This window comes from Microcoleus sp. OTE_8_concoct_300, assembly GCF_031383065.1.
GTDB lineage: Bacteria > Cyanobacteriota > Cyanobacteriia > Cyanobacteriales > Microcoleaceae > Microcoleus.
In genome coordinates, this window is sequence record NZ_JANMZH010000007.1 from 1 (window position 1) to 57671 (window position 57671).

At 43.8% G+C, this 57671-nt stretch carries 54 protein-coding genes, 1 other RNA gene and 3 pseudogenes (1 of these 58 running past the window's edge); 24 read left to right on the forward strand and 34 right to left on the reverse strand.

Features of this window, described 5'->3' with window-relative positions:
- Positions 1-349: 349 nt before the first annotated feature.
- Complete coding sequence (locus ACUVJL_RS00100) at positions 350-1003, forward strand: Uma2 family endonuclease (RefSeq protein ID WP_445244035.1); 654 nt, start codon at positions 350-352, stop codon at positions 1001-1003.
- Positions 1004-1171: 168 nt separating this feature from the next.
- Here ACUVJL_RS00100 and ACUVJL_RS00105 read toward each other — a convergent pair whose 3' ends face one another.
- Positions 1172-2113 carry a glutathione S-transferase family protein gene (locus tag ACUVJL_RS00105; protein WP_445244036.1) on the reverse strand — a complete coding sequence of 314 codons (942 nt, stop codon included), beginning with the start codon at positions 2111-2113 and terminating at the stop codon, positions 1172-1174.
- Between the two features lie 234 nt (positions 2114-2347).
- Here ACUVJL_RS00105 and ACUVJL_RS00110 point away from each other — a divergent pair, with 234 nt between their 5' ends.
- Together ACUVJL_RS00110 and ACUVJL_RS00115 are read left to right on the forward strand one after the other, a co-directional pair.
- Positions 2348-2572, forward strand: coding sequence for an addiction module protein (locus tag ACUVJL_RS00110; protein WP_445243974.1), 225 nt, complete (start codon positions 2348-2350; stop codon positions 2570-2572).
- 3 nt (positions 2573-2575) lie between these two features.
- Positions 2576-2872 carry a type II toxin-antitoxin system RelE/ParE family toxin gene (locus ACUVJL_RS00115; RefSeq protein WP_445243975.1) on the forward strand — a complete coding sequence of 99 codons (297 nt, stop codon included), beginning with the start codon at positions 2576-2578 and terminating at the stop codon, positions 2870-2872.
- 59 nt (positions 2873-2931) lie between these two features.
- Here ACUVJL_RS00115 and ACUVJL_RS00120 read toward each other — a convergent pair whose 3' ends face one another.
- A complete protein-coding gene (locus ACUVJL_RS00120) occupies positions 2932-3834 on the reverse strand; it encodes a hypothetical protein (RefSeq protein WP_445243976.1) in 903 nt (300 codons plus the stop codon).
- 332 nt (positions 3835-4166) lie between these two features.
- On the opposite strand from ACUVJL_RS00120, the gene ACUVJL_RS00125 reads away from it, so the two are divergent.
- Both ACUVJL_RS00125 and ACUVJL_RS00130 read left to right on the forward strand, forming a co-directional pair.
- On the forward strand, positions 4167-5114 hold the full coding sequence (locus ACUVJL_RS00125) for a class I SAM-dependent methyltransferase (protein ID WP_445243977.1): 948 nt from the start codon (positions 4167-4169) through the stop codon (positions 5112-5114).
- A gap of 215 nt (positions 5115-5329) precedes the next feature.
- Positions 5330-6160, forward strand: coding sequence for an abortive infection family protein (locus tag ACUVJL_RS00130; RefSeq protein WP_445243978.1), 831 nt, complete (start codon positions 5330-5332; stop codon positions 6158-6160).
- Between the two features lie 188 nt (positions 6161-6348).
- Here ACUVJL_RS00130 and ACUVJL_RS00135 read toward each other — a convergent pair whose 3' ends face one another.
- Positions 6349-6660, reverse strand: a complete 312-nt coding sequence (locus ACUVJL_RS00135; protein WP_445243979.1) for a HigA family addiction module antitoxin — start codon at positions 6658-6660, stop codon at positions 6349-6351.
- A 49-nt stretch (positions 6661-6709) separates the two neighbouring features.
- Positions 6710-7009, reverse strand: a complete 300-nt coding sequence (locus tag ACUVJL_RS00140; RefSeq protein ID WP_445243980.1) for a type II toxin-antitoxin system RelE/ParE family toxin — start codon at positions 7007-7009, stop codon at positions 6710-6712.
- A 316-nt stretch (positions 7010-7325) separates the two neighbouring features.
- Here ACUVJL_RS00140 and ACUVJL_RS00145 point away from each other — a divergent pair, with 316 nt between their 5' ends.
- Positions 7326-7649 carry a hypothetical protein gene (locus tag ACUVJL_RS00145; RefSeq protein WP_445243981.1) on the forward strand — a complete coding sequence of 108 codons (324 nt, stop codon included), beginning with the start codon at positions 7326-7328 and terminating at the stop codon, positions 7647-7649.
- Between the two features lie 37 nt (positions 7650-7686).
- Here ACUVJL_RS00145 and ACUVJL_RS00150 read toward each other — a convergent pair whose 3' ends face one another.
- Positions 7687-9039 carry a cytochrome P450 gene (locus tag ACUVJL_RS00150; protein WP_445243982.1) on the reverse strand — a complete coding sequence of 451 codons (1353 nt, stop codon included), beginning with the start codon at positions 9037-9039 and terminating at the stop codon, positions 7687-7689.
- On the opposite strand from ACUVJL_RS00150, the gene ACUVJL_RS00155 reads away from it, so the two are divergent.
- The 3 genes from ACUVJL_RS00155 to ACUVJL_RS00165 all read left to right on the forward strand — a co-directional run bounded on the left by ACUVJL_RS00155 (position 9039) and on the right by ACUVJL_RS00165 (position 9850).
- Positions 9039-9188 (forward strand): hypothetical protein, encoded by a 150-nt coding sequence (locus ACUVJL_RS00155; protein ID WP_332956994.1) that lies wholly within the window; start codon positions 9039-9041, stop codon positions 9186-9188. The genes ACUVJL_RS00150 and ACUVJL_RS00155 overlap by 1 nt on opposite strands.
- Before the next feature lie 127 nt (positions 9189-9315).
- Positions 9316-9540: a DUF433 domain-containing protein gene (locus ACUVJL_RS00160; protein WP_445243983.1), complete on the forward strand. Its 225-nt coding sequence runs from the start codon at positions 9316-9318 to the stop codon at positions 9538-9540.
- Complete coding sequence (locus tag ACUVJL_RS00165; RefSeq protein WP_445243984.1) at positions 9524-9850, forward strand: DUF5615 family PIN-like protein; 327 nt, start codon at positions 9524-9526, stop codon at positions 9848-9850. Before ACUVJL_RS00160 ends, ACUVJL_RS00165 begins: the two co-directional genes overlap by 17 nt.
- Before the next feature lie 54 nt (positions 9851-9904).
- Here the strand turns inward: ACUVJL_RS00165 and ACUVJL_RS00170 are convergent, their stop codons facing one another.
- The 7 genes from ACUVJL_RS00170 to ACUVJL_RS00200 form a co-directional block, all read right to left on the reverse strand.
- Complete coding sequence (locus ACUVJL_RS00170) at positions 9905-10837, reverse strand: methylated-DNA--[protein]-cysteine S-methyltransferase (protein ID WP_445243985.1); 933 nt, start codon at positions 10835-10837, stop codon at positions 9905-9907.
- Between the two features lie 490 nt (positions 10838-11327).
- Entirely contained in the window at positions 11328-11834 is a 507-nt protein-coding gene (locus tag ACUVJL_RS00175; protein ID WP_445243986.1) for a MogA/MoaB family molybdenum cofactor biosynthesis protein, read from the reverse strand.
- A gap of 83 nt (positions 11835-11917) precedes the next feature.
- Positions 11918-12253, reverse strand: a complete 336-nt coding sequence (gene psb28 / locus ACUVJL_RS00180) for a photosystem II reaction center protein Psb28 (RefSeq protein WP_445243987.1) — start codon at positions 12251-12253, stop codon at positions 11918-11920.
- A 585-nt stretch (positions 12254-12838) separates the two neighbouring features.
- Positions 12839-13195, reverse strand: a complete 357-nt coding sequence (locus ACUVJL_RS00185) for an S-layer homology domain-containing protein (protein WP_445243988.1) — start codon at positions 13193-13195, stop codon at positions 12839-12841.
- An 81-nt stretch (positions 13196-13276) separates the two neighbouring features.
- Complete coding sequence (locus tag ACUVJL_RS00190; RefSeq protein WP_445243989.1) at positions 13277-13507, reverse strand: hypothetical protein; 231 nt, start codon at positions 13505-13507, stop codon at positions 13277-13279.
- A gap of 424 nt (positions 13508-13931) precedes the next feature.
- The gene (locus ACUVJL_RS00195) at positions 13932-14327 is read right to left on the reverse strand and encodes a hypothetical protein (RefSeq protein WP_445243990.1); all 396 of its coding nucleotides are present in this window, start codon (positions 14325-14327) and stop codon (positions 13932-13934) included.
- A gap of 295 nt (positions 14328-14622) precedes the next feature.
- Positions 14623-15666, reverse strand: a complete 1044-nt coding sequence (locus ACUVJL_RS00200) for a hypothetical protein (protein ID WP_445243991.1) — start codon at positions 15664-15666, stop codon at positions 14623-14625.
- A gap of 39 nt (positions 15667-15705) precedes the next feature.
- Here ACUVJL_RS00200 and ACUVJL_RS00205 point away from each other — a divergent pair, with 39 nt between their 5' ends.
- Both ACUVJL_RS00205 and ACUVJL_RS00210 read left to right on the forward strand, forming a co-directional pair.
- Positions 15706-15975 carry a zinc-ribbon domain-containing protein gene (locus ACUVJL_RS00205; RefSeq protein WP_445243992.1) on the forward strand — a complete coding sequence of 90 codons (270 nt, stop codon included), beginning with the start codon at positions 15706-15708 and terminating at the stop codon, positions 15973-15975.
- Positions 15902-16192, forward strand: a complete 291-nt coding sequence (locus tag ACUVJL_RS00210) for a hypothetical protein (protein WP_445243993.1) — start codon at positions 15902-15904, stop codon at positions 16190-16192. Before ACUVJL_RS00205 ends, ACUVJL_RS00210 begins: the two co-directional genes overlap by 74 nt.
- On the opposite strand, the gene ACUVJL_RS00215 is transcribed toward ACUVJL_RS00210, so the two are convergent.
- Positions 16100-17839 carry a hypothetical protein gene (locus ACUVJL_RS00215; RefSeq protein ID WP_445243994.1) on the reverse strand — a complete coding sequence of 580 codons (1740 nt, stop codon included), beginning with the start codon at positions 17837-17839 and terminating at the stop codon, positions 16100-16102. The genes ACUVJL_RS00210 and ACUVJL_RS00215 overlap by 93 nt on opposite strands.
- Positions 17840-17998: 159 nt before the next feature.
- Positions 17999-18979, reverse strand: coding sequence for an SMP-30/gluconolactonase/LRE family protein (locus ACUVJL_RS00220; protein ID WP_445243995.1), 981 nt, complete (start codon positions 18977-18979; stop codon positions 17999-18001).
- A gap of 230 nt (positions 18980-19209) precedes the next feature.
- On the opposite strand from ACUVJL_RS00220, the pseudogene ACUVJL_RS00225 reads away from it, so the two are divergent.
- A pseudogene (locus ACUVJL_RS00225) lies at positions 19210-19407 on the forward strand (nickel-binding protein); the annotation flags it as partial.
- A gap of 11 nt (positions 19408-19418) precedes the next feature.
- On the opposite strand, the pseudogene ACUVJL_RS00230 reads toward ACUVJL_RS00225, so the two are convergent.
- A pseudogene (locus ACUVJL_RS00230) lies at positions 19419-20767 on the reverse strand (NB-ARC domain-containing protein).
- Positions 20768-21280: 513 nt separating this feature from the next.
- Here ACUVJL_RS00230 and ACUVJL_RS00235 point away from each other — a divergent pair.
- The 3 genes and pseudogenes from ACUVJL_RS00235 to ACUVJL_RS00245 all read left to right on the forward strand — a co-directional run bounded on the left by ACUVJL_RS00235 (position 21281) and on the right by ACUVJL_RS00245 (position 23855).
- Positions 21281-23023: pseudogene (locus ACUVJL_RS00235) on the forward strand (AIPR family protein).
- Between the two features lie 360 nt (positions 23024-23383).
- Positions 23384-23659, forward strand: coding sequence for a BrnT family toxin (locus tag ACUVJL_RS00240; RefSeq protein WP_445243996.1), 276 nt, complete (start codon positions 23384-23386; stop codon positions 23657-23659).
- Entirely contained in the window at positions 23643-23855 is a 213-nt protein-coding gene (locus ACUVJL_RS00245) for a hypothetical protein (RefSeq protein ID WP_445243997.1), read from the forward strand. Before ACUVJL_RS00240 ends, ACUVJL_RS00245 begins: the two co-directional genes overlap by 17 nt.
- Before the next feature lie 434 nt (positions 23856-24289).
- Here the strand turns inward: ACUVJL_RS00245 and ACUVJL_RS00250 are convergent, their stop codons facing one another.
- Positions 24290-26014 carry a zinc metalloprotease HtpX gene (locus tag ACUVJL_RS00250; RefSeq protein WP_445243998.1) on the reverse strand — a complete coding sequence of 575 codons (1725 nt, stop codon included), beginning with the start codon at positions 26012-26014 and terminating at the stop codon, positions 24290-24292.
- A 219-nt stretch (positions 26015-26233) separates the two neighbouring features.
- Here ACUVJL_RS00250 and ACUVJL_RS00255 point away from each other — a divergent pair, with 219 nt between their 5' ends.
- The 3 genes from ACUVJL_RS00255 (at position 26234) to folB (ending at position 30069) form a co-directional block, all read left to right on the forward strand.
- On the forward strand, positions 26234-27517 hold the full coding sequence (locus ACUVJL_RS00255; RefSeq protein ID WP_445243999.1) for a glutamate-5-semialdehyde dehydrogenase: 1284 nt from the start codon (positions 26234-26236) through the stop codon (positions 27515-27517).
- Between the two features lie 672 nt (positions 27518-28189).
- The gene (locus ACUVJL_RS00260; RefSeq protein WP_445244000.1) at positions 28190-29557 is read left to right on the forward strand and encodes a protein kinase domain-containing protein; all 1368 of its coding nucleotides are present in this window, start codon (positions 28190-28192) and stop codon (positions 29555-29557) included.
- Between the two features lie 155 nt (positions 29558-29712).
- Entirely contained in the window at positions 29713-30069 is a 357-nt protein-coding gene (folB, locus tag ACUVJL_RS00265; protein ID WP_172190257.1) for a dihydroneopterin aldolase, read from the forward strand.
- A gap of 103 nt (positions 30070-30172) precedes the next feature.
- Here the strand turns inward: folB and nuoK are convergent, their stop codons facing one another.
- The 5 genes from nuoK to ssrA form a co-directional block, all read right to left on the reverse strand.
- Positions 30173-30478, reverse strand: a complete 306-nt coding sequence (nuoK, locus tag ACUVJL_RS00270) for an NADH-quinone oxidoreductase subunit NuoK (RefSeq protein ID WP_190743676.1) — start codon at positions 30476-30478, stop codon at positions 30173-30175.
- A gap of 78 nt (positions 30479-30556) precedes the next feature.
- Positions 30557-31183, reverse strand: a complete 627-nt coding sequence (locus ACUVJL_RS00275) for an NADH-quinone oxidoreductase subunit J (RefSeq protein WP_445244001.1) — start codon at positions 31181-31183, stop codon at positions 30557-30559.
- A 204-nt stretch (positions 31184-31387) separates the two neighbouring features.
- Complete coding sequence (gene ndhI / locus ACUVJL_RS00280; RefSeq protein WP_445244002.1) at positions 31388-31963, reverse strand: NAD(P)H-quinone oxidoreductase subunit I; 576 nt, start codon at positions 31961-31963, stop codon at positions 31388-31390.
- A 103-nt stretch (positions 31964-32066) separates the two neighbouring features.
- On the reverse strand, positions 32067-33185 hold the full coding sequence (nuoH, locus tag ACUVJL_RS00285) for an NADH-quinone oxidoreductase subunit NuoH (protein ID WP_445244003.1): 1119 nt from the start codon (positions 33183-33185) through the stop codon (positions 32067-32069).
- 442 nt (positions 33186-33627) lie between these two features.
- Positions 33628-34018: a transfer-messenger RNA gene (gene ssrA / locus ACUVJL_RS00290) on the reverse strand.
- 215 nt (positions 34019-34233) lie between these two features.
- Between ssrA and ACUVJL_RS00295 the strand changes: the two genes are divergently transcribed.
- Positions 34234-34443 (forward strand): hypothetical protein, encoded by a 210-nt coding sequence (locus ACUVJL_RS00295; protein WP_445244004.1) that lies wholly within the window; start codon positions 34234-34236, stop codon positions 34441-34443.
- A 7-nt stretch (positions 34444-34450) separates the two neighbouring features.
- Here the strand turns inward: ACUVJL_RS00295 and ACUVJL_RS00300 are convergent, their stop codons facing one another.
- From ACUVJL_RS00300 to ACUVJL_RS00350, 11 genes are all read right to left on the reverse strand, one after another.
- The gene (locus tag ACUVJL_RS00300) at positions 34451-36181 is read right to left on the reverse strand and encodes a serine/threonine protein kinase (RefSeq protein WP_445244005.1); all 1731 of its coding nucleotides are present in this window, start codon (positions 36179-36181) and stop codon (positions 34451-34453) included.
- A complete protein-coding gene (locus tag ACUVJL_RS00305; protein ID WP_445244006.1) occupies positions 36169-36402 on the reverse strand; it encodes a hypothetical protein in 234 nt (77 codons plus the stop codon). Before ACUVJL_RS00305 ends, ACUVJL_RS00300 begins: the two co-directional genes overlap by 13 nt.
- 17 nt (positions 36403-36419) lie before the next feature.
- Positions 36420-38741, reverse strand: a complete 2322-nt coding sequence (locus ACUVJL_RS00310) for a hypothetical protein (RefSeq protein ID WP_445244007.1) — start codon at positions 38739-38741, stop codon at positions 36420-36422.
- A 1-nt stretch (position 38742) separates the two neighbouring features.
- The gene (locus tag ACUVJL_RS00315; protein WP_445244008.1) at positions 38743-42696 is read right to left on the reverse strand and encodes a hypothetical protein; all 3954 of its coding nucleotides are present in this window, start codon (positions 42694-42696) and stop codon (positions 38743-38745) included.
- Positions 42697-42860: 164 nt separating this feature from the next.
- The gene (locus ACUVJL_RS00320; RefSeq protein ID WP_445244009.1) at positions 42861-43097 is read right to left on the reverse strand and encodes a type II toxin-antitoxin system Phd/YefM family antitoxin; all 237 of its coding nucleotides are present in this window, start codon (positions 43095-43097) and stop codon (positions 42861-42863) included.
- Positions 43098-43111: 14 nt separating this feature from the next.
- On the reverse strand, positions 43112-44782 hold the full coding sequence (locus tag ACUVJL_RS00325) for an ATP-dependent nuclease (protein ID WP_445244010.1): 1671 nt from the start codon (positions 44780-44782) through the stop codon (positions 43112-43114).
- Between the two features lie 42 nt (positions 44783-44824).
- Positions 44825-45277 carry an HNH endonuclease gene (locus tag ACUVJL_RS00330; RefSeq protein WP_445244011.1) on the reverse strand — a complete coding sequence of 151 codons (453 nt, stop codon included), beginning with the start codon at positions 45275-45277 and terminating at the stop codon, positions 44825-44827.
- Entirely contained in the window at positions 45264-45506 is a 243-nt protein-coding gene (locus ACUVJL_RS00335; protein ID WP_445244012.1) for a hypothetical protein, read from the reverse strand. Before ACUVJL_RS00335 ends, ACUVJL_RS00330 begins: the two co-directional genes overlap by 14 nt.
- Before the next feature lie 137 nt (positions 45507-45643).
- Entirely contained in the window at positions 45644-46171 is a 528-nt protein-coding gene (locus ACUVJL_RS00340) for a GNAT family N-acetyltransferase (RefSeq protein WP_445244013.1), read from the reverse strand.
- Positions 46172-46339: 168 nt separating this feature from the next.
- Positions 46340-48448, reverse strand: coding sequence for an ArnT family glycosyltransferase (locus ACUVJL_RS00345; protein ID WP_445244014.1), 2109 nt, complete (start codon positions 48446-48448; stop codon positions 46340-46342).
- A 319-nt stretch (positions 48449-48767) separates the two neighbouring features.
- A complete protein-coding gene (locus ACUVJL_RS00350; RefSeq protein WP_445244015.1) occupies positions 48768-49346 on the reverse strand; it encodes a hypothetical protein in 579 nt (192 codons plus the stop codon).
- Positions 49347-49840: 494 nt separating this feature from the next.
- Between ACUVJL_RS00350 and ACUVJL_RS00355 the strand changes: the two genes are divergently transcribed.
- Together ACUVJL_RS00355 and ACUVJL_RS00360 are read left to right on the forward strand one after the other, a co-directional pair.
- A complete protein-coding gene (locus tag ACUVJL_RS00355) occupies positions 49841-50173 on the forward strand; it encodes a DUF565 domain-containing protein (protein WP_445244016.1) in 333 nt (110 codons plus the stop codon).
- 96 nt (positions 50174-50269) lie between these two features.
- Positions 50270-51469, forward strand: a complete 1200-nt coding sequence (locus ACUVJL_RS00360; RefSeq protein WP_445244037.1) for a glycerate kinase — start codon at positions 50270-50272, stop codon at positions 51467-51469.
- Positions 51470-51701: 232 nt separating this feature from the next.
- Here the strand turns inward: ACUVJL_RS00360 and ACUVJL_RS00365 are convergent, their stop codons facing one another.
- The gene (locus ACUVJL_RS00365; protein WP_445244017.1) at positions 51702-52097 is read right to left on the reverse strand and encodes a hypothetical protein; all 396 of its coding nucleotides are present in this window, start codon (positions 52095-52097) and stop codon (positions 51702-51704) included.
- 297 nt (positions 52098-52394) lie between these two features.
- Here ACUVJL_RS00365 and ACUVJL_RS00370 point away from each other — a divergent pair, with 297 nt between their 5' ends.
- On the forward strand, positions 52395-52922 hold the full coding sequence (locus tag ACUVJL_RS00370) for an orange carotenoid protein N-terminal domain-containing protein (protein ID WP_445244018.1): 528 nt from the start codon (positions 52395-52397) through the stop codon (positions 52920-52922).
- A 696-nt stretch (positions 52923-53618) separates the two neighbouring features.
- Here ACUVJL_RS00370 and ACUVJL_RS00375 read toward each other — a convergent pair.
- Entirely contained in the window at positions 53619-55484 is a 1866-nt protein-coding gene (locus ACUVJL_RS00375; protein WP_445244019.1) for an ATP-binding protein, read from the reverse strand.
- 398 nt (positions 55485-55882) lie between these two features.
- Between ACUVJL_RS00375 and ACUVJL_RS00380 the strand changes: the two genes are divergently transcribed.
- Together ACUVJL_RS00380 and ACUVJL_RS00385 are read left to right on the forward strand one after the other, a co-directional pair.
- Positions 55883-56605, forward strand: coding sequence for a response regulator transcription factor (locus ACUVJL_RS00380; protein ID WP_333130550.1), 723 nt, complete (start codon positions 55883-55885; stop codon positions 56603-56605).
- Positions 56606-57089: 484 nt separating this feature from the next.
- Positions 57090-57671 carry the beginning of an alpha-amylase family glycosyl hydrolase gene (locus tag ACUVJL_RS00385; RefSeq protein WP_445244020.1) on the forward strand. It continues 1071 nt past the right edge of the window, so only the first 582 of its 1653 coding nucleotides appear in the window; the start codon lies at positions 57090-57092; its stop codon lies beyond the right edge, outside the window.

The following is a 57671-nucleotide window of genomic DNA, read 5'->3' on the forward strand; positions in this document are numbered from 1 at the left end:
TTGATTAAGCTCACTTCAAAATAACACGAATATTTTGTCGATCGTGAGGTTTGAGTAAAGGAGAGAATGGAGGGTTTGTTAGAGGGTTAAGGCGAGGCAGAGCCTCTGGATATGCGTTACCAGGCAGAGCCTGGGAACGAGATCGACCCGGTTTTTGAGTTTCTGCGCGATCGCCCAAGCATCCTAGAAAAATCCGCCCTGCACACGTTAGGAAGAAACCGGGTTTTTAGATGATTTTTGCATCCTCATCGATATTTTGCTAAGAAACCCGGTTTCTGACTCCCCCGGTTTTTGTTACCCAAATATTTCATGTTATCATAAAATCACTTGAGAGCAGAAGGGAATGACAATGCAAACCCAAGAAAAACCAGCAATCGAAAAGCAACCACCAACTGAGAAACGCTACTACACGCCAGAGGAATATCTGGCCTTAGAAGAAAGTGCGATCGACAAAAGTGAATACCATGATGGGGAGATAGTACCAATGACAGGCGGAACAACCAACCACAACAAACTCGCACTGAATTTTTGTCGCAAATTCCCCTTGACTGTGAATGGTCAAGATTACGAGACATTTATCAATGATGTGCGCCTGTGGATACCCCAAACTCGCCGCTACGTCTATCCCGATATCATGGTCATTCAAGGAGAACCAGTCTATCAAGGAAGTAACAAAACAATTGTTACAAATCCTCTGGTAATCGTCGAGGTTTTATCCAATTCAACTAAAGACTACGATCGAGGTGGTAAATTTCTCGCCTATCGCTCAATCCCTGAATTTCGAGAATACATTTTAATAGACCAATATAGCTATCACATCGAACAATTTGCTAAAAACTCTAATGGCAAATGGGTATTAACAGAATATGATTCAGAGGAATCTGTGTTTACCCTGGAATCAGTAGAGTTTGAAATGCCGCTGAGAGAGATTTACGCACGAATTAATTTTGATGTCAAAGACGAAGAAGTAGAAGTAAACGAACAAACAAGTGAAATCGCATAATCCAAGAAACCGGGTTTCTGCGAGAATTCTGGCATCCTCACCTAGATTAAGGGAAGAAACCCGGTTTCTGAACCCTGCCAACCATCCAAGAAACCGGGTTTCTGCGACAATTTTGGCATCCTAACGAAATTTTGTGAAGAAACCCGGTTTCTGAACCCTGCCAACCATCTAAGAAACCCGGTTTCTGAGCCCTGCGCGATCGTGAGCTTTGAGCAAACTCGCCGGATCGGGTCCAGCGGGGATAATGCAGCCGGGATTCAGCGGGAACAAATTGCCGTAATAATCGCGCTTCACAGCCTCCAAATCGCAAGTGCCAGCAACTCCCGGCAACTGGTACAAGTCGCGCAGATAGGCTCCCAAATGCTCGTAATCTTGAATGCGGCGCACATTGCATTTGAACAAGCTGTAGTAAACGGCATCAAAACGGAATAGAGTAGTAAAAAGCCGCACGTCTGCTAAAGTCACGCGATCGCCACAAAGATAACGACTCCTCAAGAGCGAGCGATCGATCTCGTCTAAAACAGCAAACAATTCACTACAAGCCGAGTCATAAGCAGCTTGAGATTGGGCGAAACCGCAGCGATAAACGCCGTTATTCACCGATTGGTAAATCTTCTCATTCCACTCGTCAATTTGCGATCGCAAATCCAGAGGATAAAGATCCATTTGAGGATTGCCAGCAAACTCGTTAAACTCCGAGTTTAGCATCACAATAATTTCCGAACTCTCGTTATTGACGATCGTCTTTGTCGAGTCATCCCACAGCACCGGCACCGTACACCGCCCCTGATAGCCCGGTAAAGCCAACTGGTAAAGTTCCGGCATCGTGTTGCAGCCAAAAGTCTCCGACTCCATCACCCACATTCCCCCTTCCGAGGGATAGACAATAGATAGGGATATCGCATCTTCAAGCCCTTTGAGCGCCCTCGTCACCAGAGTGCGGTGCGCCCAAGGGCATCCCGTACCCACAAAGAGGCGATACCGTCCCGCAGCGGGCCCGTGAGGGTTGTCTGGTGCAGTGCTGACAAAGTTGCGGAAACTGCTGCTGGGGCGAATGTATGCTCCCGTGCGATCGGGCGGCGCTAGTTTTGACATCATTAATTGCCACATTGATGTCCAGACAAATTTGCCTAGCTTGACTGTTACGGATGAAGGAAGCGATTTGTTTTTCACAATGCGATTAAAAGAGGTTTGCTAAACATAATCTGCTTATTTTAACTCACATTGCGAAGTTTATTCCTTCGTCCCCAGGCTCTGCCTGGGAACGCAGATCCCGAGGCTCTGCCTCGATCTGGGTTTTGAGTTATAATAATCTACTAAGTCCTTGGCGCTTAACTTAAATTTATGGATTTCACAGGCACTTTAAATCAGATCGTCGCCCTCAGCGTTCAAGATCGGATTCGTCTTGTACAAGCAATCTTAGACAGTATAGTGGCAGAACAGGTTCACCCAGACCTGACAGACTTTCAAAAGCAGGAACTCGATCGCCGAATTGATGACTCTGAAGCAAATCCTGATAATGTGCTGACTTGGGAAGAAGTTAAAGCTTCAGTCAAAGCACGAAAATAAACTATGAATTATGCGTTAGTATTCCGTCCAGAAGTTCGTGAAGAAGTGGATGAAGCATACACTTGGTATGAAAGTCAGCAACTAGGACTTGGTGACGAGTTTTTAGAATGTATTGAGGAAATGCTCGATCGAATTTGCCAGATGCCGGAGTCATATCCAGTTGTCTATCGCGATGTTCGGCGATCCGTGGTGCGTCGCTTTCCCTATGCTGTGCATTATCGCATTGTATCAAGCCGAGTGATAGTGACCGCCATTTTTCACGGTCGCAGAGACTCAACAGCATGGCAAACGCGAACTTAACAAGTTCCCTCGTTACCATGCTCTGCCTTTTTCTGTTCCCTCGCCTGGGAAGGACTTTTCTAGTATCTGCCAGAGGCTATTTCAGCATAAGCTCGATCGATCAATCGGCGAGCAACCGTCTGAATTCCCGTATGTTCGTAATAATTGGTAGTCATGTCTAAAAACGCCGCCACATAATCCAATTTGTCATCGGTAACATCAACGTATTGCTTGAGATGGCCTAAAACTATAGCGGGAGTTAAGCCGCGAGACTGTACTAAATTGTTCATCCAACCTTGGGCTGAGGCGAAAGTTGCTGTCACAAATCCGAACTTTTGTGAATTATTTGCGCCCGGAATTAGGTTGCTGATATTTTGGAATGTTGAGTTTTGCTGCAAGGTTGAAGGATTCAATCCGCCTATGGTATTTTGTGCTACTCTAATGAAGTCCGGGCCAAGGGGAATTAAACCGTCAGCACAAACTAAAGCAGCCATCCGCATCAGAGATTCGCCTTTGTAATGGGATAAATAATTACCAAAGCTTCCCACATTGTCAAGGGAAATATTGTTAAGTTTGCAGAAGGCAATTAGCTCGATCGCCACTTTCACGCACAAGTCGATCGTTTGAGTTGTGTCAGCTTTGGGAGTGAGGCGGTTGAGAAAGGAAAGAAAGCCGATATTTTCGCCGATTTTATTCGCCATAGCCGTTGCACCTAACGCACTGTCGGCGCTGTCTGCTAACTGATAAAGCCTGACTACGCCTTGATATGGCTCATTTGGGTTAGCGTAAAGCTCGATCGCGCGATCGCGAATTTTCCCAACTAACTTGCGCTTTGTTTCCCCTGTCAGCGCTTGAATAGTATTATCAAAACCCGTTAGATTATTCCACTCCCCCGGAACCACAAAATCGAGAGATTTGAGCATCATCACAGTGACCCCACCAGACGGCAAATTGTCAACCAATTCCACAATAGATTTGCTCATCACAAACTCCTGAATAGCCAGATTTAAAGTGTTCTTCCAAATACTCCAGCTTCGGAAAATCCGATTCCCGATTCCTTTGTAAATTCCCCAGCACCAAATAGGCAAGCACAAATAAATATTACACCACCCAAGCAACTTTTGCCCTACACCGATCTTTTCTCTCTTTTCTAACTCTGCGTTCTCTGCGCCCTCTGCGGTTCATTAAAAAAAGTTTTTTTCACAAAACACTTGCATTTCCCTCGCCAGCACCAAGTTAAATTTCATTATATTGACCAACTCAAAATCGCCCAAACGTGTTAAAATAGAGAGCGCCAAATAGAAAAACCTAAAAGATGACTGTTGCAGTTAACAAAACTCCCGGAGTAGCCTCGCGTTTAGTAAATGGCGTCCTTTCCATCAAACCTTTAGCTAATCTAGCCAAGCACCAAGCGCGGGAAATGATGATGAAAAGAGCCGAAAAAATCGGAGTACATTGGCGACAAGAAGTCCAAGCACTTTTGTCCCGGAATTGGGATGCAGAATTGCTCAGCGTCCAAAATCCCGATCTGGTTTACCCGAAATATTATCTAACTTCATTTCACGCTTACGAACAAGGTAATATGAGCTGGGAAGCTGCTACAGAAGTAGAAGTTGCCGCCCGTACAGTTCACGCGGGAATTTGGCCGGAAGCGGGTGCAGAAGGCGATGCTAAACTCCGCGCCAGCTATCACGAAATCATCAAATCTCAAATTGCTTCTTCACCGCAGGATATTGTTGATTTGGGATGCAGTGTGGGAATGAGTACCTTTGCTCTTGGGGAGGTTTACCCGGAAGCGAAGATGACTGGGGTGGATTTGTCGCCTTATTTTTTAGCAGTTGCTCAATACCGTTCCCAGCAGAAACAAGCTGAATTGTCAAACCAAAAATCTCCGACTTGGGTTCACGCAGGTGCTGAATCTACTGGTTTACCTGCGGCGGCTTTTGATTTAGTTTCTATGTGTTTGGTTTGTCACGAATTGCCGCAGAAAGCTACTAGAGAAGTGTTCCGGGAAGCGAGGCGTTTGCTGCGTGTTGGCGGACACTTGACAATTATGGATATGAATCCTCAGTCGGAAGTTTATGCCAAAATGCCTCCTTATATTTTGACTTTGCTCAAGAGTACGGAGCCTTATTTGGATCAGTATTTTGGGTTGGATATCGAGCAAGCTTTGGTAGATTCGGGTTTTGCACAGCCGACAATCACTTGTAATACAGTCCGACACCGCACTATTGTTGCTGAGGCAATAAAAAGTCCGGTTTGATGTTTTAAAAATGTTTGCGGTATAATAAAAATTTTAAGTCTATTATACCGCAACAGCGGTACAATTAATAGTTAGCCTGCTTCATCCTATGGCTGAGGAACTTCCAGTAAAGCTATGTATCAGTTTCCGAGGCTCATCAGGAAGCAGTAAAGCGATCACATATCTAATTTGTCTTGAGTGGTTACAATCGATTATAAATTAACAGGTTACTGCAAATGTCTGACTTGTCGAGCATTGAAAAAGTAAAACTTGAGAAAATGTTTGAGATGGAAGGTGGTTATGTTCTTGATTTTTCAAACATAACTTTCAAGCAATTCATAATTGAAAATACAAACATTGACATATCTGACGGCAAGTACGATTACGCTAGCGGATCTAAAGCTAATCGATTAAAAGCCTTTTGGGCTAAAGAAGCTAACTATATTGTTGGAAAATTAATTTCAGCTTTGTTGGAATATTGGAAAACAAAAAAACTGATAAATCACATAGAAATAAGCCAAGCCGAGCAAGCCTTGTTTGAGGATTGCTATACAATAGTCGAACGACTTAAGCAAGATAGCATTGTTGAAAATATTGATGCAATTCAACCATATCCTAATGACAAAGAGTTTTCTGTATTAGCAAAATCCATAAGGGAAAGTATTCAAAATAATGAGCCAGAAGTAGCATTAGATAGACTGCATACTTATGTGGTGAAGTATACAAGGAAGCTATGCGATAAACATGGAATCAGTTATGACAGAGAAAAAGCATTGCATAGCCTTTTTGGAGAATATGTAAAGTATCTAAGAAAGAACTGCTTTATTGAGTCAGAAATGACCGAAAGGATTCTAAAATCTTCGATTTCAATTCTGGAGTCTTTTAATGATGTTAGAAACTACAAAAGTCTGGCTCATGACAATCCTATTTTGAATTATCATGAGAGTGTTCTGATATTTAACAATGTTTCAAGCGCGATTAAGTTTATAGAAGCCATTGAAGCAGAACAATCAGAAGTTGATGAACAAGACGAAGTTCAAGCAGAGTGGGATGAGATTTCCTTCTGAAGAGGTTTGCTGTTTTTGTCAATCCGCACCCTAACAATGGTGTTGCAAAAGTTATCGTTCCTGTTTACAGGATACCCCATCCTGGTTAAATACTTCCTCGATCTCGCTTGTCCGCGCAGGCGGACTTCGTTTGTCTAGTTGCGGTTTCAACCGCCCGATGCTCTTTTTACTGAGATTAACATATCGCGCTATGCTACCGTAGATACTTTTTCGTACTCTTCACTATGTTTTTGCACTGCATCCCAGATATCAACTTTTTGCTGAAGATTAAGCCAAAGTTGAGGGCCATTCCCCAACGCTTTCCCAATCCGAATTGCCATATCTACTGTAATTGGTCTTTGACCTAAAATAATTTGGTTGACACTACGGCGGGATACACCAAGTATCTCAGCAAACCTGGTTTGAGTCATTTCAATATCTTCAAGCACATCTGAAATGACCTCGCCCGGATGTACTGGTCTTACTTTCCTCCCTTGAATCATGTTTTGTATGTCTTTCATGCAACTTTCCTTACGGTTTAAGTTAAATTTTTAGATTTTGTTTTATGGGCTAGTGATAATCTTCGAGATCTATATCGTATGCGTTGTTATCCTGAAATGTAAAAGTTATACGCCAGTTACCGGATACCTTTATTGACCAAGTTCCCTGTCTATCACCTTTAAGCTCGTGTAAATCATAGCCTGGTATTCTAATATCATCTATAATTATTGCTGCATCTATTACTTCAAGTCTTGCTCTTGTCCTTTTTTCAAATTCTTTAGGAATTCCTTTTGCATTACCTTCCTTGAATAATTTTTCTAATGCTTTATTTTTAAAATTTTGTATCATTTCAAATAATCCTTCAATCAAGGCTGAATATCCAGTTCATAGCACTTATATATAAATAAAAAGTTTTTGTAAGCTTTGAGATTACTTTACTAATGTAACCTATCAGGTTACAGATGTCAAGCCTTAAAGGATTGCAAAATCAAAAATCGCTCCAATCTACTAACAGGGCTGGATCTGGGAGAACGAAAAAGCGATCGTAGCGGCTGAGCTAAGCGGATGCTTTTGGCGGTCAATGACTCTCCAAAACAGGATTCGATCGCAACTGCGGTACAATTAAGCGTTAGACAGCAGTCTGAGCTAGAACATTTTAAGAAAACCCTAAAAGAACGACATCATCATGAACCCGACAGCCCCCTCTCAAAACATCATCGATTGTTTACAGGTTATCTTGGATGCGACTGCATCGAAGAATTACGAGCTTTTTACTACAGTCGGCGATGCAGGCTACAAAGCGAGCATTACACAACAAATGTTTGACGATGTTAGCGAGCAGCTCGCTTCACGCCTGCAAAAGGGATATTCAATTACTTATTTTGGTGAGATAAAACAAGGTAATTGTCCGATTTATTTGTGGAAGCTGAGTTTTGAAGATGGTGGAGATGAATTTGTGGCACACATGACTATGAATGGAGACAAAGTTGCGGGGATTTTCATCGAATAACATATCTTGCTTGACACGGCGTTTTACTGCAATGAATCTAACGCCGATCGCCCACAACCGTTAATCGAAACCGATCGGGCGGCACAAAGGTGATTCCCCGGCGCACCGGACGAATTGGCCGATCGAGATTCGATACAAACTCACGGGAAGACAAAACCGTTGCTAAAACAAGCTTCATTTCAAACATCGATAACGCCATCCCGATGCAGCTTCGACTCCCGCCTCCAAACGGTAAAAATTCAGAGGCGGAAAACTTGCGGTCTAAAAAGCGATCGGGATTGAATTGAGCGGGATTTTCGTAGGTTTCAGGGCGACGGTGCGCCAAATAGACACAGGGGATTAAAATCGTTCCTGGTTGATATGTATAGCCTTCGAGTTCGATCGTCCGTTTCACCTTGCGCGGCTGCGAAATTAAGGCAATTGGATAAACCCGCAGCGCTTCCTTGCAGACTGCTGTTAAGTAGGGCGACTGCGAAAGCGCGATCGGATCGGGATTCTCGCCCAATTCATCCAATTCCTTCCGCAACCGACCAAGGCATTCGGGAAACTGATGCAGCCAGTAAAACGCCCAAGTCAAGGCCGATCCAGTCGTTTCATGTCCCAATAACAACAGCGTCATCAACTGATCGCGCAATTCTCGATCGCCGATCGATTCGCCGGTGTCGTCGCGGGCCATCATCAACACCGACAGAATATCCGTGCGAGACGAATCCAGAGAATGCGATCGTCTCTCGGCAATTTCCGCATAAATCAGCGAGTCAATCTCCGCCATCTGCTGCAAAAACTGCCCCCACGGACTCCAAGATCCCAAATTTTGCTGCAACGGTTCAAAGAAAAATTGTATCGAGTACAGTTCAGAGGTAATCGCCTCTAAAAGCTTGCTGAGCAATTGTTTCAGGCGTTCGTAGCGCTCTCCCGGCACTAATCCAAAGACGACTTGCAAGATTACTTGCAGCGAAATTTCTGACATTTCTTCGCGGACTGCGATCGCATCTGCGGCTTTCCAGTCGATCGTCTGCTTTTTCGTCAAATCCACAATCAAATGCCCTTGACTGTGCAACTGTTCCCGATGCAGCGCGGGCATTAATAGCTGTCGCTGTCGCAGATGTCGCGACCCTTCATTCATAATTATGGATTCATTTCCCACCAGCGGGCGAAATACGTTGGTCACTTTGCCAAACTCAAAGGCATCGGCTAAGGTCGTAAACACCGCTTGAATCGCTTCTGGACGGCCCAGAAACACCACGGGGGGCGAAGCGGGCCCCAACACGCGGGCGGTAAATGTATCGCCGTATTTGGCCGAGTAGCGATCGAAAAATGCGATCGGGTCCGCTACCAGCGAAAGCGTTTGGAACAAAGCAGGAGAACGAGATCCGGTAGGCAGCGTCATTGAAAAACTGGCGATACACAATATTTCTAGTTTATATCGATCGACCTTGCACCCTGAAATTTATCTGCGAGCGATCGCTTCGGCAAGTAGGAAAAATAGTAATGCTATCCCGATCGATCGCAGATTGTATGGCTAGCTTCCCAGCCTAAACTGCTAGCAGTTGTAGGTTTAGATGAAATGGATGCTAGCGATCGTTTGGGCATTCTGCTCGCGAAAATCAAATGACTTTGGGATACAATTGTTGTAAAAGCTGGTAGCCTGTTGGCTGAATTTGTTATGACATTAACATCCCGTATTGTTCATAGCGACCCCGATATTCTGGGGGGAACCCCTGTTTTTGTTGGGACTCGTGTACCAATGAGAACCCTACTTGATTATCTTGAAGCTGGTGATTCATTAGAGGTATTTCTAGACCATTTCCCTAGTGTCAGTCGAGAACAGACAATAGCAGCTCTTGAATTAGCCAAGGAAATGCTGACAGCCTATGCGAATCCTGCTTGATGAATGTGCCCCACGACCTTTAAAGCGTGAACTTGCTGATTACGAGATACGCACAGTTGTTGAGATGGGATGGTCAGGAAAAAAGAACGGTGAATTGCTGCGACTTATGAGTCAAGAGGGCTTCACGATTCTGCTCACCACAGATCAAAATTTGCGATATCAGCAAAACTTGCAGCAAGCTGGAGTAGCAGTCGTTGTTCTTGTAGCATCCAGCAACAGACTTCCTGATTTACTTCCTCTGATACCAGATGCTCGTAACGTTTTGAATACTATTACTCCGGGGGAAGTGATTGAAGTCGGAGGTTCTTAAAAGTTCTCTAGCTGACGCAGCAAAACCACGCCCCTGCACCCGATCGCACAGAGGTTATTTGTTAGGAACGGAGGTAGTCTGCGGCGGGTGATTGACACCGTTAGATCGCTCTATTCCTGGGAGGGTGGATCTGCAGATTGTACGGCTAGCTTCCCAACCTAACATGACTGTTTTACGCTCTACTCCCCAGCCATAGCCACCGAGTTCTCCAGATTCTCGAATGACTCGGTGACATGGAATTAGATAGCCGATAGGATTGTTACCGATCGCATTTCCTACGGCTCTAGCAGCAGTTGGGCGAGCTACCAGTTGAGCTATAGTCTGATAGGTGGCGATCGCACCAAATGGCAATTTCAAAAGTGCTCGCCAAACTTGAATCTGAAAGTTAGTGCCTTTTACCAACAGCGTTAGTGGTTTTTGCTCGCTGAGAGTTTCTGAATTGAAAATCAGGTCACGCAATGATTGAGTGGCTTGCTCATCACGAATGATTTCAGCGTTTTTCCAGGCCAATCGCAGTCTTTGTGCAGCGGCTTGTTCGTCTGTTGTCTCCAAGAAATAAAGATTACAAATACCGCGGGCAGTTGTCGCGATTAGAGATGTACCAAACGGGGTATCATGAATGCCATAGCGAATTTGTAAACCTGCTCCGCCTGCTTTGAACTCCCCTGGTGACATTGCTTCCAAGGTGACAAATAAATCGTGTAATCGTCCGGGACTCGATAGTCTCACGTCCAATGTTAGGTCTAGAAGGCTTTTAGTCTCAGTGATTTTTGACTTGGCATATTCAACTGTCAGATATTGCAAAAACCGCTTGGGGCTAATGCCTGCCCATTGAGTAAATAGTCGCTGAAAATGATATTCACTAAGTCCTATGTGCTGGGCCACAGTTGCCAGATTGGGCTGGTTTAGGTGGTGTTGTCGCATAAAGGCGATCGCCCGAGCAATCCGGTGATAATCTTCGCTAGCATAGACACTCGCATTCTGCATCGAAATCATCTAGTCTAAGTCAAGGGAATTTTGATGTTTCCTCACTTTAGCCATAGACTAGGCTCAAAGCCACCCGTTTCTTGCGGTGAATGCAGCCCGTCGATTTTAGATTTTAGATTAGACCTCTTGCAAAAATAACTCGGACGGGCAAGATGCCCATCCCACAAGAATTATTTTTTCTTGTGGGATGGGCATCTTGCCCGTCCAATAAATTTATGAAAAGGACTTTTGCAAGAGGTCTATTTTAGATTTTAGATTGAAGAGATTGAAGAAACCGACCTCATATCGTTTCCGGTTGGATGGGAATGATATAGCGGTTGTCAAGAAAGTGAGGTATGCCCTATGCCCACGGAGGCCTATGCCCACGGAGGCCTATGCCTTATGCCAGATAGTACCTCATGTTACTGAGAAAGGCTATAAAGTCAAGGTCAATAATTCCACATTCCCCCACGGACCACTCCCCATCATTCCGGTGTTACCGGAATTGATATCACCCACCGCGCAACTGCATCACCAAGTGAACTAATTCCGGTAAAATCAGCTTTTCCACAGCTAGTTTGACGGCATTGCTAGAGCCAGGAAGAGAAAAGACTAACTTGCCTTTATACACGCCTGCAACGGCGCGAGAGGCGATCGCCCTCGAACCAATTTCTTGATAGCTCAAAAACCGAAATATCTCCCCAAATCCCGGTAAAATCCTGTCCAGCAAACTCTCCATGACCTCGTAAGTCGTATCTCGGGGAGCGATGCCCGTCCCGCCGTTAACAATGATTGCATCCACATCTTCACGCTGGGAAAACGCCTGCATTTGCAATACAATTTTTGCCGCATCATCTTTAACAACAGTGTAAGCTACCACATAGTGACCGGCATCTTTTAGCAGGTTATTAGTTAACAAGCCGCTATTGTCTGTTTCAGCCGAGCGCGTGTCGCTAACAGTAATGATAGCGCAATTTACGGTTATTTTAGATAAGTCGGGGTGAGGAATTTGCGTCATAGTGTCTTCTTCTAAGTAATCGGCAACCGGCAACGGGCGATCGGCTAATTACCAATTGCCAATTACCAATTACCAACTACCCATTATGCCTTGCTAAATCCTAAGCCGTTTGCTTCCGAGTAGCGTTCCATGAAACGCATAAATCGATCCCATTCTGCGGGACTTTTCATTATATAAAGAGCTTCCAAACCCGCAGGCTGACCGTTGATGAACTTAGCATTAACCTCGCGAGTGAGGAGTTCGCCTTCGTCGTCGATCATGTACATTCCAGTAATGTCTTCGGTACTGGTGCTGCTGAGAGCTTTGGGATTTTCAAAGGTAAACCTGGCAGTGCCTTGCTCTCCGCTTTTAGAACGGGTTAGGCGCACTTCGGGCACAGCATCTTCGTCTATACCCCGAGAGAATTGAATTTTAGCCATAATCTGACAGTGGAACCTTAAGGATTGCTTAATTTCTTAATGTTCAATCATAAAACGATTCGGGTACTCGCAAATCAAGACTTGGGAGAGTGGAAGTGGGCGAGTGTGGGTGAGTGTGAGCCAGAGTGAGGGAATCGCAGACAAGGGCGAGGGGAGATGGGTTGATTCTTTGTACCCCAAGTTATCCTCTCCCTTGTCTCCCAATTCCCTTAGACGATGTAGGGAGAGTTAATTGGCTAGGCCCGGTTTGTGGCTACCAGAGTTTGGTAGTTGACATACTCACCGACCTGAAGGTACGGTGATTCTTAAGCCTCGCGACTTAAGTTTCTGCTTCTTCGCAACTGCCTCCACCCTCAAAGAGTTTTGGTCTTATGTTCGCTCTCGCGCACTAACCCCGCAAGAGAAAGCGGTTTTTACGTGTCGAATACCAAACGGAATTCTTCGTAGTTTTGATTCTAGGGTTAGACTTCCATTGCCCTATCCTATGCATCCCGGTCTACCGATTTTGCGAAAGCCGCCAGCACAAGGCTGAACTTCGCTCGTATAGGCTGTTTGATCCATCGTCTCGGGTGGGTCGTTGACCAATTACATTCTAATATAAAGCCGTCCTAAAAGGACGGGGTTTCTACCCAAATTTGTGATGAAGGCGGATATCTCGCCGTGGGTGATGTCGCGGGCGAGGGAAAGCTTTTCGCGCACGGGATAGTTGACCACGATTTTGCCCTCTGTGGCGGTTGCTATCTCGTCGGTGGCAAAACTGGGAATCTGAGCTCGATCGACATAAACGCTCAAAGAATTGGGATTGTCGCCGACAAACTGCAAGCCGTTTACCAAAGATTCGATCGTCTCAGCTATAGTCAAATTCTGCTGCGGGCGAAACGTGCTGTCTGGATATCCAGCCAAAAACCCAGCTAGATTAGCCCGGGCGATCCGTGCGCCCAAAAATCCGCCGCCTCACGGCGCGGCAACAATTCAAACGCCTTCGCCAGCAAAGCCGCATACTGAACCCTAGTTAAACTCTCGTCATGTACGATCGATCGAGATTCCCTGCCCAAAAACCTTAACCGCTTTAGCCAAATCAGTTTCACCCATTAAAATGCAGCGTCTTAGCAAATCGATATCCAGCGTTTCCAATCCTGACAGTTGACTCTGAATTACTTGCTCGTAGCCATCTTCGCCCAGATGATACAGCCGCAGCGTGCCATCTTCCCAAAACCAGATTTCAGGCACGCCCAAAGCTCGATATTTTGGCAACTTGCTCAGTCCACCGCTAGTTTGACACTCCCCAGCCTAAAGGCGTGGGGATTCTTAATTCATCGACTGACCTTTAAGCACCATGTCAAGAGCGGCAGTCCTTAAACCTTTCAACCGTACAATAGTACAAATTGACGAGTCTAATTCACAGTAACCCCAGTGGGTCTATCTCCAAAAGCGTACTAGGATACAAGCCTAGAGTTTGGGTATGCCCTACCCTACTTAACAAATCAAGAAATTGTTTGTTTTTACTGGTTTAAGGATGCGTTGATCCTTTAGCTGTTTTAAGAGTTTTCGCCGCTCTGCGTCCCCCGGTTTATACCTAAAAGTGTGTCTTAACTGTTTCACGAGGGTATTGCGAGTTTAACCTTGACTATTTTAATATACTACAAATACCAGCAATTCCTAATTTTTAGGAATGGATTTAAGAAATTAAACCCGCCCTAGAAGGACGGGTTTTAAACCCAATTTCCTGATAAACCACCTCGATCGACAAATCGGGAATCAACTTAGGTTCTCCCAAACAAAACGATTTGTCTGCTTGAGTTGAAGCTTCTCCCGTTTTCTCCTGCGTCATTGAACCAGAAGGGTAAAACTTAATAGCTTGTTGCAGCAGAAAAGTGGTCACCAAGTAACCAATGATTTCAGAAAAATTTTCGTGTTGGAATCCCGGCATCAGAATCTCGATCGCACCTGCAAAAAAAGACAACTTTATGCCAGGGGAATCTTCCGAAACCTTCTGGATTAACTTGAATTGCTCCCAAGTGCCGTTGAGCACCACTCGCCCATCGAGAGTTTCCCGATCGAGAACTTGTGTCATTGACCCGCACCATTATCTCTTATCGGGATTATAACGCATTGGGCGATCGATCCTACAGAATATCCATGCAGCAATTGTAGCTGAGGAATCCGAACAGTTCTTTCTCGTTTTATCAGAGCCAGTACGAATCACAATTGTATTATGTCCGGTCGCTCGATCGCAATATTTGAGCAAGCTTGCGTGGGTTTACGAGACAGGACTTACCCAGGCACACTATATACAGTAATATCGCCTTTTTAACATCAAATAACCAAATGAAGATTGGAAAGCAGCAGGGATGGAAGCTTACGCTTGCTTATAACTCTATAGAGGATAACTCTATTAACTTTTGTTTCTCTAGCTCTATTCTTTGTTTTAAATTCATCGCCGGCCAGTTTGTATATGAATACTCAAAATTAAACCAAGGCAGAAAAGTTAATTTTTTCCATAAAGATGGTTTAATTGCTTTTTTACTGAAAGGGTTTTCTAAAATTACCGTATTTCGGGAAAAAGATATTATGACACCATCTAATTTCGTCGTAGATTTTCTAAATCGTCCCTTATGACCCATTTTTACTACACGGTTAAGAACCGTATCCAATCTAAAGTCTTGAAAGATAGGAGCATCTTTCCATCCATAAAAGGCATACCAAAATTCTCCCGAGTCAAAAGCCCCATTCCAAGTTCTTACAGGTAATACTCTCTCGACTTTATCTAATAATTCCCATCCCTCATCTTGAAAATCTAACCATAGGATAGACGTAGACTCTGTACTCATTTGATGTTCTCTTTCTTTTATAGCGCATAGTTTCCTTATAGCATTTGCAGTTACATTTTCATCTTTTTTTGGTTTTCCAAAAGGAACAGTTTTATGCTCACCAATAACCAATCCTGTCTTTCTGTCACTCTCAGTCCTTTCATTCCTTAAATCATTGTAGAAGTTTTCTAACGATTCAGATTCTTCATCATAAAATTGCTTTGAGTGTACTTCTATCCAAACTTTTTCTTGGTTATCTTCAACCCAAAAATCCGCTCCGTCTCTGCTTCTTGATTCTACTGAAATACCAGCCTGTAGTATGTATCCCAAAGCTCTGATTTCTCCTAAAGCTCCAGAAGAAGTTGAATAATCATCAATATTAAGAAGCCTTGGCTTTAAATTCATAAGCCATTGAGTATGATGTTGCTTGAGATGCCTCAATGCTGTTTCAGTATTTTTTATAACTTGAAAGTCTCTTTCGACTCCCTCTCTGGGATATAATAGTCTCTTGACAGGGTGACACCTATCTTTGATGGTAGTATTTCTTATATTTTCTATTTCCGATTCCGAAAGCTCTAAAAATTGTTTTAGTTGATCTGTCATTTATTTACAATAATTAACAATTTACAACAGGTATTTTCGATGAAAAACCCTTTATCAATTATAGACCCTCAACTAGCCGCGCAGTGGCATCCCACAAAAAATCGTGGGCTCACTCCAGAACAAGTGGCAGCAGGCTCAGCAAAAAAAGCTTGGTGGAAATGCTCTAATGGGCCTGACCACGAATGGCCAGCTTCTATTACAGGAAAACCCTCAAGATTAGGCGCATCACCATACTTTGTATCAAGAATCAAGAAAAGATTGGGCAGTTATTCCCTACGAGGAGATGATTCGCTGGTGTCAACAACGTAGCGACTACACTATTGGTGATTTTGGTTCCGGTGAAGCAAAATTAGCTGAGGCAGTTTCAGATAGACATACAGTTTACAGCTTTGACCATATTGCTATCAATGATAATGCGATCGCCTGCGATGCCTTAATTCCCGGTCAATTTCACAATACAAGACGCATCCAAAACCACTACAATTTGATTCTGAAAAACCGCACAACTTGTCATTGCGGAAGCTAAGGCGGGAATTTTCCCTTGTTCGAGAGAAAGCCTCGCCTCCGGTATAGAATCAAATAGATTTAGCCAGCCATCATCCTTTATATACTGAAGAGTCAAAGCATTGCGATCGAGCATCCAAAAATCAACTCCATAGCTATTAATGAAACTTTGCAATACAGCTCGATCGGGAGTGTATTGAGCGCGAATTAAATCGTTAAGTCGCTGCCGATATCTGCTGTAATAGCCTTTCTGATAAGGCACTGCATATTCCTTAGCCACCAGAACCGAACGCTGACTAAATGTTGGCAAATGATCCGTATCGGTCGCGATCGAAGCAATCAGGATATCTTTAGGTTGTTGCTCAAAAAATTTGTACAAACCCGGCATTTTACCTTCTACATACCCGACTGTGGGAAATTTTTTGGCAAAGCAGGGATAAAGCACCACTACGACAGCGATTATCGCTATCGTAATTAGTGCAACTAGACTTTTAAAATTAAATCTTGTTGCGGTTTTCGATGCCCAATGACCGACTCCATCGATAATTAAAGTTAGGGCGATCGCAGTTATTAAAACAACAATAAATCGCAAGCTGTAGGCTGTATAGCGACCTGGTTGATACAGCTTAAAAATGGTAGCATGAGCAGCAAAAAACATCGCCGAGGATGCTAAAAATAGCTGCAGCAAAAGCCAGATTTGGCGTTGAATCTGATTTGCTAAGGGAAAAGCCGATCGCAAAAACAGCAGTACCGGAAATAACAATCCGACACAGTGAGTTACAGGCGTAAACAGCGACTTGGGAAACATCCCGCTGCCCCGCCCTGTCAACCAATAATCTTTGGGGTTTGGATGAAAAAAAGCATATCTGCCGCCTGGTGCAAATTCGCCCATTTTCTTCGCTTCTGCTGCGGTATAAGTTGGGCCAAATTCAGAGTTATCTAAGGCATAGGGCAGCATTACTAAAAAGATTACTCCCAAACCTGTAGTGCAAAATAGGTAATTAGTTCGATCGCCCGACAAGCGCAAACCGCCATTTTCCCAGCATAGCAGCCGCAAAACTAAAATTCCAGCAGCAACCAAGGCGTAAGGAGGATAGAATAGTCCGATCAGGGCGATCGCTCCCAAACAAGGCAGCAAGGAACTGCGCGACAAATAATATAAAAAAGCAAGAAATATCGGATAGATAAAAGCTCTTGGCGTTGTGGAAGCCAAATCGTCGGTCATCCACATATGCTGATTTAGCAGCAAAGATGCAATAAATCCAGTCATCGGCACTGGCAGCATTTCTAGGCAAAGGCCAAAACAGTAATAAGTGGAGATTAAGCCGAGAAATAGTGGCAATATTTTGTGAAAAAATAGCGGGTGAATGCCAATTGTTGCGGCTAATTTGTAGAGCGTGCTGTATCCGGCGGGGGCGACTGATTGAAAATAATTAGCAATGAAATCGTTGGGGAATAATTCCGGATCGACAAACCGCATCATCCAGAAAACGTGCTGCCTCGCATCGTCTTGCACCATATACTCGGCGCTAAAGACTTGCTTGAGTCCTAAAATACCATAAACTGTGGCAAATGTCAAGCTCAGAGTCAACCAAAATATTGTGTGCGATCGGGATTTGCGATCGACTGTAGCAGTCAGAAATTTGTGCAACCGAGCTATTAATACCATTTGAGATTTGAGATTTGAGATTTGAGATTTGAGAATGACTGATTTGCAAAAGTACGATTATATCATGCCCGCTCAATTACCCCTAATAAAAAGTGTTTGTCGTGAGGACTTTAGTCCTCACGACAAACCGCTTTACCTTCAACTTCGCCCTATTTTAGATTATTTTCCCGGCCGCACACCCGCAATTTTAAGGCGAATCCGATACAGACTGGTATTTGCCGTAATGTAAAGCGTTTTGCGATCGCTTTCTCCCCAAGCCAAATTAGTCGCCGTCTCAGGCACAGAAATCTTCCCCAAAACCTTGCCATCCGGCGATAAAATCCACACTCCCCCCGGCCCGGTGCTGTAAACGTTCCCCTGTAAATCAACTTTTAGACCGTCAGGAACTCCGCCTTGACTGGCGTCTTTTAAATCCGCAAAAAGCCGCTCATTTGTAACAGTTCCGTCCGGTTTTACATCGTAAACAGCAATGTATCTCGCTTCCGAATTGTTGACATAAAGTTTTTGCTCGTCTGGTGAAAAGGCGATGCCATTCGGCAGCACCAAATCCTTAACCAGCAGAGTTAATTTTCCGTCGGGTGCCAGCCTGTAAACACCGTAAAAACCCAATTCTTCCTGGTCTTTACTAACACCGTAGGACGGATCTGTAAAATAAATGCTGCCGTCGGATTTAACAACCAAATCGTTCGGACTGTTGAGCCGCTTGCCCTCGTATCTATCCGCCAATGTGATAACTTTGCCGTCCTTTTCAGTGCGGGATACGCGGCGATTTTCGTGTTCGGCAGTAAGTAAGCGGTTTTCTTTGTCTAAAGTATTCCCGTTGGCTTTTCCCGAAGGGCGGCGAAATACCTCAACTTGTTGATTTGATGTGAGTTTATAGATAATACTAGCGGGAATATCGCTAAACAGCAAAAAGCCGTCTGGATGCCAAATCGGGCCTTCTATAAATTGGAAATCGCCAGCTACTTTTTCTAATTTCGCACTGTCATCAATAATATTTTGCACGGTGTTTTTTTTCTCCCTATTTTCCGTTTGGGCGGTCAAGTTTGTTAAGTTACCCCTGAGTTTTTTGCTGGGGTTGCTGACTGCTAAACTTAATACTATCAACAACAAACTAATTGTAGCAATTTTGATTGTCATGTTGGCGATATTAATTGCATTGATTGAGAACGGTATTGAAATCGATCGTACCGCATTTATATTACAAAAGTTATTGCTAGTTCAAGCAAACTGCTGCGGGCTAGCATAGTATAGTAATGTCATTTCAATTAGCGATCGCCACCTGCTGACATTCCTGAAGTTGACACGCCTTAGGATAGATTCAAATCAGAAATAATATCTAGCTATATGCTTTCTACCTTACCGATGAAGATTGGAACAAAGCCAATCGATTAATTTTACCGTGCGATCGCGAACTGGGTATTGAATGGGTGCGTTCCTATGTGTCGCTGGATAAAACCCGTGTGGTGTGCGAACTGAATGCACCCGATGCGGAAGTGATTCTAGAAGTCCACCGTAAAGCAGGAATTTTGTTCGGGGTTGGGTCTGCAGAAGTTCTGAGACTTTGAACAGGAGCATCTCATTTTGTGACATATTGCCTGAGTATAGGTGAAATCGTGTAAAAATTTGCTTGTTGTTCAATCAAGCAGCGCCGCGATAAAGATTGCAGCGCATTTACCAAATCTGGTGCGGGAATTCGGCTATTTTCTAGCAATTGGGTGAGGTTAATTGTATCGCTTGCTTGCGCCAATAAGGAGAGGACTTGTTTTTCAAGTTCGCATAGGCGATCGCACTGCTGCTGTAAAACATCTTTCAAATCTTCGGGCAACAATATAGTATCATCTGGGAATAACTCTGTCACGCATCCGCCCAAGTCTTGAATCAGATTGGCGACGCTTTTTAACCAGAGGGGATTGCCTTGGTAGCGGTGAATCAGTGCTGAGTAGTTGTCGGTGTCGGCTAATCCATAATCTCTGAGTATTTCCCGTGCGGCTGCGATGTCTAAACCTTTGAGTTGTAAGGTGTTAATGGGAGTATTGGGGCTTTGAACTTGAGTAACTTCTCTGGGTTCCAACCGATTAGCAGGAAGCAGCTTTGATGAGATAATTTTTCTATTTGTTTGAAGAAAGAGCGATAGTCTTGGTATTCTGGTTTATATTTTCCTGCCAATTCACCGCTGCTGAACTGATTATGAATGTCATCTAAGACTACTAAGCAGCGATGTTTTTGTAAATATTTAATTAGGGGTAATGCTTTCTGGGTGGTTGTGGGTGATTCTTGCTTTTGGGAGTGGGAGAAAAACTGGATTAAGTGGGCTTCAAATTCACCGAGGGTGGGGGATGTGTCGAGATTGCACCAAATGACGTATTCAAACTCGTCTTTGATTTGTTGGACGAGTTGCACTGCTAGTGTGGTTTTGCCGATACCGCTGGTGCCGGTGAGGGCTATGAGGCTGCTGTTGTGTTGTAAAATCCAGTTTTTGAGGGTTTGGAGTTGGGGGGTGCGATCGAAGAAAGCACCTAATTCTGGCATCTGGCTTAAATCTTGATGCGAGGTTGATTGATTTGGTGGGTCTGAGTTTGGTATGTTTGCTGGGTGTGTGGCTTCTCCACAGATGTTAAAATTACCGATGGCTACAACGTCGCCTTGTGCAAAATTTGAAACCTGAGAGATTTGGAATCTCTTAATTGCCGATCGTAAATTTGTTTTACTGACATCTTCTCCTAATTCTTCTGAAAGTATTTGCCATAACTTTGAGCCAACATCCCTGACATAACTCTCGTTACAGTGAATCTCCTCTGCAATTTTGGTGTATTTCTCACCTTGCATGGTTCCCCGCAGAATCGCCTCTTGTAAGTCATCAAGATGCTTGCCTGTCTTGGCAAATACAATCTCGTCAGCCATTTTTAACACTTCCTTAAGATTCATGCGGCATCGCAGATGTTGTTGTGATTTTCCGTATTATACCTAACTTTTTACAACATTTTCTGGCATTTACAAACATTTTTCACACAATGCGAGTTCTAGTAGCCAACAAAATTGCTAACAAATTGTGTATTTTTAGAGTAGACAAAGCTTTATTGTTTTGATAACTTATAAATGTAGTATTTAAGCATCAATCATAACGCTACAATCATGGATATTATTCTTAAATCCTTGTTCAATGACTTTAAAAATAATTTTGAATTAGATACTGCCACAGATGGTGCTGCATTTGAAAAGTTTGTCAATTACATTCTGTTTAGTCTTGATTATCCTGATATTTTTACGGCAGATGCTGAATTACTAGATTTTGTCTGTGTTGGTGCAGGTAATGATACTGGTATAGATGGAATAGGAATTAAAGTTAACGATAGATTAGTTAAAAGCATTGATGAGATTAGCGAAATTGTACAGGAAAGTAGAAGAGTCAATATTGATTTTTTATTCATTCAATCGAAAATGCGGCCAGAATTTGATATTGCAGTTTTGAATAAATTTGGAACAGGAGTTAAAGTATTTTTTTCGGATTCACCCTATCTACCTCAGAACCCTCGAATTAAAGAATTTCGGGAAATTAAGGATTTTATCTACTCCAATGAGGAAGTAATTAGAAAACTTGAGAAAACCCCAAGCCTTGTTCTTTATTATGTCAGTACAGCAAGAGCAGAACCAAGAGATGACCACTTTTCAGGCTGTAAACAATTCCTGATAAGGGAACTTGAAAAAGTAGAACAATTTGAACGTGTTGAAGTAAAAATTGTTGGAGGAGAGCAGCTCAAGAACTTCTGTCGAGAGTTAAAAAATCAGTTTGATGTTCAAATGAATGTCATTGATATTTTTCCAATGATCGTAGATAGTAAAACCGATGTCAAAAAAGCATATGCTTTTACTTGTGAAGCATTAGAGTTCTTAAAAATTCTCACAAAAGAAGATGGTTCACTGCGTCGCTCTCTATTTAATGACAACGTTCGTGACTATTTAGGAGATAATAAGACTGTCAATAGTGAAATCGAAACTACAATCAATGAAAATCCCGAAATGTTTTTGCTGTGCAACAATGGAATTACGATTGTATGCAGCGAATTTGAACAGGTTCGGGATAAGCTAGTAAAAATTGAGAATCCTCAAATTGTTAACGGTTGTCAAACAAGTAACTCTTTATTTAACCAAAGAGAGAACCCAAGTATTGAGAAAGTAAAACTTCTTATCCGACTGATATCTACAGAAAATCCTGGAATTTCCAATAAAATTGTCAGAGGAACTAACAAACAAAATCAGGTTTTGGAAGAAGCTTTTGAGACGACGCGAGCTTTTCATTAAGATATATTAGAGCCTTTTTTTCTGGCCTTTGAAAATGAGGTAAAACTTTATTATGAAAGACGGTCTAAACAATATAACAACGACCCTCACATCAAAAAAGATCAAATTGTAAACTTAAAAACCTTGACTCAAGTATTTGTTAGTGTTTTTCTCGATTCTCCTCATGACGGACATAGACATGAAGCAACGCTTTTGAAAAACTATGTAGGACAAAAAGAACCAAGAAAAATTTTTGTAGAAGAGCATAGTCCATATCCTTACTATATCTCCGCTCTTATTTGGTATAGGTTTGAAAAATACTTTAGAAATAGTGAAAGAGATCAAAAATCTCAAGAAATATATAAAACATATAAAGCTCATCTTTATTTAATCTTTAGGATGAGTGTAGGAGAATTTCCTCCAAAAATGACAAAACACAAACCTATGGAGGATTACTGTAAAAAACTTCTGGATATTTTACAAGAAGACCAATTTACAGAAAGATTAGTAACGGTCTTGGAAATATTTTATAAAACCCAAAGTTTATGGGTTGGAGAGGGAAAAAGTCCTTACGGAATAAAAGATCGTAAGGAATTTACGGACTTGCTACTCAAAGTGGCTCGTGAGAAGTTTATTCAAGGTCAATTAGTAGAACAAAAAGAAGATGAAGATAACATACTTTACGAAGGAATTGTTCTAAAAATTATTCAAAAAGATGATGGCTCTTGGTTTGGTTTCATAAAACACGTAAGTCGAGATGAGGATGAAGATAATGTATATTTTGACAATCGTAGCTATAAAGGAAATATAAAAGATATATCTCTTAATACTCATGTCCGGTTTGAAAGAGGCAGGAATAGTAAAGGGTATTTTTGTATCGATGTTCAACGAACTAATGAATGAGATAATACAAATTTTGTCCGCGTAGCTATTTCTTATTAGACCTCTTGCAAAAGTCCTTTTCATAAATTTATTGGACGGGCAAGATGTCTATTTTGTCCCATCGGAGCGATGTCATACTAACAAGGGCACTGATTGCATGGAGGGTGTGAAGCGTAGCTATCCCGTAAGGAATCGCCCCACCGAAAAAAAGGGCGATCGCACACCCTATTAACTTTCTGTTCAACTCACTAATACATACAGATCGGGTTTGAGTTTTCCGATTCATATTTTCCTTTCGCCATTTCACCCTAGATAGTAGAATAGAGCAGTAAGCTGGGCAACTGCCCACCTCCTAAAGCCGCTTGAGAGTAGAATATATCTATGAAGTTTCATTGGGACTCAAACAAAGCGAGTAGCAATGCCAAAAAGCATGGTGTGTCTTTTGAAGAGGCTGTCACTGTCTTCGGAGATCCACTGGCTATTACAATTTCTGACCCTGATCACTCCCTAGGTGAGATCCGTCTTTTGACGATAGGTCAGTCGATCTTGCAACGTCTTTTGGTTGTTTCCCACACGGAACGAGAAGGTGAGGTGCGTTTAATCAGCGCCCGTTTAGCCACCCGACAGGAGAGAAGAAATTATGAGTCAGAAATCTGAAGAAACAGTCAATGACGAGATGAAACCTGAATATGATTTTTCAGGCGGTGTTCGTGGCAAATACTATGAAGCTTATACGCAATCCAGTAATGTTGTGATTCTCGATCCAGATGTAGCAGAGATATTTCGAGACTCAGCTTCTGTAAATGAAGCGTTGCGATTGCTTGCAAAAATTGCCAAGTCTGTCACAGTCTAATTAACTGTTTCAAAATTTTGCTGATGAATCTGGGTGAGTTGCATTCATTGCGATCGCCCCAGCCAGCATATTCGGTTGACCCTCTTAAAACTTAACCTCTTTTTTCACTTCCACTTTTATCGATTTCCACCATCTCAAAGATTGAACCCTTGTAGAACAGGCCAGAAAGCCTGTTCCTGATTCCGAACGGTTTGGGAACAGTTGAGGAACGCTTTCGGAACGCTTCAATAATTAACTTAGATTCAGATGCAAAGAAAGGCTTCTGAATCTGGCATCAATCCCATGAGTTAGCCAGAGACGAAAGTGCGATCGCAGAGGTTGGTATGTCAACTGCTTAAGTTGACCTAATTTTCTAGTCTTTAACCCTGACTTCAGAGGACTGAAGTCCTTACTACAAACCAGGTTCGTAGTAAGGACTTTAGTCCTCTCAACTGTTAACCAGGAAATGACACGAATAGAAAGGCAATACCGATCGCGATCGCACCGATACCCATGACAAAAGACCAGAAGCGGTGATAACTACTAACCACCGTACCGCTATCGGTTTCAAGCTGAATCAAATCCATCCAAGGTGCGACACCTCGGCGGAACCAACCCAAAGCGCTAACATCCATTCCCATCAAACTTTTAACCCGTTTCATGCCAAACAGAAAATTACCAATAGGTCCAAAACGAGAAGCATAGCGCAGATAAATCATTCCCGTTGTGTCTTGCAATTTCAAATCAGAACCGAAGGTATAACCCGCATCACCGCGACCAATTAATTCGCCTTGCAGTTTCGCAGGTTGACCCCGCAAAGGACTGGCATAAGGGTCAGACATTAAGGTTAAAACATCCAAAGGTTGGGCTTGTTTGTAATTGGGGAACATCACCAAAGTCTTGAGCAAAATGCCCAGGCCCAAAGCGATTAAAGGACAAGCAACCATCATCATCGGATTTACAGCATACAGGGCAATGCCGATCGCCAAACCCACAGCTAAGCCCAGAGTTTCTGCACTGTACAGCAGCAAATCGAACACAAAATTTCCGTACAATCTCCCCTTACTCAAAAGGTTGCCTTCGCCGACAATCCGGCCCATGTCAAACTCAACATCCAAGCCTAATTGTTCGGCATAAGTGCTCAAAGCCCGAACTCGTTTTCCAGTCAGCGGGTGAGTAGAGTTCAACTCCATCCACCAACCCCAGGGATTAAACATATCCCACAAAAACACTCGCCCAATCTTTTCTGGTTCCGAAGAAATCCTGTAAGCAGTGCCAGTAGATGTGGCAGCTTTGGCATCGTAAATGCCTAAAGCGCGAGTTCCTTCTAATAAGCGGCTGGGTTCTGTTGCTCTTTGTCCTTCTTCCAAAATACCGTAAGCAATTTTTACCAAAGCGCGGGATAAAGCATTGGGATTGCCAGTAGTTTCGGCAGCAAAATGGTCGGCAAAATATTCTCGCGTCCGCGACAAATACAGCAATAAATAAGTGCCAGCGATGTAAAACAAATAAGCAACAGCAGCTACAGTACCCGCCGCATCTTTAACTTTGCTGCCACCACTTCGACCCATCCTTTGAGCAGTAGTGTAAATTAAATAAGTAATCTGCACTAAAGTCGAAGCTAAAGTCATTACTGCAAAGTCCCAGTGGACGATGTGACCGAGTTCGTGGGCGTAAACAGTGGCAATTTCCTCATCGTCTAAATAGGTGAAAAGACCTTGACTGACGACTAAGCGAGCGCTGTTGGGAAATGAACCGTAAGTAAAAGCAGTAGGGTTTTGGTCGTCGATAATTCCTAAACGCGGCTGCTGGAGTTTTTTCTGCTTGCAAACTTTCTTAATAACTTTCGCTGTTTCGGGACTTAGGCTTTTAATTTCTGCTAGGGAAACCCAGCGAGTATGGTAGAGCCAATTTTGGGTTAAGTCCATCAAGTAAGGCGATAGGAAAAAAGCAGCGATGTTAAAAATCAGAGTTATGGGAAGTGCGATCGACAATCCGACGACTGGATCGGGACTGTTGAGAATCAAAACTGAGGCTAAGGATAGCGCTAACACCATACCAAATAGCATGGTGATGGTGACGCCGGAAGCTAAAACGAGATTTGAGCCAGTTTTCTGTATCAGTTTAACGCCGGCTTTGCGCGATCGCCCTGCCTTGCGTAAAGGGGCCTGAGATGACATAATACTCTCCGAAGGTTATTGACAAATGGCAATGCTCGTGGGATTTTGTCTATACTTCACTGTTTTAACCTGTAAATGCGAATCGCTATAAGGGATCTCAACAAAAATATAGAATTTCCTTGAGAATTGTTAAAACTGAAAACCGCCCCTAAATTTATTTCTGGGGATTCAATTCAAAACTCAAAACCCAAAACCCAAAACTATTTAAAATTTACCGCCATGTCTATTATTGAAATTGCCCAAAAAACGCGCGTATCTGCTAGAAAGTTGGCAGTTTTGTCCGCTGATGCCAAAAATCAAGCTATTGAGGCTATGGCTAAAGCTTTAGAAGCTGCTGCGCCGGATATTGTGGCGGCGAATGCGGCTGATTGCAAGGCGGCCCAGGCGGATGGAATTGCGAAACCGCTGTACGATCGCCTAAAGTTGGATGAGAGCAAGTTGAAAAGTGCGATCGCAGGCCTGCGCGACGTTGCGAAACTCCCTGAGCCGATCGGTGTCGTGCAAATTCACCGTGAATTGGATACAGGATTAATTCTGAAGCGCATCACCTGTCCTTTGGGCGTTTTAGGCATTATTTTTGAAGCGCGCCCCGAAGCTTTAATTCAGATAGTATCCTTGGCAATCAAATCAGGAAACGGCGTCATTCTCAAAGGCGGCAAAGAAGCAGTCCGTTCCTGCGAAATATTGACAAAAGTGATACATCAAGCATTAGCCGAAACTGCGGTTAATCCAGAAGTCGTGCAGTTGCTCACCACGCGGGAAGAAACAATCGAACTGCTCAAAATGGATGAATATGTAGATTTGATTATTCCCAGAGGTTCTAATTCCTTCGTGCGGTTCGTGCAGGAAAACACGCGGATTCCCGTGTTAGGACACGCCGACGGAATTTGTCATTTGTACGCAGACAAAGCGGCGGCTATTCAGAAAGCAGTAGAGATTTCTGTTGATGCAAAAACTCAGTATCCAGCCGCCTGCAATGCCATTGAAACTTTGTTAGTTCACAGGGCGATCGCCCCCAAATTCCTGCCCGCAGTTGCCGAAGCTTTGCAGCAGAAAAAAGTCGAATTGCGGGGAGACGAAAAAACTCGCGCCATCCTCGAAAATATTGCCGAAGCGACAGAAACCGATTGGTCTACCGAATACAGCGATTTAATTTTGTCAATAAAAATAGTAGATTCTGTGGAAGAGGCAATTAACCATATCAATACATATGGTTCCAGACATACAGATGTCATTGTTACCGAAGACAGCGAAGCCGCCGAAACATTTTTAAATGGAGTCGATGCGGCCGGAGTTTATCACAATTGTTCGACTCGATTTGCCGACGGTTTCCGTTACGGCTTCGGTGCTGAAGTGGGGATTAGCACGCAGCAAATGCCACCTCGCGGGCCTGTCGGTTTAGAGGGGTTGATTACCTATAAGTATCGAGTTGTTGGAGATGGCCATGTTGCCGCGAGTTATGTAGGGAAAGATGCTAAGGAATTTACACATCGAGATTTGTAAATCCTCGATAGCCGAGCAAACCAGACAATAAAAAAGCCTGTAGGGGCGGGTTTTACTAACAATATTTGATGTTCACGAACAATTTATATAAACCCGCCCCTAGACAGCCGATAATCTAGATTAACCTGATGTTCGATCGAATGCCAAAAATGTAGATTTGGATTTGTCGTTGGGGGGGGGCGGGTTTATTATATTGTTGGTTTCTAACATAGATGGTTGGTAAAACCCGCCCCTACGATATCCTGTAGATACTGAATCTTAACCAAAGTGTCTCTTCTCCTTCATCCATCCCAAAAAAAAGCGATCGCCCTCCCTGGTAAACAAACTTAGCTACATTGACACTCCCCGGCCTTAAGGCACGGGGATTCTTAAGACATTTCAGTCTTAATATCCCTATCCCTAGGGTTCCCAGGCTGACTACTCTGGGCACATAGGTGCGTAGTCATATCTCCTCAAAAATGTTTTGGGCGTAGACTTTCCCCCAGTCCGGGGGTAGGTTTTTACATCTTGTCTGATTTGGTTATTCTACCATATTCATTTTTTAAGATGGATTTGTTATTTTACTTAACAATGGAAAAAAGCCGTCCTATAAGGACAGGGTTTTCAACCCAATTTTCTGATAAGCTATACTGTGCTAGGCGACTCCCCAACTCGAACAATTTTCCGTTGTCTATGTCTAACTCCTCCCTCCTCGCCCCCGGTTCAACTCTCGAAAAACGCTACCGCATCCTCCGCGAATTAGGCCGCGGTGGCTTCGGCCGCACTTACCTCGCCGAAGACATCAACCGCTACAACGAACATTGCGTGCTCAAAGAGTTTTCTCCGGTTGTTCACAGCCCGAAAGCAGCCGAATTGTTCGATCGCGAATCGAGTATGCTTTACAACCTCCAACACCCGCAAATCCCCCGCTTTCGAGAACTCCTGCGAACCGATATCGGCGGCCATCAATCTTTATTTTTAGTGCAAGATTATATCCCCGGTCAAACCTACGAACAAATACTGATATCGCGTCAGCAACAAGGTAAAAATTTTACAGAAGCCGAAGTTACTCAACTGCTATTTCAGCTTTTACCAGTTTTAGAATACATCCACTCAAAAAATTTAATTCACCGCGATATTTCCCCGGATAATATTATTCAGCATGATGCTGACAAACTACCATTTTTAATTGATTTCGGTTCAGTCAAACAAATCGCAGCCAATGCCGTACCTCAGTTTAACCGACAATCGGATACGGCGATCGGCAAACAGGGTTATTCGCCCCCGGAACAAATGCGGCAGGGTAAAGTATCTCCGGCTAGCGATTTGTACGCTTTAGCAGTCACGGCTTTAGTCTTGCTAACTGGCAAAAAGCCTCAAAAATTGTACGATATTAACGGCAAAACTTGGAATTGGCGATCGCACGTCAGTGTCAGCCCAAATTTAGCCACGGTATTGGATAAGATGCTAGCAGAACAACCGGGCGATCGCTACCAATCTGCAAAAGCAGTCCGCGAAGCACTCAAAGATCCAAAACTCTCTCAACTTAGCAGTATAATTTCCCAAATGGTGACAATGAACTTTGTCGGCCGCCCTTTCAAAAACACCACTCAAACTGCTACCAGCAATCATACTCCTGTTAACCACAACCCTCAAATTGTTAAAAACAACAACATTTTTAAGTTAATACCTTGGAAAACCCTTGGTAGTTTAAGCGTGGTTTTGTTGCCTGGAATGTTAGCTTTTAGTGTAGTCAAATCAGGTTTCACGTTGCCCAAGTTGCCGGATTTACCTAAATTTTCTTCGCGCCAGCAACCTCCCGATACATCCTTAGAGGAAGCTGAAATAATTCGTCAAGAAAAGATTGGTAAACGGCGCAAAAATCTCAATATTAATCAAGATATCTTCTATCAAAAAGTGGATGAATTATATTACAATAAATATCCAGAATTCCAAGGTCGTACCTTGACAGAAAAGCCAGAAGATGCTGAAATTAGGCGGAAATGGTATGAAGTTGCTGAGAATTTACTGGACAAGTTGGAGAAAGGAGGACAGTTGTGAAATTTAATATAGAATAAGACTGATTTAACCGCAGAGGGCGCAGAGGGCGCAGAGGGAAGTGGAAAAGGTAGCACAAAAAGAGAGGGAAGAGAAAGATAACTTTATCTGGTTTAATACAAATTGGTATAGGCAACGCACTTTTAGTTTATTACAAAATGGATTCTATTCAACTTACAGGAATTCGCTGCTACGGATATACGGGCTATCTGCCGGAAGAGCAAGTTTTGGGGCAGTGGTTTGAAGTGGATGTTACTCTCTGGCTGGATTTATCGCAAGCTGGAAAAAGTGATGATATTCAACATACTCTTGATTACCGCAGCGCAATTACTCTGATTCAAAAGCTAGTCAAAGACTCGAAGTTTTTATTAATCGAACGCCTAGCAGATACTATTGCCCAAGCGCTTTTACAACTACCCTTAGTCGAGAAAGTTAAACTACAACTCTCGAAACCTGCTGCCCCCATCCCTGATTTCGGTGGCAGAATTACTCTAGAAATTACTAGAAGTCATTAGTCAGTTGTCAGTTGTCAGTTGCGGTGTCCGCTTGCGTAGTTGTCAGTTGTCAACAATCAAAAATCAACTGCCAACAATCAACTGCCAACTGCCAACTGACTAATTACCACTTCAGCAAATTAAACTCTTCCATGTCTACTGTATTGCGGTTGCGATAAATCGCCAAAACAATTGCCAAACCTACGGCAGCCTCAGCAGCGGCTACGGTAACGACAAACACCGTAAATACTTGACCTTTAATCTGTACGGGGTCAAGATAATTGGAGAAAGCCATCAAATTGAGATTGACAGCATTCAGCATCAACTCGATCGACATTAACACGCGTACTGCATTTCGGCTAGTAATCAAACCATAAACACCAATGCAGAAAAGTGCGGCGGCTAATAACAGAAAATACTGGAGTTGCAGTTGCATAAATTTTGCGATTTTCTCTCAATCAATATTACTACCAAACAGACAGATAGGTGCGCTGCGCGCACCCTAATTTTACTTAGATTCCGGCGAAGAAACATCTCCGGCAGAAACTAATTGGCGAGGTCTTTCTTGCAAACTAAAAGCTGGTGTTTCAGATAGCTTGTTCGACGACAATTCATCGGGAAAGAAATCGCGGCGTGCTAGCACAATTGCTCCTACCATTGCCATCAACAAAAACACTGATGCTAACTCGAAAGGTAGCAAATAGTCAGTGAAGAAATGTTTGGCGATCGTCACGATCGAACTTTCTGCAGGTGCTCCTGTCGTCGCCACAATAGCCCAAGGAGTAGACACCACCATCGTACCCAAAAGCGCAAATAAACCAGCACAAACCACTGCTGTGGCTACTTGACGCACCCAAGCGTTGGGAATAGTGCGGAAATCTTCGCGCTTGTTAACCAACATAATCGCAAACAAAATCAAGACGTTAACAGCGCCAACATAAATCAATACCTGCGCTGCTGCTACAAAGTCGGCATTCAGCAACAGGTACAAGCCCGCAATGCTGGTAAATACGCCGCACAGCAAAAAAGCTGAGTAAACGATGTTGGAGAACAGCACTACTCCTAATGCTCCTGCAATCATCATTACGGACAGTATGCCAAACGAAACAATTTGAACCCCTTCGGCTAGATTCACAATTTTTAATCCTCTGTTAATTGGGCATTGGGGATTGGGGATTGGGCATTGGGGATTGGGGATTGGGCATTGGGCATTGGGCATTGGGCATTGGAAATTTGTTATTTGTTATTAGAAAAACTACTAACAAGTAATCATTAACCATTAACCACTAACTACTAACTATGCCCCATGCCCCATGCCCCATGCCCCATGCCCCATTACCTACTTTTCGATAATTTCCTCTGAAGGGAGACCTGCGCGCCGATCGCTGCTGGAAACATCATGAGGGTCGATCGCACCTTTCGGCAAATAAGCAAATTCCCGCAGCGGTGTCACCATCGAATCGTCTGTAACCTTGTAGGGCAAACGTCCGAGGGCCACGTTGTCAAAATTCAATTCGTGGCGCTCGTAGGTGGCTAACTCGTACTCTTCTGTCATGGACAAACAATTAGTCGGACAATATTCTACGCAGTTGCCGCAGAAGATACAAACACCGAAATCGATACTGTAGTGCTTGAGCTGTTTCTTCTTACTTTCTTTGTTAAATTCCCAATCTACCACTGGCAAATTGATCGGACACACCCGAACGCAAACTTCGCAGGAGATGCACTTGTCAAATTCAAAGTGAATTCTGCCCCGAAAACGTTCGGAAGGAATTAATTTTTCGTAAGGATACTGCACCGTAATCGGGCGGCGTCTCATGTGGTCAAAAGTAACAGCTAGACCTTGACCGATATACTTAGCAGCTTGAAAACTTTCTTTGGCGTATTCGCCTACTTGATTGAGGAATTTTAGCATGGTGTTCTCTCTCTGTACTTGAGTTTTTGGTAATTGCTAACTGATAATAGGTAATTGGTTAACAGCTATTTTTTTTTACCTGTTGCCATTTACCTATTATCAATTAACCGCCAAAAGCAAAAGGAAAGGCAAGCTTCAAAGCTGCGGTCAATAGCAAATTAACTAAAGCAACGGGCAGCAAAAACTTCCATCCCAAATCTAGCAATTGGTCGATCCGAACTCGCGGCAGAGTCCAGCGGAGCAGAACTGCCAGAAACAGGAAAAAGTAGGCTTTCAGCATGGTCATCGTAATGCCCAGCGTGCCCGTAATTACCTGCAACCAAGGAGTCGTCTCGCTCAATCCCAGGGCATTTGTGATGACTCCGACCGGAATCGGACTTTCCCAGCCGCCGAGGTACAAAACTGCTACTAGCAGGCAAGAAAGGACCAGGTTAACGTAGGAAGCGATGTAGTACAAAGCAAATTTCATGCCTGAGTACTCAGTCTGATATCCTGCTACCAATTCTTCTTCTGCTTCCGGGAGGTCAAAGGGCAACCGTTCGCATTCTGCGAGTGCTGATATCCAGAAAATCAGGAAACCTGCGGGTTGCCGCCAGACATTCCAGCCGACGATGCCGTAGCCTGCTTGTTGATGTACGATGTCGATCGTACTGAGGCTGTTGGACATCATCACAACTGCCAATACTGCCAAAGCTAGGGGAATTTCGTAGCTGAGGGATTGAGCGGCTGCTCTGAGTCCGCCGAGGAGGGCGTATTTGTTGTTGGAAGCATAGCCGGACATCAGCAAGCCGATCGGCTGAATGCTAGAAAGAGCAATCCACAGAAATATCGCTGTCCCGATATCGGCGATCAGCATATGCTCTCCGAAGGGCACGATTAAGTAAGACAGAAAAACTGGAATCACCACAATTACCGGGCCTAGCGTGAACAGCAGGGCGTCAGCTTTTGCCGGTACAATGTCTTCTTTAAATACCAACTTCAGACCGTCGGCAACGGGTGCTAGTGTTCCCAAAGGGCCGATAAATTCCGGGCCTACCCGCTGTTGAGCGGCGGCGGAAATTTTCCGCTCTAGCCAGACGCTAGTAAGTACCCCGAATACAGCACCGACAATCATCAGCACCATTGGCAGCGGTAACCAAAGCACTTTGGCGATGTCCGCCGGCAAGCCCCAATTGATTAGGGCTTCTACGAAACTTCCTTGTAAGTCAATTCCTGGGTTCATTTTTCCAGCTTTTGAGTGCTCAGCATATAATTTTTCACCCGTCCTTGGTAGGAGTAGGCTTAGAAATCGGGGTCTTTGTAAAGATTTTTAAGGCTTTACCGCATATCAGTATATCGCCGGACAGGCCCCCAAGAACGAACGGACGGGTGAAATTATATTTATCTGATCCCACAGCTAGGCTAATGGGTTGGTAACTTATGGTTGAGTGTTGAGTGTTGACTGTTGACTGTTTAGTCCAGGAGGCATAAATACTAAAGAAACCGGGTTTTTATGCGTTTCTGCGTACTGTAACGAAGTTTTCTCGCAAAAACCCGGTTTCTGACTACCCGTGCGTCCAGGGACATATAGCCCAAACAAAAGAGTCCAGAGTTAACTCTGGACTCTTTTAATGCTTTAAAGTAACTTTCAAATGGTTTAGACCATTGATTTTACGCTACTTTTTTTATGGAACTGGGCAGAATCGAACTGCCGTCCAAAGCGGGTATTTACCTTCCGATCGTTCACAGGTTTATCCCTTCTAATCCTCAGGGCGGGAACCATCTTTATCCCAAATGGGGGGATTTTCTAGTGATTGCTTTCCTAGCTAGCCGACTAGAAACGTTTAGCTAGGGCATCCGTTGGGGGTTGTTATGCTACCGTTAACGGAGTTAGGTGGCATACACTCTAAACCGGGCTTAAGAAGTTTTTAGGCTACAGCGACGGCTTTGCGAGCGAAAGGAACGATGTTGTTCGCATTTACTTTTTTGTTTGAGCCGGTATTAGCGAGAGGAGACTCACTCTCGACCTGCATCACGGAGCAGCTTTCGCCACCCTGTCGAAACCATTACAGCCCCTCGTGTGTTCTTTAATCATAGACAATATTTCGTGTTGCGTCAACTAGATTTTAGATTTTAGATTTTGGATTTTAGATTTTGGCACAAAGCTGAGTCAAGAATATTTACATCTTGCACCATTTTCTTGAACAGGCAAGATGCCTGTTCCACAAGAGTTGAGTTTTCCTGTGGGGTGGGCCGAAGAGCCCGCCCAGGTTTATTGACAAGGGTGCAGGATGTCACCGCTGCCAAGTTTAATGCAAGTTGTCGTCCCAGACGCCGATGTAAATCCGATCGCGCTCATTGCGTTCGATCGTCAAGCGATTTTAGATTTTAGATTTTGGATTTTGGATTGGGGATTAAAGAAACCGGGTTTTTTGCGGTTAATGCGGGCTGTAACGAAAGTCTCTGGCAAAAAAATCCGGTTTCTGACCACCCGTGCATAATTCCTAATTAATGCAAATTTTCGTCCCAAACGCCGATGTAAATCCGATCGCGCTCATTGCGTTCGATCGTCCCTTCGAGCGAACCCTTCTTAAACGTAAACTGATTAGTTCGGCGCTGCTGCACGTCTCGGAACCCTTGCAAAATCTCCCGGCTGGCGCCGCCCACCATCCCGTTTAACGCGGTTCGCACCACCAAATCGTCCACCGACGGGGCAAAAGAACCCTCTGTTTGTACTAGCTGGTCCGAATCGCGATCGTAAATGTAGCCGAGAGTAATCCGATTTGGCAATATTTCGTAAAGTGCGGTGCGAGTATTTGGCCAATAGCCCCGGGCTTGAGAGTCCGTCGGTTCTCCCAATTGGGATAAAATCTGACTTTCCGGCGTACCAACGGCAAACCCAGGGATAGGGGGAGTGTTGCGATCGTTGGTTCCCGGTTGTTCGCTGGGTGCGGGCGATCGATCGGGCGGCAACTCTTTGTCAACAAGTTTTTCCCTCGGCTGTTCTAGGGGCGGTGCCCCCGTGTCCGCCCCCGTTGGGGCTGGTGTTGGGGTTGGTGTTGGGGTTGGGGCCGGTGTTGGGGTCGGAGTTTCAGCAGCAGGCGGCGGAGTTTCTCTGCGAGTCGGCGCTGGCGTTGGTGCGGGCGCGGGAATTGGTGCGGGGCTCGATCGCGCGTCTGGATCTGCAGGGGCCGAAGTGCGATCGTCCTGGGCCACCGGTGCGGGTTCCGAAGACGGCCGGTTGAGGAAAACCCTAGCAATCCCGACCAAACCTGCAACAATAAGTGCGATCGCCACGAGCCCCAAAATCGACCAAATCTTGCGGTTGCCGGACCCAGAAGACACCACAGCAGGCGCTGTTCTGGAACCTGCAGCCGACTGAGGCCCGTGTCCCGGAATCACCGCCACCGTCGGCCCGGTGTCTGGCGACTGCCCGTGCAGCAGCGACACCCACTCATCCACGCTAGCAGGGCGATTTTGAGCTTCTACCGTCATCCCCCGCATCACCGCAGAACTGACAGCCGCACTTAGCTGAGGCTGCAAGTCGCGGGGTGAAGGCATCGGCTGGCTGGTGCGCAAAATTGCAGCCACCGGCACCTGTGCTGTCAGTAAAGTGTAAAGCGTCGCCGCCAGACCGTAAACATCTGCTGCGGGCGTATATTTTCCTTGGGCAAAATACTGTTCTGGGGGCGCGTAGCCGTCGGACACCATATTAGTGTGACTTTGGGTTGCACCAGGAGTAAACTCGCGGGCAATGCCAAAATCAATCAGCACGACTTCCTGAGTACCTTGGCGCAAAATAATGTTTTGTGGCTTGACATCTCGATGCAGCAAACCCTTTTGATGAACAACTTTTAAAGCAGCCCCTATTTGAGTGATGTAGAGAATTGCGAGATTTTCTGGCAGCGGATTATTTGAACCGACTACATCGCCCAAATTCTGACCGGCTATGTAGTCCATCACCATGTAAGGCTGCCCGTCTTCGACAAAGAAATCGCTGACGCGGACAATATTCGGATGGACGCAGGAAGCCAACCGCCTCGCTTCGTCTTGAAATTTGCGATCGAACTCAGCAAAATTGGGTTGCTGCCGCAGAGATTCGTTGAGGGTTTTAATGACTACAGGCTGTCCTAAATAGCGGTGATTTGCCCTGAAAGTTATTCCAAAGCCGCCTCTTCCCAATTCTTGTTCGAGGGTGTACTTTCCACCCTGTAAAGTTTTGCCGATTAGCGCATCCATATATTTAGGCGATCGCGTACCAGATAATATGGCTGATTATGGCACGTATGGTCGGCCCTCCTCACCAGTCCTAAGGGCGATCGCACTCCTCGATCGGCTCTAAGTAGCAGGTTGGCTTCTAGCTGACGTTGATACTTGTCTCCGGCCTCAGACCAGATGTGAGTGTATCCGACGATCTTCTCCGAGCGCTGAAATATCTGGATGTTTTCTGAAAGCAGCATTCAAATTCATCCTTTTTTTAATTTTCAATTAATACTTTTGCCACTTTTTCTAACAGAGATGACTGACTGTTTTCACCGACTTTTAAAACATTTTGAGTGAGCGTACTAAAATGTAAAGCTGTGATGGGATGGTCGATGAGTTCAGATGTGGGAATTGACTCTCCGCCATATCTCTTCCCAATCAAATGATAGGCTCTAAACCCTTTCTTAATCGAGCCTGCAATATTTTGCCTTGGAGGTACATAATACTGAATAAATGTTTTGTTCTTCAAATCAAAACATATCATATTTTGGATTCTGTTAATAGGTTTAATCTCGCTGTTGTAATGGGATACCAAAGGTAAAAATCTACTACTATTTTCACTTTTGTTTTTTCGATCTATTGTTAGTTCTCCGCTTTCCAAGTCTTCAATAATACCAGTCCGTCCAATTAACGTTGGCGTATACAAGTCGTCTGTATAACAACTAATATACAGCTTTTCTGCCTCATCTACAAAATATTTCTGATCGTTAACTAATTTTTCTGAATTATTTCTTTGCCTTCTTAAAAATCGAAACTTAGATTCTATTTGTTTTAAGTCGTATATGACATTTTTTATGTATATACAACCATCTTTGTAAAGAAATTCTACCGCAACCGCTTTAGGTTCCTTGTTTCTGGGGCTGCGAACATAAATACTAAAAAATTGTTTTTCAGGAAATGATTGAGGAGTAATAGGCAAGCCCAAGTTTGGATTTAAAATACTCTGCGCGATCCAGTTCTTAATTCCCAACTCAATCAATACCTTCTGAAATTCTGGGGAAAGATTTATCTTGTATCGTTCGCAGAAACTTTCCCATTGTTTGCTATCTGCTTGTTCTTTTAGATAACAAAAAATAGAGCCCTCTACATCCAATATTTTCCCTTCTGTAAAATCTTGCGTCTCCTTGTGTAGACTATCTCGATCTCGATCAATTTTCCAATTTGTATAATTAAAAACCGCAAAATCAGTTTTCTCATCTCCCACAGCACGAAATTCTGGTATATTTATCCCCTGCGTGCTAAAAAACTGTCCCGTCTCCAAATAGTTAAATCTTTTCTTTAACTGTGAATAGAAATCTACTGGCGATTTATTATCTATTGTTGTTGATGGATACCACAGATTGTCTTTTGCCTGATAAGCCATCGAACCCGCTTCTTCCTCCAAAAGTTTATTGAAAATCAAATAGTTTTTTCCGGCTTCGAGTTGAATATCTGACCATTTAATAGATTCCGTAATTCTCCAGCAAACCCCGTCCTCACCGTCAGGTACTGGTTCGTAGGTACTGACAGTTTTTCCATCCTTGTAAAATGCGATCGTAGATACCCCTTGATGTTTCAGGAAGCATTGCAGAAATTGTCTGTCAGATTCAGTTAAATCGACTCCTGTATTGTTAATAATCTCTAATAATTCTACAGATTCTATGTTTTTGATGAAAGGATTTTCCAAGTAGTAGTCAGCCTGAAAATCAAGAGATTTAAATTTAATCTGGCAATCACTTAAAAAGCCCTCAAGTTTTGTCATGAGGTTTTGGTAATAATAAAGCTGAGTCTTTTTGAACTTGTCATAATTTTTTGGATCGCTATCAAAAAGCATAAAATTTATTTTATTTTTTTTCCTACCATCAAGATCGCGATCGAAGTAGTAGTTCTTATTGTCGTAGAGCACCAAATCTCCTAAATCATCACCATCTATGGTACTATAGCTATCTTTTGGTAAGAAGAGTCGGTGTTTTCGAGACAAGGTTAATGTGAGTACGCCATGTTGATTGTATTTGATTAATAAGTTTTGTCCCCACACAAAAAGAGCCTCTTTCGATTTGCTGAGATCCCTGGAATGGAGTAAAAGTAATTCTTCAAAACCATTCAGTGTCTCAAAGTATAAGCCTTGAGACAGAATATAAAACTTGAAAATGAGGTTGAAAATTCTTTCTCGATTGCTAGAATTATCGGTAAATAACTTTTGCCATCCAGAATGATTTTTATTAGGGGATAAAAAGAACACATATTGTTTCCCATCAGCGTATGATAGGAAGTATTGAATGTCTGATTTTTCCCATTTTTTTCCATGTGCAGCCAGCCTTTCTTGGACTTGAGCTTTAATGTATTTATGCCGCTCTTTATAAAAGGTAGGCCGTGAATCCTCATTTTCCGAATCTTTATCTTCAGCAAGCCTATATTCAAGAGTAAAATGTTCTATCCCTTGTCCCAATTTAAATAGATACTGACGCAGTTTTTCGGCAACTTCTTGTTGCTTTTCTAATATTTCTATTTGGTTGGTTCGCGATATGTCTGACAATGCTGCTGTTTTATTTTTCATTTTATTTATCCTTGGGAAACAAAAACTCTGTGAGGATATTAGATTCTACTGGACAATTGCGATCGTCAAAAAAAATCAAATTTCCAGAAAATAGCGTGGGTGAGTATTGTTGATTTTTTTCTTGGGCGGCGTGCAAGTTAAGAAGTAAACCCCTTGCGGTGCTAAATTCTGGATAGTCTGAAACAATCGCCTTCAGCTTGTTTTCGGTTTTATCCAGCGTCTTTTTGGACAGGCGATTTCCCGAAGCCACGCTCCAAGCTTTAACATCAATACAAAATAGCGTATTCTCCTTGACATAGTACAAATCAAACCGCTCGTATAGCTTACGATACTTTTTGAAATCTCGCAATGGCTCAAAACGATAGCTGGATTTTATGTCTTTCCAGTCTTTGCCTTGGAAAACTTCATCTTTAATCCAGCCTTCCACAAAATTTTCAGCGAGTGAGGGATACAACACATCGTAAAAGAAATGCGGACGCGGAATATAAGTATTAAAAACTTGCGGTTGTGGCATCAACTTGTTGTACCGTCTGTAGATTGAATCAGTCGAAGTATCTAGGGAGCCAATTTCATTACCTTCTAAGTCATAGCCTCGCTCCCTGATTTTTAGATATTCAGGATATAACCGCTTCTGGTAAGGATAGATTTTTTCCCCATTGATGCTATCACTGATAATCTGGAATTTTTTACCGCTTTCTTCCTCGGAAGCTAAATAGGGCGTAAATTCAACTTGTTCTGGGTTGTGATAGAATAATGACTCAATAAAATCAGCCAGAAATAGCCCTGAATCTCGCAACTTTTCCAGATACTTGGCTGGGTATTTGAAAACAATTGGGTCGCGCAACGCATCCCACGTTTGTGCGATATCAAAAGTATTTTTATTAAGATGAAAGCGATCGATTTCCTCCAACATTTGTGTTCTAAAGTCTTGAAAAGCCAGAGTGGCCTCAATCTCATCAATAACATGATCGTCATAATCCTTAATCGAACGTTTTTTCTCTTCTTCTCGAACGCTTAAGTAAACTTTGTGGTTGTTAACGGAAAATTTCCGAATTTCCTCCTTTTCTTTTCCTTCCAGGTATCTGTAAAAATTTACTAAATTTTTTCTGGTTTCTTCATTAACAAATATTTTTATTACTTGGTTGGGAAAATCGCGTCTCTCAGATCGGCCGATCGCTTGCAAAACTTGTTTCCCTAATAAAATCTGGTGTTGCTGCTCTCTAAATGCTCCAGCTTCTGGTCGGCTGAGGTATTGGTTGAAATCTTTGATTTCAATATTAGACTCTCCCAAGTTGACAATACTTTTCATTAAGGCAAAATGGTAACGCGTAATAGAAAGTCCAGAATCTTTTGATTTGTTAAGTGATGGTCCCATTACTGTATAGTAACTGTCCATTAACAAAGCTAAAGAATCGAAATCCTTTTCATCGCCTTTGTGGTTTTTGATGATAGCATTAAACCCTTTGGAAGCTGATTGATAAGCCGATATAAAGAAGATTTTTTCCCCTTCTTTTTCAACCAGCTCATTCAAATACGTGTTCTCAGCTTTTTTGTCGAAGTAAAGACTGTTGAATGATGCCTCATACAAAATTATTTTAATCTGAATATCACTCTGATATTCCTTATGCTTTACTTGCAGATAATATATATTTGGATGCTTTGGTGACACCTTAAATTTAAAGTTAGCCTGCTTGAGTAGCTCGCAATGTTGAATTAAGTTTTTAATCCAGCGTAGAGTTTGAGTAAAAGCAATTGTTTCTTGAATTGAGTCATCTTCAAACAGGTAAAACAAGAAACGAATAAACTTTTGAAGTTCTTGGATTTTGTAAATACCCAGCCAATTCCCATCCTGTTTGAGATCGTCGATAAAACTTTTTAAAATAGTTTCTTCAAATCGTTCCACAACTTTTTGAGTTGCGTTATTTGGGAAAGACAATAAATCCTCACCGAAAAACTTTACTGCAATCTGTCGCTTCGCCTCACGACTCTCTCTGATGTTTTCGCAAAGCAATACTTCTTCCTCGCTCATTTCCTTAAAGGAACTTTGACCGGATTCACTAGCATTCCGCAATTTATCTTTTAAATACTGCATATCATAACTCGTGCTTAAGTCTCCTAAAATTCCTCCTGTTGCTGAAATCATAAAAATCACATTACTATTATTGCATAACATGGAATTTATCTTGAATTCAGGCGAAGTCAATATAGCCGTACTACCAATAGAAACTTCTCTAAGGGGGCGATCGATCAGATTATTTTTAGGATTTTGATAACGAGAAATTTCTTTGATATTTACGATCGACTTATAACTTTCATAGACATAAGCAGTATTTAAGTATTTTAGCAGTTGATTTTGCGAGGGGCTTTCTTCACGTGCCTTTTGGACTCTAGCTATTTGTTCTGACCAAATTTCTAAAGAACGGGATTGAGAATCTTCAGCATCTAAAACCTTAGCTAGAAAATCTTTGATGGTTTTGATTTGCGATCGCACAGCTAGAATGGCATAAATTAACTCGGCTACAGAGGTATTATCTGCAACTTTTTCCTCGGCGATTTGGACGTGTCCGCCAGAAGCTTTGGTTAAAAACAATTTTTGCAGGGGATCGAGGTTGTAGATGTATAGGTTGTTGTATGCAAAAATGTTCATTAAATCATCACAGATTTTATTGTAAAGCTTTTGAGGAATCAACAAACTTCTATTATTCTCAAATTTTGAAATAACTCGGGATAACATTTCAAAATCCACTATAATGGGATTTTCTTCATCATCCTTGTGGAAAATCCCAACTATTTCTTCCATTGATTCGTCAAGCCCATTTTGAATCTTTACTATTTGTTCTAAAAACTTTATAGAGTTTCCCTCCTCAACAGTCAGTCTTTGATATGTGCGGGCGAATTTTTGCAATTTTTCTTCTAGGGCTTTGTCTTTTTCAAAGTGTTCTTGAAATTCGTAAAAAGCTCCCTTATTCTTATCTATGAAATTTAAAAAATCTCTGTTTTCATTGTTTTGAGTTGAAAACAGCATAGAAAATTCTCTATTGATAGATGAAAGCGCATTATTGATTGCCAGTTTTTCAGGAGAGATGATATCAATCTTCTTCTCTAGCATAATTTGATAGCCATCTTCCTGCTCGTCCAAGGCAAGGATAAACTTTCGGGAGTTGTCTGTATGCTCAATAACGTATTTATCGAGATGACTGCTTTTCTTTACCCATTTTGTACCATTGTGGATAAAGTACGGAATAGCCGTTTCAAATTTATCATAGGTGAGCATCAAAATCCCCGATTTTTTTTGCAAAAGATGGAGGGGGTAAAATATTTCAATTAACTTTAAACATTCAGCAGGACAATTTCTTTTATCTAATTCACATTTGATAAAAAAATCTAAGAATTTTTCAATTAAGTTATTCAGTTCCCGTTCTATTTTCGTAATCTCAGAGTTATTAAAATCCTCATTGCCAAAGTCTGTGTTCTTTACATATTCAAGGCGCTTAATCACATTTTTTACTTTCTCAAGGTTTCGTCGATTTTCCTGAACCTTTTCATCAGGACATACTTTTCGCTCGATCTTCCAAATATTTTTGTTTTTGAGAATTGAAGATATCAATTCCTTGTATAATTTGATATACTCATCCGTCGTTTTCATTTTTAACGAATTTATTTTATAGACCGGAATATTTGGGTATTGGCTCTCAACTGAAGTTGGAACACATAAGTGTTCTCTCAATGGCGCAACATATATACCGATTATTTGATTTTTTGGATGTTCTTCTATGGTTTTATAAATCGCTTGAAACAATTGGTGAGTTTTTCCTGAACCCGTACCATAATTGATAAGTTTTAGTTGGGGACGGTTTTCGAGAAAGCTATCTTCAATAGTTGTAAGGTAGGAATTAATAATTTTGGAACGAGGTGATTCTAACTGCTGATTAAGATCGTCTGTTTGCTTTTGCATTATGTGTTATCACCTTATCTAGAGTAAATACATATCGTGGGATAGTCTTTTCTTTGACTGATACCCATAGTAGCGCCTGAACTCTTGTGCTTGGTCTCGTAAATTGCTATACACCAGTTTTTTGGCATCTTTCTGTGCCTGTTTGGTGTATACCAGATTGCCATTCACCACTGCAACTGGCGATCGCAATCCTCGATCGGCGTTGCCATTCCTTCCCGAATCGATTCCCGCATCCCCGGCACTGAGAGAAGATACAGTGTTTCCTGCACCGATGCCCAGTCAGATTCAGATAATAACACTGCATTGCTAGTCTGTCCTGCAATCACAATAGGTTGGTGCGACTGACTCACCGAATCGATCAACTGCTGTAACTGCTTTTGGGCTTCATTGATTGGGATCATAATCTTCCACAGGATTACAAAGGTATACCTTTTCTGGTCGGATTGGTAAACCATTTCTTGATTTCGCCAAGAAATGACCATACATCATCGTTTGATGGCATCAGATAACCTACTGATTCTGGATCTTCTCCCATTTTTTCAAAAACAGCAATCAACCAAGATGGTGTATGTCCAGTTGCGCCAAGATTAGGAAGCCAAGATTCTAACTCTCCTCTCCTGACAGCAAAAACTCCATACTCAGCAAGTTTATCAAATAGATTATTGGCTGCTTCCTTATCGCTATCAGAGAGTATCTCTACACCGCCCTCACTCTTCATGTCCTTACCTGAAGCATCAAACTTTTGGTTGACAGCATGACGCAAGGTTGCCAAGGATTGATGCTCTAATTTTGGGACAAAGCTACTTTCTAATAAACCCGTCCAAACTTTTCCCCCGTCTTTCACAATGTCGATATCGACTATCCCAACTGCTGGGATTCCTAGTTCCCTTAATGGTTTAATTATTGTTTGAACAGTTTGCTTATTTTGAGCATTAATAAATAAGCAGTTGCTAATACCCATATCTGGCTGGTACCGCAGTAGTCGTTCATTAATTTCTTGATAAAAAGCCCTATCAGCATCGGCCTCTGTAACGACAACAAATTCGTAAAATAATCCGCTAATCACTCCTGTTGAGCGTAATAGAGGATTTCTCATCAGCCGTAAAATATCTTTGTTGGCAAGAACCCGTGCAGTAGGGATTCCTCCACGGTAAGTCAATCTAACTATATTAACTGGCGCACCTGATTGTATGCAGCCCCTGACAAAGTATGGGCTATGCGTCGATACAAAAATCCGTTTCTCAGATTCGGAGCTAGTAAGAGCAATTTCCTTCCCTAAATTAAATGCTAAAGAAGGATGCAAAAATGCTTCAGGTTCGTCAATTAAAAGAACAGCAGGATCGCCAGCGATAATTTCTGTGATTATTCCCGTAAAAGCTTTCACACCATCACTGGCTTCTTCAACAAGAGTCGCACTCGAATGAAACTGTAAAGCCTCATCATGAATACCACGTTCTTCTATCTCTGTACTTGGAGGACGAGATGATAAACGGAGCCTCAAAAGTCCTAAGTAAGTGGGATCGACAACAAAGTGTAATCCAAAGGCATCATGAATAATTCGTCTGACTTTTTTTCTTTTATCATCGTCTCGAAATAAAACCTGAAAGCTACTGTGAGGAGGTTGTTGAAAATCGCCAGCAGGCTGCTGATTTACGAGGTTAATACGATTTCTACCATCCAGAATCAACGTGTTAAATGCAAGATAAAGTCTACAAAAGATATTAAGTTGGCTATTTGTATTTTGAAGTGCAGATAAAAGTGTCTGCTCATGTATCATATTTCTGCTTTCTCCCTTCCCAACAATAATATAATCAGGCATTAGCGGTTCATTAGACCGAGGTCTGAGAGTTATTTTTTCTACCTTTTTTTTTGCCATATCGGATGTGAATGAATCAAACTCAATTTCACTCAAAATGACCTCCATTGAGTTTAGCTGACCGTTTGTACATAGGTAATATATCTCAGAAAGAACCTTACTCTTTCCAGAGTTGTTTGGTCCTACGAATACGGTTACAGGCGTAGTATCTATTTCTGCTGACGGTTGATTTGGTGCTTTGCCAAATTTTAGTTTGATAGTCTTTATCATTGTGGTTTCATCTGCTTTAGTCGTTTCACAAAAATTGCTAAGTTAAGTTTGACACGGATCGCTGGGTGAAGGATGCAACCCAGTTTGTATCCAAAATCGCCTGGTTGCTCGAATAGAATCTTCCTCTGGATAGCGCATATCGTTCAGATCGAGACGGGTGCAAGTAGCTCGTCCTGTTGGCGTCACACCCTGAATCACTACCCCACCCTCTATCCATAAAAAGTGATCAGCCCATTTTTGACGCCGAGGATTAAAAAGAGGCACTATTTCTTGAGTTTCTGGATCAACCCCGGCCACAAAATTGTAGCGTCGCTCATTGCAACGACGACAGGCTAAGGCAAGGTTGCTAATGTCATCGGAACCTTCTAGAGACCGTGGAATAACATGATCGATGGTAAAGCGATTCGCGCTCAGACGTTCTGGGGAATGACAGTATTCACATAAATAGCTCGCTCTTTCTCGAACCGCCTGTCTCGTCGGATCACTGATTGACATCTTGAGCCGCCATCATTGCATTGATGTGGGTAAAGATACGATCTAATTCCCCAATGGCGTCGAGTTCCGCTACCTCTTCTGCCCTCAGTTGGTCTGCCTTCTTCTTCTCTAACAAATTTTCCATACGCTGTTGGAGCGATTCACTAAATTTGAACAACTTCCACCGATCGACTTTTTCAATGCAAATCTCATGGATTAACGAGGAGGGTTTGTTGAGAATTGAAACCATTGTATGCTCCGAGCTTCGGGTTTTAGGTAGTGACTAGATTATAGCTTTTATTCAATCTGGCAGATTTAATGTTCCAACCGAGAACCTTCAAATTACTGCCAAAACCAGTGACTTAAACAGCCAAACGGCGTTACGGTTCAAATCGGATGATATTCATCCCTGCTTATTTGCCATCGCCATATCTTGCCTTCTTCAGGATCGTCCACCTCTGCAATGAACTTCATTCCCACTTTTTGCAACACCCTATTCGAGGCATTTTTTTCAGCTAAAGTGTGGGCGATGACTGCTTTAACCTCCTCGTGAGCGAAAGCATAATCGATCATTCCCTGGGCCACCTCAGTTGCAAATCCGCGATTCCAATATTCGGAAGCAATTTCATAACCTATCTCTATAGTCCCCGACTCATCAGGTGAGCCTGTGAAACCTCCGTTGCCGACAAGCACTTCATTTTTTGGATGAATAAAGAAGTAGTTGCGCCAGTCAGTGGGAGGCGGATTGGATTCGCAAGATTCGTCAGCAGGGAGGGAAAATGCTTCGGGGAAATGAGGCCAGCTATTAGGCACTAGGACATTTAAAATTGCTGCAAGCTCGCTTTTATTGCGTAAGAAAGCTTCTACGTGAATCCTTTCGACGGGAAGTAGTAGAAGGTTGTTAGTTTTAATCATTTTTCTACCTTGTTTAACCAAGTATTAAATAACACTATAGACACTATACCTCTTGCAAAAATCATTTTCCTCAAGTGATGGGACGGGCAAAATGCCCATCCCACAAGAGTTATTTTTTCTTGTGGGATGGGCATCTTGCCCGTCCTATTTATTTTTGCAAGAGGTCTACTATCGAAACGCATTTCTCGGAACCCTGGCGAGTTGGTAAGCGCCCCGACTGTCCACCAATTGATATTGATTTGGCTGCAATCCTAATTGCTCAAATTTCTCTGGATATCCCAGCACCAAAATAGAGGGAGAAGTTGGGTTTTTAGATTCCTTAATGTAGTCGATCGCCTTTTGGACAGCTCGGTAGTAAGTCACCGGCCCTTGGGTATAAAAAACCAGACTTGGTTTCCAGAAACCAACCATCAGCAACTCTTCCCCCGGCAGTTTTTGTTGAACCGCAACCTGCGCTAACTGTCTCAGAGGTAACTGGCGGTTGATATCGACCACTTTGTAGGCGGGAGTAAGACCAAAGATGATAAATGCTACTAACCCGATGAAGTTAGCAACCAAAATCCAGCGCTGTTGCCGCTTCCAGAGTAAAAGTGCGATCGCCACCGCTGTAGTTATCCAAATCGTACCGCCGACAATCAGCAATCCCGACTCCTGAATTGCTTGGGGAAAATTGGGCATAGCCGGGTCATCTCCCAGCCAGTTGTAGCTGTAGAAAGTTGCTCCGGCTACAATTAATAAAAATATCACATTAAAAATGTATGTAACTAACAGCCCTCGCGGTAAATAATTAGGTTTTTTTTCTAACTTTATCCGCCTGTTTTCCGGTTCGTTGCCTGCAATAATATCGCTCCACAGCAGCGTTACCAAAATCGCAGCGGCGGGGATTAAAGGCAATACATAACTCGGCAATTTGGTCACGGCGATCGTGAAAAAGCCAAAGATGCAGCCGAACCAAAATAGGGCAAATAAACTCAATTGAGCCGATCGCGGTTGACGACGCCAGTAACTGCGCTGCCAAAAACGGGTACGGGCGATCGCCAGCGGCAAATAAATCGACCAAGGTGCAAAACCAACTAGCACTACAAAAAAGTAAAAATACCAAGGCGCCGAGTGCTTGTTGACTACTCCAGTAAAACGCTGGAAATTGTGATAGCCAAAAAAGCTGTCAATATAAGTTTGACCGTTGGCTAAAATAACCAAAATGTACCAAGGCAGGGCGATCGCCAGAATAATCAAGATTCCAGACACCGGACGCATTTCGCGCCAAAGTTGCCGAAAATTTCCCAAATAAAGCCCGAAGCAGCCAACAATCAGCGCTGGCACGACAATTCCCACAGGCCCCTTAGCCAGAATTGCTAAGGCAATTAGTACGTAAAAAGTCAGATACCACTTATTGGGAAATCGGGAAGCGGAAACAGTAGAAAATTCTGCTTGTTCTCTCTGTTCTTCTAGAGTGTAACCGAGAAAAAATGCTAGTAGTGCCGAACACATACAGCCGACTAATAGCATATCTGAAACGCCAGTCCGTCCCCAGGCAATAGTTTGGGGATTTAAAGCTATTAGGGCCGCACCAATCCAAGGAGTAGAAAGAAAGAGTGGGAGACGGCGAGTTTTGAGTTTTGAGTTGTTATTCTCTGTTTCTTCTTCCGGCTTCCATCGGACTTCTTCCTTCTTCCTGACATCCGTTAAATCCCGTACAGTGCTCGTTGCCGAACTTCCTTCTTCCTTCGAGTGAGTGAACTGTTGTAGGGTATAGAATCCGAGGCAAGTCAGACCGATCGCACACAAAGCCGACGGAAGACGCACGGCCCATTCGTTAACGCCCAGAGTGCGGTAAGCCACCGCCATCAGCCAGTAAATCAACGGCGGCTTGTCAAACCTGGTTTCGCCGTTGAAATAAGGAGTGATCCAATCCCCTGTCAGCGTCATTTGACGGGCGGCTTCGGCAAACAAGGGTTCGGTTTCGTCAACTAAACCGATGTTGCCGAGATTCCACAAGAAACCTACCCAGGCGATCGCGCCCAGCCACAACAGCGACAGCAGCTTTGGCGCGATCCTCTTCGAGGGCTTCGCTAACGGGCGCTTCCTAAACTCTGACAAATTTTTAATAACTTCCTTCACGCAAACTTCCTGCGATTTTAGATTTAAAATTTTAGCTCGCCTAGAGAGTCTACCGAAAGATTCGCATTCTCGAAACTCCCAATTCGATCGAATCCGGTTCAACTGAGATGTTGCACCCTTCTCAACAAGGCTTTTATGGGCGGGCAGGATGCCCACCCCACAAGAAAATTCACTCTTTGTGGAACAGGCCGGAAAGCCTGTTCTTTACTCCCCACAAGAAAATTCACTCTTTGTGGAACAGGCCGGAAAGCCTGTTCTTTACTCCCCACAAGAAAATTCACTCTTTGTGGAACAGGCCGGAAAGCCTGTTCTTTAATCCCCACAAGAAAATTCACTCTTTGTGGAACAGGCCGGAAAGCCTGTTCTTTATAATCGTGCCGCTATGTGAGTTTAACCTCCCATAGCGGCACCATTCTCAACAAGACCCTATCAACCGGCTTTCCCGACCAAAATCTCGGCACCTGCAGCTAAGGGTTCAAGGGTGCAAAATTAATTGCCATTCTCTGGCTGTGCTGTTCCAAGCGGGCGAGGCTGTCTCCCCCGCGACGTAAGGCCCCCAGTAGCGGCGAGAACCATCCTGAGCAAAAACAACCAAAATATCTCCTTTTTGGACTTGTAACTTGCCCTCCGGCAGCGATAGCATCAGTCCCTTGCCGCCGCCTTCCCCCGGCGCAAAATCCCAGTGTGCCGGTTTGCCGTAGGATTTCTCGGCTTGCCGTTTCGACAGCAGCGCCACTCGCACTGGGTGTTCGCTGCGGTTGCTGACGCGCAGACTGCCGGTGGCTTTAGTATTTGCAGGGATTGAGGAAAGCAATTCCTCCTCTGACTCTGGGGGGGTTGGTATTGAGTCGGGTTTGGGCTCGTTGGCGGTGTCTGCCGAAGCTGCCGCGACTGGGGAAACGGGGGGTGTTGGGGGGAGTGCGGTGGCTGGAGAGGGCAAATCGCTCGGCAGATTTGAACCGTTGGAGATAGTGATTTCAAAACGTCCTAGAAACATTCCTGTAATTAGGACGATCGACATTCCTATTATGAGCTGGTAAATGTTAAGTTTCATAAATTTTACGCTTAAAGGATAGACTGCACGCCCAATTAGTCTTAACTATTTTTAATGTAGAATCCGGGGCTGCTGTGCCACAAGATACAGTTACACTTAATTACTTAACCGTTCTCGGCGATAAGTCGGCGATCGCTCAATACCATTTTAGATGTTAAATTTTAGATTTTAGATTGCGACATACTGAGCCCGGTAAGGATTTGGAGTTTGTCTAGATCGGCATTTTTTGACCCAGCCCAAAAACGGATACAAGCCCCCGACTTAAGTCGTGGAAAGATAAAAATTTTAGACCAAAGTTCAAGCTCCCAGATTTATCTGTGGGGTAAATCTAAAATCTAAAATCTAAAATCTAAAATCGACTGACTCATCGGTATAACTTTTAATACCCGTCTAAAAAAAGAATGCAACTATAGGCAGATGATCTAAACCCCAACTGTCATCAGTCATTCCCAATCTCAAATCTCAAATCTCGAATCTCAAATTGTATAACTTTTATGCAGAATACCCGAATTAACAGATTGATTGATGTTCTGGGCGAGCGATTCCGAGGCTGGCTGAGCAATCCTTGGCGGCGGATTTCCCTCCTGCTAATTAGTCTGCTATTCGGCACTTTTTTGGGAACAGCTATTTCGACGATCGCCGGACAATCTGCTGATTGGGATATTATCGCCGCCGGGCTATTGGTGTTGTTGACGGAGTTCGTTAGCTGGCTGGTTTACGGCAGCCCGCGGCCTGTAGCCCGTTCTTTTTGGGTGGATATGCTCAATGCTCTGAAAATTGGCCTGACTTACAATTTATTTGTGGAGGCTTTCAAACTAGGCTCTTAAAAACTTTTTGAATCGGCGCGGGTTTAGGATGAAATATTTGTCAGTTGCGGATAGTATTTGTACAAAACCCACCCCCGCCTAGAGAGTTTTGAGCTGATGAATCGATCGACTGTAACCCCTGTTGACATTTTACACCGGTGGCAAGCGGGCGTAAGCGTTGCCCGCCCCTACGGGGGCTACGCCAACGAAGACGATCGCCCGTTAGCGAAGCCCTCGAAGAGGATCGCTCGCGACTTCGAGCACCTGGCTTTTTGGGAACTTGCCTCGGATGTGCGATCGCGCGCTTTTGGCATTACTTCCGACAATGTAGCCGATGTTGTCCGCTGCAAAACCGATTTATTCTTTTCTCTTCTTGACGAACTGCATACTTTGCCGCTAAAATCCACTTTTTTTCTCGAAACTTTGTGGAATCTTTGGCTGCCGCTTGCAATGCAATTATCGACTGAAAAACAAAGTTTAAACCGTCCTTTAATTCAAGGAATTTTAGGAGGACAAGGAACCGGAAAAACTACTTTATGCCAAGTTTTGAGGCTGATTCTGGGAAAATTGGGATATTCTACTGTCAGCCTTTCTTTAGACGATCTTTACAAGACTTATGCCGATCGCCAACAACTCCAAAAAGCCGACCCGCGTTTAATTTGGCGCGGCCCCCCCGGCACTCACGATATTGACTTGGGAATCTCCGTTTTAGACAAGTTGCGCCATTCTCAAACTCGCGAATTAGCAGCAGTTGACAATCCCAAATCTGATGCCCTCGAACCGGATACAATTAAAAATATAGAAATTCCCAGGTTTGACAAATCAGCCTACGGAGGTGCAGGAGATAGAAGTCAACCCGAAATTATTTCCGGTGCGGATATTGTACTTTTTGAAGGTTGGTTTGTTGGCGTGAATCCGGTGGTTGATGCCAAATTGAACGAGTTTTTGGCGGGTGCACCGTTTCCGATTTCCACAGAAGGCGACTGTCAGTTTGCGCGCGATATGAATGCGAAGCTGCACGACTATCTGCCGCTGTGGAACCGATTAGATCGGTTGATGGTTTTGTATCCCCAAGATTATCGCATTTCTCAAGTCTGGCGCAATCAGGCGGAACAGGAAATGATGGCGGCGGGGAAGTCGGGAATGTCAGAAGCTGAAATTAATCGGTTTGTGGAATATTTCTGGAAAGCCCTGCATCCCGAGTTATTTATTAAGTCGATGCTGGAGGGCGATCGGGTGGATTTAGTAATTGAAATTATGAGCGATCGCACTGTCGGCAAAATTTGTCGGGCGATCGACTTAAAATTAAGCGATTAGGGAGAGTTAAAATTAACGCTTTAAGGACACAACATTGTTGTGTCCCTACCGTATTGCAGCCTTTAAGGACACAACATTGTTGTGTCCCTACCGTATTGCAGCTTATCGTGCACTCAATTGAGAATTCAGGACTTATGCAAAAAGTGGTTTAACGCGCGAATTATAGGGGTAAGGTTCGCCATAAACACCCTACAATACAGAGGTTTTGCATCGAGGAGGGAGAATTTCTAAATTAACTGCCGGGAGTACCAAGATCGATCGCTTTCTGGATCAAATCGTCGGTAACATTGCCCGGTGCACCTGCGGGGTTAAGGTCCTTAGCCATCGAAAGAAAAGCATCGGGATTGCCGCTTGAATCTGCCGGCATTGGGATCTCTGTAGGAGCGGGAATATCGAATTTAGGTGCAGTTGCAGCGGCGGCAGCTTCGGCGCCCGCACCCGTGCGATCGATATCACTAACGCTGAATTCTTTTGAAGCTTCGTAGTCTGCTGATACATCAACGGTCGGCAACTTTTGTTCTCCAGCTTCCGCGCTTTCAGTTATCTGAGCAGCGTCAAAGCTTTGAGTGTCATTTGGTTCTGTATTTATTTCCGACATAGCCGACTCCTTGCTAGTTTTATTTAACAATTCACTTTCTCAATCCTTACTTAAATTCCAGGCTTTTTAATCTACCCGCAGATGTATCTTTGGCTTCTATCTTAAGGATGATTTATTCTAGGATGGCGGCTCAACATTACACCAGTTTCCGAAAATAATGCAACTTTAGGCAAGCTCCCAACCCATACATAGTCAGCCATTCCCTATTGTTTAATCTCAAATCTCAAATCTCAAATCTCAAATCGTATTACCTCTCGGGGATGGTGACTTGCACTTACAAATCTTGATATTTATATATTCTGGAAGCATTTTTAAGGAATTTGATTTATGAACTCACCCGCCGCCACCAATCCTCACTCTCTCTCCAACGAGACTCAAAACATCGTTCAGACAATCAACGGGTTGGGTACAGATGAAAAACTGGCGCTGCTCTACTTTGTTTATGAAAAAATGGGAGATTCAATTACACCAGCCGCTCCCACCGCCGCCGAACCACAATTAGCTCCCATGCTGCTCGATGATTTTTACAAGCTTTCCCATGACCAACAACTGAATATAATGCGAGGCATTGTTAACGGCGACGACACGCCGTATTCTCACGCTTACGGAGCTTTAACTGCTAACAATCAGTTGCTGGTTTGGTATGCTTGGGCTATTGGTATGGGGGAAAGAATTGTCGATATCCCCGAAGGATATGAGGCAACTGAGGCTGTCAATGGCGTGTTGGGTCAAATTGAACGTCTTGAGTTTGAACAGCAAATTTCGGTGCTGCGCGACGTAGCTAATAATATGGGCTACACCGATGTTAAACCAATTGCTACTCAGGCCGAAGTAGGGAAAACTTCTAGTCTTTAGGTAAGACTCGGCGGTTCAAACCGCTGCATAGAGTCAAACTTTCGTCCTAGCAAAGAGGGACTCAAGAATAAAGGACTTACGCAAAACATCTATATGTAGGGTGCACGGCCCAAGATCACCTTACCGCTATAAGTAGCAGGTCAAACTATTTTTTAGCCTTAGTCCTGTTTATTCTTTGTACTCCTAGACGCACGGGTGGCCAGAAACCGGGTTTTTTAACAAAAATACCTGGTTATATCAAATCCGGTAGCATCGGAATTAAGCTGTCACGCATTTAAATTGCATATTCAGGGCGGGCGAGACGCCCACCCCACAAGACACCGAATTGTTTGTTGACATTCTATTTAAATGCTCAACAGCTTATTCCTCTCTGTATTCTCTCCCTCTGCGTTCTCTGCGCCCTCTGCGGTTAAATCATTCCGATGCAACCGGAAACGATATTACAGCCCGCAGATTCGGTAAAAAACCCGGTTTCTTGAGTCGGAGTGCGATCGCGAGTCTTAGACGCACGGGTGGCCAGAAACCGGGTTTTTTAACAAAAATACCTGGTTACAGCCCGCAGATTCGGTAAAAAACCCGGTTTCTTGAGTCGGAGTGCGATCGCGAACTGCTGAGCGTGTCAAGCGAGAGGGACGAAAGTTTTTTTAGGAGCGGTTTTAACCGCCCCTTCTGATAAATATATAAAAATATTTGCAGTCAGGACTGGAGTTTTTCAGGGTTAATTTTTCGCGGGAATTCTATCCGAAATGTCGAACCTTTTTTGGGTTGACTTTCGACCGTAATTGTGCCGTTCATCATTTTGACTAAAGAGGCACTAATCGCTAGTCCTAAACCCGTGCCTGGATATTGGCGGGTTATGCTTTGGTCGGCTTGATGGAATTTGTCGAAAATGTGGGGCAGCTCGGTTGCACAGATGCCGATTCCTGTATCCTGAACGGTGATAACTAGCCGATCGCCATTTAATTCCCGCGCCTCAATGGAAATGCTGCCCCGATGCGTGAATTTAACCGCGTTGGAAATGAGATTGACCAAAACTTGCTGCAGGCGCAACTTGTCATTAACTATAAGCTGATTCTCCAAGCACACGCCCACAAGCATTGCCACATTCTTGTCGGTGGCTTGATTTGCGAATTCCAGGGCGACATCCATTACTAAATGCCCTAAATCAAATTCTTCAGTTTCTAATTCTGTGCGGCCGTTCTCGATTTTGGAGAGATCGAGGATATCCTTAATCAGCACTAGCAGGTTTTTGCCGTTACGTAAAATGCGCCCCACCATCTCTGTTTGCTGGCCGGTCAGCAGTTGTTTGTGCTGGCGCAGCAGCAATTGGGAAAAGCCGATAATCCCATTCATGGGAGTTAGCAATTCGTGGGACATGGTGTCCAAAAAGTGCGATTTTAACTTTGCTGCTTCTAGCAGTTGCAATTTTTGCTGTTGAATGCGCCGGCCCTGCTTTTCCAGTTCTTCCTGCTGGCGAATTAGCAGTTCGTTTTGCAAATCTAAAAGCTGTTCCTGCTTTTTTAATTTTTCGATCGCCCGCGCGCTGTTAATCGCGATCGCAGCTTGTTTTCCCATCACCGCCAGCAGTTGCTGAGTTTCCGCGTCAATAGCAGTGCTGTCTTTCCCGTTGCCGATCGCCAACACGCCCAAACGCCCGCTTTCCCCCGACTCGATCGCCGCAGCACAGGCCGCCGCCGGCAGCGGGCCGCCGGACTCCGACCGCAACAGTAGAGGCTCTCCCGTCGCAAATGCTTTCCACAGCAGCTTGTTTTGCACGTGCGGGGTTTTGCCCGCAGCAAAGTTTTCCGCGCCCCCGACAGCGGTGAGTTTCAGGCCGCTGCTATCGCTCTCCGGGAGCGCAACCAGGCAGAATTCAGCTCCTGCGATCGCCTCCACAGTCGCGTCCGCGATCGCTTGCAACACCTCGCACAAGTTACCCGCGGGCTGGCTCAACACATTTATAAATCGCTCGATCGCCTGCAAATGCTCCCCCGCGTGCATTACCGTCCCGGCTTGGCACAAATTTTCTGCTCTGAAGTTAGCTTCCGAGCGCCCTTGATGGCGCCAAAATTCTGGTTCTGCTTGGGGCGAGGTTTGAGTTTGTTTGATCGTGTCCATATCTATGTAGGTTCCCACCCACTCCAAAACTTTGTGACTGTCGGGGTTAGCGGGCGAGCCTCTGGCCAGGTTCCAGCGGTAAGTGCCCTCTCGCGTCTGCAGACGAAATAGAATTTCGTAACTTTCCGGCGGAAGCTCAGAAGTGCGCGATCGCGGCAACAGACGAGCGCGGTCTTCTGGGTGGACACGCGCCAAATAGCCGAAACCCAAAGCTGCTGTTGCTGCTACCCCCGTGTACTCCTCCCAGCGCTGACATAAATAAGTCACCCAGCCGTCGGCATTTGCTTTCCAAACTATGCCAGGAATTGCCGACCACAGGCGATCGTCCTGAGTTTGGCGGTCGCCCACTTGCTCTAGGGGGGATGTTATTTCACATACTTTGTGTAATATTTCCGCGCCGGAAAACTCCGAGCGAAAAGAGTTATTGCCGTGATAGTGAGTCATAACAAGTTTTATCAATAAGGAGCGAACTTGAGCCCTAACAACGGCTAAAGACTCATGCTGCTAGCTTTATTGATTTTGACGGCCCAAGTGCATCAAAATTTTTTATACTTTAAATCTATCTGGGTAGTGGTATCTTTACCTCTATCAAGGGGCGGACAATGGCATAATTCAGTTAAACTGTTAAAACATTGAGAGCTTGCCTCTCCCGATCCGACTCGTGCAGGCGATCGCCGCAAAATAACTTGAAAATTAACTTGCACTCTTGGCGGCTGCATGAGTATGCTTAAAAATGATGTGCGGGCTGTCAAACCCTAAATCAGGACACCTTCTCAAATTTACTCAGTTAGGCTGAGTCAATTGACGATATTTTTAAAGTTTACTGGACTATTGGAAAAAAGATGAGTAAAATTCGCGTTGCTTTGATAGAAGACCACGACCTAACAAGAGTCGGCATCCGCACAGCTTTACAACAGCGTGACACGATAGAAGTTGTCGGCGATGCCGCTAACGCTACAGAGGGGTTGAAACTGCTTCAGTCTTCAAAACCTGACGTGGCAATTGTAGACATTGGCTTGCCGGATTTTGATGGCATTGAACTGACACAAAAGTTCAAAAAATCGGTGGTACCGGAGTCCGATCCGGATACCAAAATTTTGATTTTGACTTTTCAGGACAATGAAGAAGAAGTTCTGGCAGCTTTTGCCGCCGGAGCTGACTCTTACTGCATGAAAGATATCAGCTTCGATCAGTTATTGGATGTTGTAAAAGTAACTCACGAAGGTAACTCTTGGATCGATCCGGCGATCGCCCGCATCGTCCTTAAACAAGCTCGCACTAAAGAGTCGGCACCGGAAGAACCGAAGGCTGAGGGCAAAAGAGTCACAATTAAGGCTGCCGAACCCGAGTTCAGTCACATCATCGAGACTTACCCTTTAACCGAGCGGGAATTAGAGGTTTTGGAACTGATCGTGCAGGGTTACAGCAATGCTGCAATCGCCGAAAAGCTCTACATTACTGTCGGTACAGTCAAGACTCACGTCCGCAATATTCTCAACAAGCTGTGCGCTGATGACCGCACTCAAGCGGCCGTTCTCGCCCTGCGTTCTGGCTTGGTTGGATAAAGCCTTATCATCAGGCAAAATCAAGTTAAAAGTAGGGTGCGCAGTGCGCACCTTACCGTCGCTCATCTAGGGTGCGCCGGGCTCACCGGCTAACTAATTGTTGCTGCTCATCTAGGGTGCGCAGGGCTCACCCGTAGGCGAATTGTTTTAGGTAAAAAAATGCTATAGTTTAAGCTTGCATCTATCCCAGTGCAGATATTTTAAATAATCTTTTTATAAGTAAATCAACCTTAAGATAGATGCCAAATACTGGTCATGTTACTAAGACTTATGGTTGAGCAATAACAAGTTAGATAAATTCCGATCGCACTGCCGATATGGCGCCATTTCACTTCATAAAATGCAGCGGCTGGGCAAGATTACCATTCTTTTAGGAATAGTTAAGCGTTAAAGAACTTATATCTGCAGAGTGATGCCTGAGTTCGCTTAAATCTGCGAGATTAGAAGTATCAACTGCTACTGGAATATCCTAAAAAGAGGTATTATGGCCGCTCCAATTGAATTTAAGTTATTTGCTCCCTACAACAAAGGAGCTGCCTTGATTGGCTCTTTTTCTAACTGGGAAGACATCCCGATGGAAAAAGACCAAGAAGGTTATTTTCGCACGCGAGTTGAGTTGGAGGATGGCGTTTATCAATACAAATTCCGCGTTCAGTCGAAAAGCTGGTTTCTAGAACCCGATCAGTGGATAGATGTGGTCGATCCCTACGCCACTGACATCGACAATCCCACTCAAAACGCCGTTGTTCGGATCAAAGACGGCTCGCGCATTATCGATACCTACGTCTGGAAACACGACGACAAACCGCTGCCGGCCGATCGGGAATTAGTGATTTATGAAGTGCACGTTGCCGACTTTTCCGGCGGCGAAGCCGATCCCCTGGCCCGCGGCCAGTACAAGCACGTCCTCGAAAAACTCGATTACCTAGTCGAACTCGGCATCAACGCGATCGAACTAATGCCCGTCAAAGAATACCCAGGCGACTACAGTTGGGGCTACAACCCCCGCTACTTCTTCGCTGCCGAGTCCAGCTACGGAACCACAGAAGAACTCAAAAACCTGATA

Coding starts and splice junctions, on each gene's coding strand:
- ACUVJL_RS00100 (WP_445244035.1), top strand. CDS start 350: ATGCAAACCCAAGAAAAACCAGCAATCGAAAAGCAACCACCAACTGAG.
- ACUVJL_RS00105 (WP_445244036.1), bottom strand. CDS start 2,113: ATGTGGCAATTAATGATGTCAAAACTAGCGCCGCCCGATCGCACGGGA.
- ACUVJL_RS00110 (WP_445243974.1), top strand. CDS start 2,348: ATGGATTTCACAGGCACTTTAAATCAGATCGTCGCCCTCAGCGTTCAA.
- ACUVJL_RS00115 (WP_445243975.1), top strand. CDS start 2,576: ATGAATTATGCGTTAGTATTCCGTCCAGAAGTTCGTGAAGAAGTGGAT.
- ACUVJL_RS00120 (WP_445243976.1), bottom strand. CDS start 3,834: ATGAGCAAATCTATTGTGGAATTGGTTGACAATTTGCCGTCTGGTGGG.
- ACUVJL_RS00125 (WP_445243977.1), top strand. CDS start 4,167: ATGACTGTTGCAGTTAACAAAACTCCCGGAGTAGCCTCGCGTTTAGTA.
- ACUVJL_RS00130 (WP_445243978.1), top strand. CDS start 5,330: ATGTCTGACTTGTCGAGCATTGAAAAAGTAAAACTTGAGAAAATGTTT.
- ACUVJL_RS00135 (WP_445243979.1), bottom strand. CDS start 6,660: ATGAAAGACATACAAAACATGATTCAAGGGAGGAAAGTAAGACCAGTA.
- ACUVJL_RS00145 (WP_445243981.1), top strand. CDS start 7,326: ATGAACCCGACAGCCCCCTCTCAAAACATCATCGATTGTTTACAGGTT.
- ACUVJL_RS00150 (WP_445243982.1), bottom strand. CDS start 9,039: ATGACGCTGCCTACCGGATCTCGTTCTCCTGCTTTGTTCCAAACGCTT.
- ACUVJL_RS00160 (WP_445243983.1), top strand. CDS start 9,316: ATGACATTAACATCCCGTATTGTTCATAGCGACCCCGATATTCTGGGG.
- ACUVJL_RS00165 (WP_445243984.1), top strand. CDS start 9,524: ATGCGAATCCTGCTTGATGAATGTGCCCCACGACCTTTAAAGCGTGAA.
- ACUVJL_RS00170 (WP_445243985.1), bottom strand. CDS start 10,837: ATGCAGAATGCGAGTGTCTATGCTAGCGAAGATTATCACCGGATTGCT.
- ACUVJL_RS00175 (WP_445243986.1), bottom strand. CDS start 11,834: ATGACGCAAATTCCTCACCCCGACTTATCTAAAATAACCGTAAATTGC.
- psb28 (WP_445243987.1), bottom strand. CDS start 12,253: ATGGCTAAAATTCAATTCTCTCGGGGTATAGACGAAGATGCTGTGCCC.
- ACUVJL_RS00195 (WP_445243990.1), bottom strand. CDS start 14,327: ATGACACAAGTTCTCGATCGGGAAACTCTCGATGGGCGAGTGGTGCTC.
- ACUVJL_RS00200 (WP_445243991.1), bottom strand. CDS start 15,666: ATGACAGATCAACTAAAACAATTTTTAGAGCTTTCGGAATCGGAAATA.
- ACUVJL_RS00205 (WP_445243992.1), top strand. CDS start 15,706: ATGAAAAACCCTTTATCAATTATAGACCCTCAACTAGCCGCGCAGTGG.
- ACUVJL_RS00215 (WP_445243994.1), bottom strand. CDS start 17,839: ATGGTATTAATAGCTCGGTTGCACAAATTTCTGACTGCTACAGTCGAT.
- ACUVJL_RS00220 (WP_445243995.1), bottom strand. CDS start 18,979: ATGACAATCAAAATTGCTACAATTAGTTTGTTGTTGATAGTATTAAGT.
- ACUVJL_RS00240 (WP_445243996.1), top strand. CDS start 23,384: ATGAAGTTTCATTGGGACTCAAACAAAGCGAGTAGCAATGCCAAAAAG.
- ACUVJL_RS00245 (WP_445243997.1), top strand. CDS start 23,643: ATGAGTCAGAAATCTGAAGAAACAGTCAATGACGAGATGAAACCTGAA.
- ACUVJL_RS00250 (WP_445243998.1), bottom strand. CDS start 26,014: ATGTCATCTCAGGCCCCTTTACGCAAGGCAGGGCGATCGCGCAAAGCC.
- ACUVJL_RS00255 (WP_445243999.1), top strand. CDS start 26,234: ATGTCTATTATTGAAATTGCCCAAAAAACGCGCGTATCTGCTAGAAAG.
- ACUVJL_RS00260 (WP_445244000.1), top strand. CDS start 28,190: ATGTCTAACTCCTCCCTCCTCGCCCCCGGTTCAACTCTCGAAAAACGC.
- folB (WP_172190257.1), top strand. CDS start 29,713: ATGGATTCTATTCAACTTACAGGAATTCGCTGCTACGGATATACGGGC.
- ndhI (WP_445244002.1), bottom strand. CDS start 31,963: ATGCTAAAATTCCTCAATCAAGTAGGCGAATACGCCAAAGAAAGTTTT.
- nuoH (WP_445244003.1), bottom strand. CDS start 33,185: ATGAACCCAGGAATTGACTTACAAGGAAGTTTCGTAGAAGCCCTAATC.
- ACUVJL_RS00295 (WP_445244004.1), top strand. CDS start 34,234: ATGTCACCGCTGCCAAGTTTAATGCAAGTTGTCGTCCCAGACGCCGAT.
- ACUVJL_RS00300 (WP_445244005.1), bottom strand. CDS start 36,181: ATGGATGCGCTAATCGGCAAAACTTTACAGGGTGGAAAGTACACCCTC.
- ACUVJL_RS00305 (WP_445244006.1), bottom strand. CDS start 36,402: ATGCTGCTTTCAGAAAACATCCAGATATTTCAGCGCTCGGAGAAGATC.
- ACUVJL_RS00310 (WP_445244007.1), bottom strand. CDS start 38,741: ATGAAAAATAAAACAGCAGCATTGTCAGACATATCGCGAACCAACCAA.
- ACUVJL_RS00315 (WP_445244008.1), bottom strand. CDS start 42,696: ATGCAAAAGCAAACAGACGATCTTAATCAGCAGTTAGAATCACCTCGT.
- ACUVJL_RS00320 (WP_445244009.1), bottom strand. CDS start 43,097: ATGATCCCAATCAATGAAGCCCAAAAGCAGTTACAGCAGTTGATCGAT.
- ACUVJL_RS00325 (WP_445244010.1), bottom strand. CDS start 44,782: ATGATAAAGACTATCAAACTAAAATTTGGCAAAGCACCAAATCAACCG.
- ACUVJL_RS00330 (WP_445244011.1), bottom strand. CDS start 45,277: ATGTCAATCAGTGATCCGACGAGACAGGCGGTTCGAGAAAGAGCGAGC.
- ACUVJL_RS00335 (WP_445244012.1), bottom strand. CDS start 45,506: ATGGTTTCAATTCTCAACAAACCCTCCTCGTTAATCCATGAGATTTGC.
- ACUVJL_RS00340 (WP_445244013.1), bottom strand. CDS start 46,171: ATGATTAAAACTAACAACCTTCTACTACTTCCCGTCGAAAGGATTCAC.
- ACUVJL_RS00350 (WP_445244015.1), bottom strand. CDS start 49,346: ATGAAACTTAACATTTACCAGCTCATAATAGGAATGTCGATCGTCCTA.
- ACUVJL_RS00355 (WP_445244016.1), top strand. CDS start 49,841: ATGCAGAATACCCGAATTAACAGATTGATTGATGTTCTGGGCGAGCGA.
- ACUVJL_RS00360 (WP_445244037.1), top strand. CDS start 50,270: ATGAATCGATCGACTGTAACCCCTGTTGACATTTTACACCGGTGGCAA.
- ACUVJL_RS00370 (WP_445244018.1), top strand. CDS start 52,395: ATGAACTCACCCGCCGCCACCAATCCTCACTCTCTCTCCAACGAGACT.
- ACUVJL_RS00375 (WP_445244019.1), bottom strand. CDS start 55,484: ATGACTCACTATCACGGCAATAACTCTTTTCGCTCGGAGTTTTCCGGC.
- ACUVJL_RS00380 (WP_333130550.1), top strand. CDS start 55,883: ATGAGTAAAATTCGCGTTGCTTTGATAGAAGACCACGACCTAACAAGA.